At 77.0% G+C, this 52633-nt stretch carries 32 protein-coding genes and 4 pseudogenes; 17 read left to right on the top strand and 19 right to left on the bottom strand.

The genetic code is table 11. The features are described 5' to 3' along the window. Positions 1-139: 139 nt before the first annotated feature. Positions 140-436 carry a PfkB family carbohydrate kinase gene (locus tag HCK00_RS25970; RefSeq protein WP_311765495.1) on the bottom strand — a complete coding sequence of 99 codons (297 nt, stop codon included), beginning with the start codon at positions 434-436 and terminating at the stop codon, positions 140-142. Between the two features lie 630 nt (positions 437-1066). Between HCK00_RS25970 and HCK00_RS25965 the strand changes: the two genes are divergently transcribed. Both HCK00_RS25965 and HCK00_RS25960 read left to right on the top strand, forming a co-directional pair. Beyond that, positions 1067-1759, top strand: a complete 693-nt coding sequence (locus HCK00_RS25965; RefSeq protein ID WP_168104485.1) for a hypothetical protein — start codon at positions 1067-1069, stop codon at positions 1757-1759. Positions 1760-2393: 634 nt separating this feature from the next. Then, a complete protein-coding gene (locus HCK00_RS25960; RefSeq protein WP_168104484.1) occupies positions 2394-3212 on the top strand; it encodes an IclR family transcriptional regulator in 819 nt (272 codons plus the stop codon). 100 nt (positions 3213-3312) lie between these two features. Here HCK00_RS25960 and HCK00_RS25955 read toward each other — a convergent pair whose 3' ends face one another. Then, positions 3313-3726: a DUF5955 family protein gene (locus HCK00_RS25955; RefSeq protein ID WP_277348317.1), complete on the bottom strand. Its 414-nt coding sequence runs from the start codon at positions 3724-3726 to the stop codon at positions 3313-3315. Between the two features lie 394 nt (positions 3727-4120). Between HCK00_RS25955 and HCK00_RS25950 the strand changes: the two genes are divergently transcribed. The 6 genes from HCK00_RS25950 (at position 4121) to HCK00_RS25925 (ending at position 11380) form a co-directional block, all read left to right on the top strand. Further along, positions 4121-4939: a nucleotidyltransferase family protein gene (locus HCK00_RS25950; RefSeq protein WP_168104482.1), complete on the top strand. Its 819-nt coding sequence runs from the start codon at positions 4121-4123 to the stop codon at positions 4937-4939. 364 nt (positions 4940-5303) lie between these two features. Continuing rightward, complete coding sequence (gene aceB / locus HCK00_RS25945) at positions 5304-6920, top strand: malate synthase A (protein ID WP_168104481.1); 1617 nt, start codon at positions 5304-5306, stop codon at positions 6918-6920. A gap of 479 nt (positions 6921-7399) precedes the next feature. After that, the gene (locus HCK00_RS25940; RefSeq protein WP_168104480.1) at positions 7400-8104 is read left to right on the top strand and encodes a pentapeptide repeat-containing protein; all 705 of its coding nucleotides are present in this window, start codon (positions 7400-7402) and stop codon (positions 8102-8104) included. Between the two features lie 178 nt (positions 8105-8282). After that, on the top strand, positions 8283-8861 hold the full coding sequence (locus HCK00_RS25935) for a CinA family protein (protein WP_168104479.1): 579 nt from the start codon (positions 8283-8285) through the stop codon (positions 8859-8861). 153 nt (positions 8862-9014) lie between these two features. After that, a complete protein-coding gene (locus tag HCK00_RS25930) occupies positions 9015-9848 on the top strand; it encodes an ArsR/SmtB family transcription factor (RefSeq protein ID WP_168104478.1) in 834 nt (277 codons plus the stop codon). After that, positions 9845-11380, top strand: a complete 1536-nt coding sequence (locus HCK00_RS25925; protein ID WP_206321003.1) for an MFS transporter — start codon at positions 9845-9847, stop codon at positions 11378-11380. The genes HCK00_RS25930 and HCK00_RS25925 overlap by 4 nt, the downstream gene beginning before the upstream one ends. Here the strand turns inward: HCK00_RS25925 and HCK00_RS25920 are convergent. From HCK00_RS25920 to HCK00_RS25880, 9 genes are all read right to left on the bottom strand, one after another. Next, a complete protein-coding gene (locus HCK00_RS25920; RefSeq protein ID WP_311765494.1) occupies positions 11343-13256 on the bottom strand; it encodes a peroxidase family protein in 1914 nt (637 codons plus the stop codon). The genes HCK00_RS25925 and HCK00_RS25920 overlap by 38 nt on opposite strands. 395 nt (positions 13257-13651) lie before the next feature. Further along, positions 13652-14245 (bottom strand): GNAT family N-acetyltransferase, encoded by a 594-nt coding sequence (locus tag HCK00_RS25915; protein WP_168104477.1) that lies wholly within the window; start codon positions 14243-14245, stop codon positions 13652-13654. Beyond that, positions 14242-16935: a penicillin acylase family protein gene (locus HCK00_RS25910; RefSeq protein ID WP_168104476.1), complete on the bottom strand. Its 2694-nt coding sequence runs from the start codon at positions 16933-16935 to the stop codon at positions 14242-14244. The genes HCK00_RS25915 and HCK00_RS25910 overlap by 4 nt, the downstream gene beginning before the upstream one ends. Next, positions 16932-18728: an MFS transporter gene (locus HCK00_RS25905; RefSeq protein WP_311765493.1), complete on the bottom strand. Its 1797-nt coding sequence runs from the start codon at positions 18726-18728 to the stop codon at positions 16932-16934. The genes HCK00_RS25910 and HCK00_RS25905 overlap by 4 nt, the downstream gene beginning before the upstream one ends. 120 nt (positions 18729-18848) lie before the next feature. Then, entirely contained in the window at positions 18849-20804 is a 1956-nt protein-coding gene (locus HCK00_RS25900) for an IucA/IucC family protein (protein WP_168104474.1), read from the bottom strand. Next, positions 20801-21433, bottom strand: a complete 633-nt coding sequence (locus HCK00_RS25895; protein ID WP_311765497.1) for a GNAT family N-acetyltransferase — start codon at positions 21431-21433, stop codon at positions 20801-20803. The genes HCK00_RS25900 and HCK00_RS25895 overlap by 4 nt, the downstream gene beginning before the upstream one ends. Before the next feature lie 161 nt (positions 21434-21594). Beyond that, a complete protein-coding gene (locus HCK00_RS25890) occupies positions 21595-22956 on the bottom strand; it encodes a lysine N(6)-hydroxylase/L-ornithine N(5)-oxygenase family protein (RefSeq protein ID WP_375782015.1) in 1362 nt (453 codons plus the stop codon). A 99-nt stretch (positions 22957-23055) separates the two neighbouring features. Continuing rightward, positions 23056-24684, bottom strand: a complete 1629-nt coding sequence (locus tag HCK00_RS25885; protein WP_168104488.1) for a pyridoxal phosphate-dependent decarboxylase family protein — start codon at positions 24682-24684, stop codon at positions 23056-23058. 415 nt (positions 24685-25099) lie between these two features. Beyond that, positions 25100-26200, bottom strand: coding sequence for an ABC transporter substrate-binding protein (locus HCK00_RS25880; protein ID WP_168104472.1), 1101 nt, complete (start codon positions 26198-26200; stop codon positions 25100-25102). A 166-nt stretch (positions 26201-26366) separates the two neighbouring features. On the opposite strand from HCK00_RS25880, the gene HCK00_RS25875 reads away from it, so the two are divergent. The 3 genes from HCK00_RS25875 to HCK00_RS25865 all read left to right on the top strand — a co-directional run bounded on the left by HCK00_RS25875 (position 26367) and on the right by HCK00_RS25865 (position 29756). Continuing rightward, a complete protein-coding gene (locus HCK00_RS25875; protein WP_375782014.1) occupies positions 26367-27482 on the top strand; it encodes a FecCD family ABC transporter permease in 1116 nt (371 codons plus the stop codon). Further along, entirely contained in the window at positions 27479-28657 is a 1179-nt protein-coding gene (locus tag HCK00_RS25870) for a FecCD family ABC transporter permease (RefSeq protein ID WP_168104471.1), read from the top strand. Before HCK00_RS25875 ends, HCK00_RS25870 begins: the two co-directional genes overlap by 4 nt. A gap of 172 nt (positions 28658-28829) precedes the next feature. After that, positions 28830-29756, top strand: coding sequence for an ABC transporter ATP-binding protein (locus tag HCK00_RS25865; protein WP_168104470.1), 927 nt, complete (start codon positions 28830-28832; stop codon positions 29754-29756). Between the two features lie 103 nt (positions 29757-29859). Here HCK00_RS25865 and HCK00_RS25860 read toward each other — a convergent pair whose 3' ends face one another. From HCK00_RS25860 to HCK00_RS25850, 3 genes and pseudogenes are all read right to left on the bottom strand, one after another. Continuing rightward, positions 29860-31722: a glycoside hydrolase family 9 protein gene (locus tag HCK00_RS25860; protein WP_168104469.1), complete on the bottom strand. Its 1863-nt coding sequence runs from the start codon at positions 31720-31722 to the stop codon at positions 29860-29862. A 246-nt stretch (positions 31723-31968) separates the two neighbouring features. Next, positions 31969-33723 carry an AMP-binding protein gene (locus tag HCK00_RS25855; RefSeq protein ID WP_168104468.1) on the bottom strand — a complete coding sequence of 585 codons (1755 nt, stop codon included), beginning with the start codon at positions 33721-33723 and terminating at the stop codon, positions 31969-31971. Next, a pseudogene (locus tag HCK00_RS25850) lies at positions 33716-34342 on the bottom strand (AMP-binding protein); the annotation flags it as partial. The gene HCK00_RS25855 and the pseudogene HCK00_RS25850, both read right to left, overlap by 8 nt. 599 nt (positions 34343-34941) lie before the next feature. Here HCK00_RS25850 and HCK00_RS28055 point away from each other — a divergent pair. The 3 genes and pseudogenes from HCK00_RS28055 to HCK00_RS25835 form a co-directional block, all read left to right on the top strand. Further along, positions 34942-35331 (top strand): annotated as a pseudogene (locus HCK00_RS28055) (LuxR C-terminal-related transcriptional regulator); the annotation flags it as partial. Positions 35332-35644: 313 nt separating this feature from the next. Then, positions 35645-37552: a PucR family transcriptional regulator ligand-binding domain-containing protein gene (locus HCK00_RS25840; RefSeq protein ID WP_168104465.1), complete on the top strand. Its 1908-nt coding sequence runs from the start codon at positions 35645-35647 to the stop codon at positions 37550-37552. 326 nt (positions 37553-37878) lie between these two features. Beyond that, positions 37879-38676, top strand: a pseudogene (locus tag HCK00_RS25835) (hypothetical protein); the annotation flags it as partial. Positions 38677-39016: 340 nt separating this feature from the next. Here HCK00_RS25835 and HCK00_RS25830 read toward each other — a convergent pair. Beyond that, entirely contained in the window at positions 39017-39808 is a 792-nt protein-coding gene (locus tag HCK00_RS25830; RefSeq protein WP_168104464.1) for a GntR family transcriptional regulator, read from the bottom strand. A 114-nt stretch (positions 39809-39922) separates the two neighbouring features. On the opposite strand from HCK00_RS25830, the gene HCK00_RS25825 reads away from it, so the two are divergent. Continuing rightward, complete coding sequence (locus tag HCK00_RS25825; RefSeq protein ID WP_168104463.1) at positions 39923-40756, top strand: (2Fe-2S)-binding protein; 834 nt, start codon at positions 39923-39925, stop codon at positions 40754-40756. Between the two features lie 664 nt (positions 40757-41420). Here the strand turns inward: HCK00_RS25825 and HCK00_RS25820 are convergent. After that, positions 41421-42701: a protein phosphatase 2C domain-containing protein gene (locus HCK00_RS25820; RefSeq protein WP_311765492.1), complete on the bottom strand. Its 1281-nt coding sequence runs from the start codon at positions 42699-42701 to the stop codon at positions 41421-41423. A gap of 4230 nt (positions 42702-46931) precedes the next feature. Here HCK00_RS25820 and HCK00_RS28855 point away from each other — a divergent pair. Beyond that, positions 46932-47120, top strand: a pseudogene (locus HCK00_RS28855) (winged helix-turn-helix transcriptional regulator); the annotation flags it as partial. Positions 47121-47503: 383 nt separating this feature from the next. Here HCK00_RS28855 and rsgA read toward each other — a convergent pair. From rsgA to HCK00_RS25800, 3 genes are all read right to left on the bottom strand, one after another. Continuing rightward, positions 47504-48760 (bottom strand): ribosome small subunit-dependent GTPase A, encoded by a 1257-nt coding sequence (gene rsgA / locus HCK00_RS25810; RefSeq protein WP_240966194.1) that lies wholly within the window; start codon positions 48758-48760, stop codon positions 47504-47506. 152 nt (positions 48761-48912) lie between these two features. After that, positions 48913-49104, bottom strand: coding sequence for a hypothetical protein (locus tag HCK00_RS25805; protein ID WP_168104461.1), 192 nt, complete (start codon positions 49102-49104; stop codon positions 48913-48915). Between the two features lie 116 nt (positions 49105-49220). Then, positions 49221-50639: a YihY/virulence factor BrkB family protein gene (locus HCK00_RS25800; RefSeq protein ID WP_168104460.1), complete on the bottom strand. Its 1419-nt coding sequence runs from the start codon at positions 50637-50639 to the stop codon at positions 49221-49223. Between the two features lie 18 nt (positions 50640-50657). Between HCK00_RS25800 and HCK00_RS25795 the strand changes: the two genes are divergently transcribed. Further along, positions 50658-52313 (top strand): acyl-CoA dehydrogenase family protein, encoded by a 1656-nt coding sequence (locus HCK00_RS25795; RefSeq protein ID WP_168104459.1) that lies wholly within the window; start codon positions 50658-50660, stop codon positions 52311-52313. Positions 52314-52633: the final 320 nt, after the last annotated feature.

The following is a 52633-nucleotide window of genomic DNA, read 5'->3' as shown; positions in this document are numbered from 1 at the left end:
GGGCCGGCCCGGGGGGGGGGGGGTGGGGGGGGGGTTGGGGGGGGGGGGGGGCGGGGGGGGGCGGGTCGCGGCCGGTCGGGAGTCGGTGACGGATGGGGGGACGGCGGCGGGGAGGGGTGGGAGTGATCCGGCGCAGGGGTCAGCGGTGTACCGCCGCCTCACGGCCGGCGGTGCAGCCGGCCAGGGCACGGCCGCGGACCGTGGCCGAGGGCAGCCTGCCGGTGTCGGTGGTGCACTGGACGGTGAGGGCGGCGACGCAGGCCGCCTCCGCGAGCGCGTCCGGTTCGGGCAGCTCGCGCAGGCGCGCGGAGAGACAACCGGCCGCGAAGGCGTCCCCCGCACCGGCGGGATCGACCGCCGTCAGGGGGAAGGGCTCCGGCCGCCACCGGCCGCCGGCGGTGACGGCCGTCGCCGCGTGGTCCCGGTGCCTGATCACGACGGTGCGCGCGTCCCGCCGGCAGGCCCCCCGGACGCCACACCCCGGGTCTATCCGTCACTCCGCACCTCCGCCCCCTCGCCTGTGGCTCCGCCCCGTCACCTGCCGGCCCCCGCCCGGCCCGGCTGCGGGGGCAGCGCTCGCCCGCCGCATACGCCCGGACCGGATCCGCGGCCGGCGCCCGGGGGCGCGACGGCGCGCGGAACGGTGAACGGCGCACTGTGCGGAGCGAATACCCGCGCCGGTGGCGGCACAACCGCTCGGCCCGGCAAGGCACGGCTGCACCCGCGCCCGGATTCCGCCGCACCCCGGGAGGCCCGGGGAGGCAGCCCCGATCGCGCGATCCGGCCCGCGCTCCGGCCCGCGGTACGGTCGGCCGTCCGGTCCGCGGGCGCGGATTCGGCGCCGGTGCCGTGGCCCGTGGCCCATGGCCCGTGGCCCGTGGCCCGTGGTCCGTGGTCCGTGGTCCGTGGTCCGGGACGATCCTGGGTGCTTCTCCGGCCCCCGGCTCCCTGGCCCTCGGGCGATCCCTCCGGCGGGGTCCCGCGGTGACGGGCCCGTGGAGTGGGTGCCCGGGGCGCGCCGTGGTCTCCGGTGGTGGGGTGCGGGGCCGGCTGCGAGGCTGAGCGCATGAGAGGATCCCGGGCCCGCGCCGGCCGGCGCCGCACCGTACGGCTGTTCGCCCTCGCGCTGCCCGCCGTGGCCGTCCTCCACCGCCTGTTCGTCCGCCCCCGGCTGCTGACCTGGGGCGCGACCGTGGAGGAGGCCGAACGGACCTACCCCGGTGACGCGCTCGTCCCCGGCGCCGCGTCCACCTCCACGATGGCCGTCACCCTGCCCGCCCCGCCGGAGGAGGTCTGGCCCTGGCTGGCGCAGCTCGGCTGCGACCGGGGCGGCTGGTACGGCTGGGACGGCCTGGTCAACGGCGGCCGGCCGAGCGCGGAACGGGTGGTGCCGCAGTGGCAGGACGTCCGCGTGGGACGGCGCGTCACCGTGACGCCGTGCGGGGAGTCGTGGTTCACGGTGGCGGAGGTGGAACCGGAGCGGACCCTCGTGCTCCGCGTGCTGCTGGAGCTGCCCTCCGGACGGCCCTTCGACCCGCGCTCCGAGCCGCGCCCCTGGGCGTACGCCGACGCCGTCTGGGGTTTCCACCTGGGGCCCGCGCCCGGCGGCGGGACCCGGCTGGTGGCCCGGGTCCGCAGCCACGGCCGCCCCCGGCCGCTGATGCGCGCCGTGGAAGGGCTTCTGCGGGAGCCGTGGTACCCGGTGCTACAGGCCCGTCAGTTCCGTGCGCTGGGCGACCGGGTGGCCGGCCGGATCTGACCGGATCCGCGGGAGTCCCCGCGGCCCCGGCGCGGGCGCCCGCGCGGCCGGACGGCGGGAGCGGCCCGGCCGGGGCAGCAGGGGCAGCGGGCGTACGGTCCCGTCGGCGGGGGGCCGGGTTCGGTGGTGCCGGCGTGGGACGGGCAGGTGGCGCACCGCCGGTCACACGGAGCGGGCCGGGCGGCAGGGGGCGCCGCGCCGGACGGGCACGGTCGTCGCCGGAGGCGGGAGAACCGCAGAAACCTGAGATAGGGGCCGGCGCAGCGGGCACGGCCCGGGCCGCCGGGCGAGAGGCTGCACGGGCGGCCGCCCGTGGGGGTGGGCGGCCGCCGTCGCCAGACGACACCATGGGGGGATCCGTAGCCCACACCCTCACGTGTGCAGGGTCCACGTTTCAACGGGATGCCACAGATGTTCGCATGCCGTTCACAGGACCCCCACGGCGGCATCCGCCCACCCCACCGCCCGTCCGGCGGGTCCCGGGCCCCCCGCCCCGGCCCGCCCCCGGCCGCCGTCCGGAGCCCGCTTCCCCACGGGTGGCGGATCGGGCCCGGTAGGCTGCCCGCACCCGGCCCCGGCCCCCGGCTCCGGCCGTCCCGCCGTATCCCGCCACCCCCGCCCGAAAGGATGCTCCGTGCCGCCGTCCCGCGACAGGAACACCGCAGGCACCAGGACCACCGGCGGTCCCGGCGGGGTGCAATCCCTCGAACGGGCATTCGACTTGCTGGAGCGGATGGCGGACGCGGGTGGTTCCGTGGGCCTCAGCGAGCTCTCCGGCAGCAGCGGACTGCCCCTGCCGACCATCCACCGGCTGATGCGCACCCTCGTGGCCTGCGGCTATGTACGGCAGCAGCCCAACCGCCGCTACGCGCTGGGCCCCCGGCTGATCCGTCTCGGCGAGAGTTCCGCGCGCCTCCTGGGCACCTGGGCCCGGCCGCATCTCGCCCGGCTCGTGGAGGGGACCGGCGAGACGGCGAACATGGCGCTGCTCGACGGCGACGAGGTCGTCTACGTCGCCCAGGTGCCCTCGCGCCACTCGATGCGGATGTTCACCGAGGTCGGCCGCCGCGTGCTGCCGCACTCCACCGGCGTCGGCAAGGCCCTGCTGGCGCACCTCCCCGACGAGGACGTCCGAGCGCTGCTGACCCGCACGGGAATGCCGGCGGCGACGGAGAAGACCATCACCCGGCCGGACGCCTTCCTCGCCGCGCTGCGCGAGGTGCGGGAGTCGGGGTTCGCCGTGGACGACAACGAGCAGGAACTCGGCGTGCGCTGCCTGGCCGTGGCGGTTCCGCACTCCCCCACGGCCGCGGCGATCTCCGTCTCCGGGCCCGCCGGCCGGCTGACGGAGGACGCGACCGCCCGGATCGCGCCGCTCCTGCACCAGGTCGCCGCCGACCTCTCCGAGACGCTGAACGGCACCGGCGGGGCATCCCCGGCCGCGCCGGCGTGACCCGGCCCCGATACCGGCCCGGGTCCGCGGAGACGCCGGCACCGGCGGTACCGATGGTTTCAGCGGTAACGGTGGTGCCGGTATCGGTGGTGCCGGTGGTTCAGCCCCCGCGTCCGGGCGCCGGTTGGGCGCCGAAGAGTTCGATCACGTGGCGTACCTCGGCGAGCGCCGGTGCCAGCGCGCTCACCGAGCCGACCGCGCCGGTGATGAGCAGCAGTGAACGTTGCAGGCAGGGCACTTCCGGTACGCCCGCGGCCACCATGGCGTCCAGGGCGGCCAGTTCCTCCTCCGCCGCCCCCCGGTCCCGCAGATCGGCCGGATGACCGGCCAGTTCCCGGCGGAGCCGCGACACCGCGGCGCACAACTCCGTCAACCGCGGGTCCGTGCCCGCGGTCCCACCGCCTCCGTCCGCCCGGCCCTCGCCGCCCGGCGTCCCTCCGTACGCGACGACGGCCGTCCGCGTACCGCAGTCCGTCCGATCACTTCGCAATGCGTGTCCCCTCGCTCCTCGCATGGCGCTACGGGCCCCCGCGGCTCCGGGCGCGTGGGCGCGGCGCACCGGAGTCGCCGACAGTTAACGCCACGCTCCGCCGCCGGCGCCACACGGAGGGCGAAAACCGGCCGTACCATACCCGTCCGTACCGGACCATCTCGCGGACGGGGGGGGGCCTCCCGGGCGGGTGCGCGCGGGCGGGCCGGGACCGCCGTGTGCACGGGTGAGCTGCGGCCATGCCCCCGCGCGACCGGGACGCGACCATCCGGCCCCGCCCGGAGCCCTCCCCTCACCTCCGCAGGAGGCACGGGTCCCGTCCGCCGCCCGTGACCACGGCCCCGAACGCCGCCCGCCCGGAAGTCCGCGGGGGCGGACCGCCCGCACGGATCCGGACCCGTCCCGCTATACACGGAGCATGACGGAACACCAGACCTCGCGGAGGACGCCGGGTACCGCCGGACGGAGCGACGACCCGCGCGGAGGCGACCGCCCGCGCGACGGGGAACCGGACGCCGCGAGCCCCCGCGGTGACGGCCGCCGCGCGGACGGCCCACGGGTGGCGGGGCTGCTGCTGGCCGCGGGCGGCGGGCGGCGGCTGGGCGGGCGGCCCAAGGCGCTGCTGCCCCACGACGGGGGGCTCCTGGTGGAACGCGCGGCGGCGGCGCTCCGGGCCGGCGGCTGTGATCCGGTGCACGTCGTGCTGGGCGCCGGGGCGGACCGGGTGCGGGCCCGCGCCGCGCTGCCCGGGTGCGTCCTGGTGGAACACCCGGGCTGGGCCGAGGGCATGGGCACGTCCCTGCGCGCCGGGCTGGCGTCCCTCGCGACGCCGGCGGCGGTTCCGGGCGGCCCGGTGGCGGTCCTCGTCATGCTGGTGGACCAGCCCGGGGTGGGGGCGGCGGCGGTGGCGCGGGTCCGCGGCGCGTACCGCTCGCCCGCGAGCCTGGCCGCGGCCTCCTACGACGGCCGGCGCGGTCATCCGGTGCTGCTCGGCACCGGCCACTGGACGGCCGTCGCCGAACAGGCCACGGGGGACCGGGGAGCGCGGGCCTATCTCGCGGAACACCGCGCGGAGATCACCCTGGTGGACTGCTCGGGCCTCGCCGATCCCGGCGACGTGGACACCCCCGGGGATCTGTGGCGGCTGACCCGCTCCGGGGAGGAACTCCCCGCGGAGCGTGGCCGGGAGCCGGGCGAAGGGCCGGGCCGGGGACCGGGCGGAGAACCGGCCCGGTAGCCGGGCAGCGGCGGGTGGCGCGCGGGGAGCCGGGGCGGGGCCGGGGCGGGGCCGGGAGCCGGGCAGCGGCGGGCCGGGAGCCCTTCCGGGGTACCGGCCCCGGCGCCGCCCGGCTGCCGGCGGGGTTCCCGGCCGAGCCCGCCCCTCTCACTTACCGGTATTGAAGTTCCACCATGAGGAAACTACGCTCCCTGAGCGAGTGCCGGGGGCAGGAAAGGCCAGGAACCGGAGGCGGCCCGGAGCCCCGCCGCGTCCTCCTCGCCCACGCCTCCGGCACCTCGTCCGCACCGGCCGGAACGCCACGGATCCGTGGCCGGCCGCCCCTGGACACCCCTGACACCCCTGCCCGAAGGAGTGACCGACCATGGCCGCACCGGTGCCGTCCGCACCGACCGTCGTCGACGCCGCGCCGCCGGCCCGCCAGGAGGAGGTCCTCACCCCCGAGGCGCTGGCCTTCCTCGGCGCGTTGCACCACCGGTTCACCCCGCGCCGCGACGAGCTGCTCGCCCTGCGGGGAGAGCGCCGCCGCGAGATCGCGCGCACCGGGACCCTGGACTTCCCGGCCGGGACGGCCCACATCCGCGAGGGCGACTGGCAGGTGGCGCCCGCGCCGCCCGCGCTCACCGACCGCCGGGTGGAGATCACCGGCCCCACGGACCGGAAGATGACCATCAACGCGCTCAACTCCGGGGCGCGTGTCTGGCTCGCGGACTTCGAGGACGCCACCGCCCCCACCTGGGAGAACGTCGTCCTCGGCCAGCTCAACCTGATCGACGCCCACGAGCGCCGCGTCGACTTCACCGACCCGCGCGGCAAGACGTACACGCTGCGCCCGGACGAGGAACTGGCCACGGTCGTCACCCGACCCCGCGGCTGGCACCTGGACGAGCGGCACCTCCGCGACGGGGACGGCCGGCCGCTCCCCGGCGCGCTCGTCGACTTCGGCCTCTACTTCTTCCACAACGCGCGCCGCCTGCTCGACCGCGGCCTGGGCCCCTACTTCTACCTGCCGAAGCTGGAGTCGCACCTGGAGGCCCGCCTCTGGAACGAGGTCTTCGTCCACGCGCAGGACCTGCTCGGCGTCCCGCAGGGCTCCGTCCGCGCCACCGTGCTGATCGAGACGATCCCGGCGGCGTTCGAGATGGAGGAGATCCTCTACGAGCTGCGCGATCACGCCTCCGGGCTCAACGCCGGCCGCTGGGACTACCTGTTCTCCATCGTCAAGACCTTCCGCGACGCCGGGGACCGGTTCGTGCTGCCGGACCGCAACGCCGTCACGATGACGGCTCCCTTCATGCGCGCCTACACCGAACTGCTGGTCCGCACCTGCCACAAGCGGGGAGCGCACGCCATCGGCGGCATGGCGGCCTTCATCCCCTCCCGGCGGGACCCCCGGGTCAACGAGGCGGCGCTGGAGAAGGTCCGCGCGGACAAGGACCGTGAGGCGGCGGACGGTTTCGACGGCTCGTGGGTCGCCCACCCCGATCTGGTGCCCGTCGCCCGGGCGTCCTTCGACGCGGTGCTCGGCGACCGGCCGCACCAGAAGGACCGGCTCCGCGAGGACGTCCGCGTGACCTCCGCCGACCTGCTCGCCGTGGACTCCCTGACGGCGCGGCCGACCTACGACGGGCTGGTCAACGCCGTCGGGGTCGGGCTGCGGTACATCGAGTCCTGGCTGCGCGGCACGGGCGCCGTGGCGATCTTCAACCTGATGGAGGACGCGGCCACGGCCGAGATCTCCCGCTCGCAGATCTGGCAGTGGGTGAACGCGGGCGTGGAGTTCGAGGACGGCCGGAAGGTCACCGCGGGGCTGGTCCGCGAGGTGGCCGCCGGGGAACTGGCCGCGCTCCGCGAGGAGCTGGGCGAGGACGCCTTCGCCACCGGCGCCTGGCAGCGCGCGTACGACCTGCTGCTGCGGGTCGCCCTCGACGAGGAGTACGTGGACTTCCTGACCCTGCCGGCGTACGGACTGCTCGACTGAGGCGCTGCTCGACGGAGGCCGGCGGTGTGAGGCCGGCCGTCCGGGCCCACGGGCTCCCGGCGGGCCGCCCCGCGCGCTCGGCGAACTGCCGGGGGTGAACGCCCGGGGCGCGCTCCGGATCGGGCTGAAACGCGACGGTGGCGACAGCGCGGCCCGGCGGATCCCCGCGCCCCGCGCCGGGGCCCGGGAGGCGCGGGACGGGACGGCCGGCGAACCGGCTCCTGCCGGAACCCCGGGCGGTGGCGGGGCGCTCCGCGACGGCGGCCCGGGGGCGGGGCGCGGGGATCCGCCGGGCCGGCCGCGCGCCACGGCCGGCCGCTTGCCGGCCGCTCCCGGCGGCTTCCGGCCGCTGTCGGTGGCGGACCGTAGAGTCGTCGGCGGCCGGAGGGTCCGGCCACGGCCGGGCCGCGCTCCGTGGGCAGCCGGGCCGGCCGCGCAGGGCGCCACCGCCCCGGCGCCGGTGAATGAGGAGGACGGCCATGCCACCACCCCGCGCGCTCGGCGACCTGCCGTACGCGGACCATCTGCTGCCGTTCACCGGGTCTCTCACACCGGGCGCCTTCCACGACACGCTGCACTTCGACGGCGTCACGGTGGAGGACGCGGACAGCGCGGGCGCGCGCTTCACCGAGTGCGCCTTCTCCTCCCCCGTCCTCACCGGCGGCCGCTTCCGCGGGGCGCGCTTCCACGACGTCTGGCTGCACGAGCCGCGGCTGGTCGGCGTGGATCTGGCGGAGAGCGAGTGGGTGGACGCCGAGGTCGTCGCGGGCTCCCTCGCGGGGCTGCCGGTCTTCGGCTCCGAGCTGCGCCGGGTGGCGTTCCACCGCTGCAAGTTCGACGGGGTCACCTTCACCGCCGCCGAACTGCGCGAGGTCACCTTCACCGACTGCCTGCTGCGCGACGTGGACTTCGGTGAGGCGCTGCTCAGCGAGGTCTCCTTCCCCGGCTCGGCGCTGGAGGACGTGCGCTTCCGCCAGGCGCGGGCGGACGGGGTCGACCTGCGCGGCGCCGGCCCGCTGGACATCACGGCGGGTCTCGGTTCCCTGCGGGGCGCGGTGGTCGATTCCGGGCAGCTCCTGGAGCTGGCGCCGCGTCTCGCCGCGGCCGTCGGCATCACCGTGACGGACGCCCCCGGTCCTCGGCCGGAGAGGACAGGGTGCGCGCGGAGGGGGCGGAGCCGGTGAAGCGGACCCGTCACCGGCCGGGCCCGCCCGGTGACTCCCCTCCCCCACAGGGGTGAGCGCCGCTCCGGGAGGCGGGGCGGAGCGGCCCTGACACGGAGGTGCCCCCGCCGTGAACGCCGTGACCTTCCGGGTGGGTTCCGGTAGACCGGGGAGTCCCGCCCCGCGCCCAGGAGCCGCCGTGAACCGCCACCACCGCCACGACCGCCACGACCGGCACCACCGCCACGACGACCGACGCGATCACCGCGATCACCAGGACCGGAGGGCCGGGGAGCGCGCGGCCGAACTCGGTGCCCTGCTCCGCGGCAGCGGCCTGTCGATCAGCACCGCGGAGTCACTGACGGGTGGTCTGCTGGGGGCGGCCGTCACCGGGACGCCCGGCGCCTCCGCGTACTACCTGGGCGGTGCCGTCACCTACGCCACCGCCGCGAAGGCGTCCGTTCTGGCGGTGGGCGAGGAGACGCTGGCCGCGCGGGGGCCGGTCAGCGCGGAGACCGCGGAGCAGATGGCGTCCGGGGCCCGGGAGTTGTTCGGTTCCTCGCTGGCCGTCTCCACCACGGGCGTGGCCGGGCCGGCCGCCCAGGACGGCAAGCCCGTCGGCCTGGTGTACCTCGGCCTGGCCGACGCGGAGCGGGTGTTCAGCCGCGAGTTCCGCAGCGGAGGGACGACGCGCGAGGAGGTACGCCGGGACACCGTGGCGGCGGCCCTCGCGCTGGTGATCGAGTATCTGCGCCACCGGGCGGACCGGCGGCACTGACCCGGCCGGGAACGGCGGACGCCGGGACGGCGGACAGCGGTGCGGCGGACAGCGGTGCGGGCGGAGTCGGGTGAGGCCGGGCCCGGCATGTATGCCAAATAAATTCTGCAAAACTTTGTTGGCAAAGTTCCCCAGCTGTTCTACGCTCCCGGCATGACCGATGACCGGCACGACCGGCACGATGGACCGGACCGGCGCACCCTCGACCCCGAGCGGGACTCCGAGGCGCTGAAGGCCCTCACCCACCCCTTGCGCATCCGTCTGCTCGGCGCGCTACGGCAGGACGGTCCCGCCACCGCGACCGAACTGGCGCGCGCCACCGCCCAGTCCTCGGCCTCGACCAGCTACCACCTGCGGGTGCTGGCCCGGCACGGGTTCGTGGCGGAGGCCACGCACCGGGACGGCCGGGAGCGCCGCTGGCGGGCCGAGCACACCGTGACCGCCTGGAGCAACGAGGCGATGCGCGCCTCCCCCGCCCACCGGGCCTTTCTCGATGTCGCGCGCCGGGCGCAGATCGAACATCTGGAGCGCTCGATCGCCCGCCACGAGGCGGATCTCGGCGCCGGCCGGCTGGCCGCCGGCTGGCAGGAGCCGTCCGGGATCGACGACCGCGTGGTCCGGCTGACGCCCGCCTCGCTCACCGAGCTGTGGGAGGTCTTCACCCGCACCGCGGACGAACTGGCCGCACGGGACGCCGGTGCGGCCGACGCCGAACAGGTCGTCCTCGTCACCGCCGGGCTCCCGGTGGCCCGCCGGGACCGGGACCGGACCGTGGAGGGGGCAGACGGCGCGGACGCGGCGGACACCGGCACGGACGCGAGCCGGCGAGACGGGGCGGACGGCCCGCGTACCCCCGAGCGCGGAAGCTGGCCGGGCGCCGCGACCGGCACGGACGGCGGGGGCGGCACGGACGACACGGACGGCGCGGACGGCGCGGACGTCAGGAACGGCAGCGACGGCACCGCCCGTCCGGGCGGCCGGCCGTGAGCGCCGGGAAGCCCGCGGTCCCCGCGCCCGGCGCGCAGCCCCCGCCCGGCGCCGGTCCCGGGTTCGCGGGGCTCACCCCGCACGGCGCACGCCGCCGGTTCGCCACCGTCACCTTTCTCTTCTGGCTGCCGGCCGGGCTCTCCCTCGCCTGCCAGGTGCTGCTGCTCCGCGAGCGCGGGCTGAGCCTCGCCGCCGTGGCCGCGCTCTTCGCCGTGCACTCCTGCACCGTGGCCGCGCTGGAGCTGCCGACGGGCGGTCTCTCCGACGTGCTCGGCCGCCGGCCCGTGCTGGTCGCCGCGGGGCTGCTCAACCTCACCGCCCTGCTGCTGGTGGCGCTGGGCGGCACGCTGTGGGCGCTGGTGCCGGCCATGCTGGCGATGGGCGCCGGACGGGCGCTGTCCAGCGGCCCCGCCGAGGCCTGGTACGTGGACACGGCCCACGCCCTCGACGGGCCCGGTGCCGAGCTGCGCACCGGGCTGGCCCGGGCGACCACGGCCTCGGCCACCGCGCTGGCCCTCGGCACCCTGGTGGGCGGCGGGCTGCCCTGGCTGCTGAGCGGGCCGGCCGCCGGGGTCGGGGACGCGCTGGGGGCGGCCACCGGGGACCGGGTGCTCCCGCTGTCCGTGCCGGCCCTGCTCGGAGCGGCCGTCGCCGTGGGCTTCATCGGATACGTCCTGACGGCGCTCGCCGAACCGCCCAGGCCCCGCGTCACGGCGCGGGAGGTGCTGCGCGGGGTGGGGCCCACCATGCTGGCCGGACTGCGGCTGGGTGGGCGGGACGCGCTGGTGCGGCGGCTCTTCCTCACCGCCGCCGCCTGCGGGGGCGGGCTGGCCGTCGTCGAGTTGCTCACCCCGCCGCGGGCGGCCGCCCTGACGGGCTCCCCGGCGTCCGGCGCCCTGCTCTTCGCGGGGCTGGCCTGCGCCGGTTTCCTCTGCACGGCCCTGGGCGGCCGGTGCGCGCCGCTCGTGGCCCGGCTGGCGGGGAGCGGTGAACGGGCGGTGCTGCTGAGCCTGGCCGTGAGCGCGGCGGGCCTGGCAGTGCTCACCGTGACCCCACTGTGGTCCGGCGCCCCGGCCCTGGTGCTCGCGGCGGCCGGGTACGGCGCCTTCTACCTGGGGCTGGGCTCGGCGGGGCCCAGCGAGAACGAGCTGCTGCACCGCCGGGTGGACAGCGCGGGCCGGGCCACCGCGCTGTCCGTGCAGTCCCTCGCCCTGCAAGCGGCCGGGGCCGCGGCGGGCGTGGTCGCCGGTGCGCTGCCGCCCGGCCCGTGGGCCTGGCTGCCGGGCGCCGCCGCGCTGCTCCTGGGCGCCCTGTTGTGGATCCGCCGGGCGGCACCCCTGCCGGGCGGGGGCGTCCCGGCCGCCGGCCCCGCCGTATCGGGGCCCGCGTCGGTGCCCGCCTCAGGACCCGTGACGGCACCGGCCGGGAACCCCGTGCCGCCGCCGGCGGGGGCTCCCCGCCCGGGGCCGCCGGGCGGGGAGGGTGGCGGGCCCGTCACGGTGCCGGAATCGGCCCGTCCCCCAGTGGGTTGAGCAGGTCGGCCCGGCCCTCGAAGGCGTACAGCAGAAGGTCCGGCATGGTGAAGCCGCCCTTGCGGCGCGCCGGGAGCGTGGGCCGCCAGCGGGGGTCGCGGACGATGGAGTCACGGCTCCCCTCGATGGCCCGGTGGAAGACCTCGGCGACCAGGTGGCCGCCGACCCCGGTGAGCCGCCCCGGCTGCTTGGGGTTCACCTCCGCCTCCCGGAGCACGTAGAACCAGAGCGGGGTGTGCGCCACCAGTTCGGCCCGCTCGGCCTCGGTGAGCGTGCCGAGGGGGGCGCCGCCGTCGCCGGTGAGGATCTGCTCCGCGGTCAGCGGCTCGATCCCCATCTCCCGGGCGAGCTGCGGTCCGGTGGCCAGCTCGACCATGGCCGCGCGCGCGAGGTTGCGGTAGGCCAGATTGAGGTGGAGCGGGTCCGGCACGGGTGCGCCACGGCCGCCGAAACTGCCGGTGGGCAGCGTGGCGAGCGGGTCCACCAGCAGGGTGTCGATCCGCTGGGCGAGGTTGAACTCGGCGGCGGGCACCGCGAGATCGGGCCGCCCGGCGGCGGTGAAGTCGTAGAGCCGGCGGAAGTCGGTGGTCCAGTTCGACGGCAGCCGCAGCAGCGTCCCCGACTCCGGGTCGTTCAGGTCGTCGCCCAGGCCCGGGCTGAGGTTGCCGGAAACGCCGGTGAAGCGGAAGAGGGCGACGAGCGGCGCGGCACCGTTCGGGCCGGTACTGCTGAACACCCGGTTCCACTCGTAGCGCCGGCGGATCATGCTGTGGCCGACGCGGTAGGCGGCGACGGAGAACTCGATGGGCATCGTCGGACGGTGGCCGGGCCCCACGCCCGGGAACCGCCCGGGCCGGCCTCCCACGGGGACCTCGAAGTACCGACGTCCCCCGGTGAAGACGGATTCGACGATCTCCTCGTCGACGATCCTCGGCAGGAAGTCGGTGCGCAGCATCCACTGGTAGTGCTTGACGACGAGTTCACGGGCGGCGGCGAAGCGGCGGGCGGCCGGTACGCGCCGCCGCTCCAGCTCGTCGACGACCCGGTTGTGGAAGTGGATGAAGGCCAGGTGGGTCTGGGCGACGATGAGGTTCTCGTCGTTGCGGAGGTCCGGGATGAGCGGGGTCCGCCGGCCTGCCTTGGTGGGACCGCCGGCCTCGCCGGCCCGGGGCAGGTCGAAGCCCGGCTGGTCGTCGTTGGCCGGCGGGAAGTTCGCCGGGAGGCCGACGCCCACGGTGCTGCCCGTCTTCAGCCGGCCGCCGGGGGCGTAGAAGCCGCCCGGGCCGGCGGCTGGGCCCGCGGCGCCGCCGTAACCGGCGCCGGCGCGGCCGGGGCCCAGGCCGTAGAGGGAGTCCAGGTCGAGCGAGGGCGAGCGGCCCTGCTCCAGTTCCTCGACGGTGACGCTCTCGCCCAGGGCGGCCTCGGTGGCGTCCATCGTGAGGTCGTGGTCGACGAACTGGCCGAGGTAGGTGTATCCGGCGGGGACGCCCGGGGCGGAGTCGCTGTCGGGCGTCCCGGTGGTCATCGCCCGGGCCAGCTTGACCCGCAGCTCCTCGGAGATCTGGTGGCCCTTCGCCCGGCTCAGCCGGGAGAAACGGAAGAGGTTCTTCCGGTCCTCCTCGGTGGCCTCGCGGCCCCGGGCCCGGCCGCCGCCGGTCTCCACGACGCGCCCGGCGCCTCCCTCACCGACGATGAAGAAGGTCTCCCGGTAGTGGCGCCCGCCCCGCCGGCCGCGGACCGGCGGTTCCGTCCCCTGTTCGCCACGGCGCTCGCCGTGCTGTCCGCTCTGCTGTCCGGTCTGCTGTCCGGTCTGCTGTCCGGTCTGCTGTCCGGTCTGCTGTCCGGTGCGCTGTGCGCCCCGCTGTTCGTTCCGCACGAGTCGTTTCCCCCGTTGTCCGGTCCTGGTCGGGGACGGCCGGCGGGACGGGCCCGGCGCCCCCGGCCCGGCCCGCCGCGTCGCGAGCCGTGCTCCGTGGGCGCCGCGCGCCCTGGCCCGCCCCTCGCGGGCCGTCGCCACGGGCGTGGCCGTCCGCCGGCACCGCCGCACGGGGCCGCGTGGCTCCCGTGCCGGCGGGGCCTTCCCCCCTTGCCGGATGGGACCACGGCGGGACGGGAATGGTTGGCTCTCATGTGGCCGCTCCCGTCCCGGTGCGGGTGGCGGCCGTGCTGCGAACGGCGTACCCGGGGGCATCACGGCGCGCGGACCGGCGCCGGCGCGCGCCGGTCCGGGCCGGGAAAGGAGGGAGGTCAGGTCGGGACGGAGGAGCCGGGTCAGCCGGTGGCGGCCCCCGCGCCGGCCTGGTGGGTCTCCCGGTCGAGGAAGACCAGCCGGGCCCGTTTCCCGGGGAGTTCGATCTCGGGGCCGAGGAGGAAACCGCTGCGCAGAAAACGCCCCACGGCCTTCGCGTTGCGGGCGTCCGGCTCGGCGACGATCCGCCGGCGGGAGGGGTCCTCGGCGAGGACGTGGTCGAGGAAGACGGTCAGCAGGGTCCCGGTGAACCCCGGCTCGGGGCCGGCACCGGGGGGCCCGACGAGGATGTGCACGCCGAAATCACCGGGCCGCACCTCGTAGGCCTCGCCGACGGGATCGGCGGCTGGGTCGTAGGTCTGGAACAGGGCCACCGGGCGGCCGTCCCGGTGGAGCAGATACGCGTGATGGGTGTCGAGCGAGTCCAGGAAGGCGTAGATCTCCCGCACCTGTTCGCGGGAGTGGTCGTTCATCCCCCAGAAGCGGGCGCGCTCCTCGGTGACCCAGCCGTGGACCAGGTCGGTGTCCCGTACGGGATCGAGCGGAACGACCCGGACGGTGCCGAAGCCCTCGACGTGCCGCTCGTGCACGGGGGGCCGGTGGTCTGCGGTCGTCATGACGCTCCTGGGTGGTGGGGAGAGGTGGGCGGGGCGGGCGGGGCGGCTGCCGGGACGGGAGGAACGGGCCGGGGGCCGCCGGAAGCGGCTCCGGTGGGTCCGGCACCCGTGGCTCCGGCTCCGGTCGGCCTGGAGCCGTCCGGTCGCCCTGGTTCCTCCGGTTCGGGTGTCAGCAGGTGCCAGTCGGTGACGACCGGGACGAGTTCACAGCGCGCCCAGAGCCGGAGCTGGTCCCGGTGGTGCGGGTCGCCCGGCACCCCGGAGGCGCCGAGCGGCACGGCCCACAGGCTGTTCTCCCGGCGGGCGAGGTCCCAGACGAAACGGGCGGCCGGGGCGCGGAAGCTGTGATGGGTGACGCCCGGCACGCTGGACGTGGCCAGAACGCAGTCGTGGTCGCCGGAGAGCCCGGGCCAGTCCCTGGTTCCGGCGACGGCCCGGGGATCGGCGCCGGAACCGGCACCGGGCACGGCCACCTCACCGGCCCCGTCAGCGGCAGCGGTACCGGCAGTGGCACCGGTAACGGCCGCGGCACCGGTAACGGCCGCGGCAGCGGCAGGCGCAGCGGCCGCCCCGCCGCCGTCGGCACCGGGTGGGGAGCCGGTGCCGTCGCCGGTCACGGCGTCAGGGCCGGCGCCGATCGTGGCCTCGTCCCCGGCGCCCGCCACACCCTGGGCCCCGTCGCCCGGCCCGGGGAGGGCCTGCCACGGGGCGAGCCGGTGCAGGTCACCCCAGCGGGGCGGGGGTCCTTCCCGCTCCGCCTCCTCGGCGGCCGTCTCCTCGGCCGCCGCCGCCACGGCCTCGGCGCGGTCCGTGTCCTTCAGCGGGCCGCCGTCCGCGAGCAGGGCCTCCAGGGCGAAGGCGACACGCGGCACGAGAGCGAGCCAGGGCGCGAACACCTCCGGATACGGCAGTGCACCGGCGAGCGGCGCGAACGCGGGATGACCGGCCAGCCGCCGTACGACGCGCGCCCGCAGCGCGGCGAACGTGGCCGCGTCGGCGCTGTCCGCGTCCATCCGGCGGTCCCAGCGCAGCAGGCGGTCACGGAGCCGGGCGGCGGCGGGGCTCAGGCCCGGCTCGGGGCGGTCCGGACCGCCCGGACCACCGGCGCCGCCGGCACCATCGGCACCGCCGGCGCCGAGCCGGGCCAGGGCGTCCAGCAGCGGCGCGGCGGAGGCGAGATGGGTGTCCCCGTGGATCGCGGCCATGTCCCCGGCCGACCAGCCGGACCGCCCGGCCAGCAGCTCCCCGATCCGGCGGAAGCGGTGCGGCGGGGCGAACTCCACCCCCAGCGGCCCCGCGATACCCCGGTGGTTGGCCATGACGGCGGGTCCGCGCACGGCCTCCCGGGGCATGGGGTGCAGGCCCCGCCATGCGCGGCCGGGCTCCCAGGCGGGCGCGGGCCGCAGGCTGTTCTCCGGGTGCCGCAGCGGAACGGCGCCGGCCACGCGGTGCAGCGTCCCCCCGGCGGTGTCCGCGGCCAGGACGACGTTGACCGGTTCCACCCAGCCGTCCAGCGCGCGGTCGATGTCGGCGACGGTCCGCGCCCGCAGCAGCGCGGGCAGGGCGCCGAACCCGAGGTCCTCACGGACCCGCGAGGGGCAGCGCAGGCTGACGGCGTACGGGTGGCCGTCCAGGGCGGTGTCCCCCGCGCCGGGGGGACCGGGGGCGAACGGCTCTCCCCGGGCGTCCGCACCGGCGGGCGGGGACGCGGACGCGTCCGCGGGCGGCGGTCCGGGCACGATCACCGGGCCCCGCGCCGTCTCGAGGACCTCGACGGTCACCGGCTCCCCGCCCGCGACCTCGACGGTCTCCAGCGAACGCGCCACCGGGCGCCAGCCGTCCGGACCCAGGGCCTCGACCACCTCACCCGCCCCGGCGGGCCCGCCGCGGCCGTCCGCCGCAGCGCCGGCCGGCGGTCCGGGCCGGCGGCGCAGGCGCTCGGTGTAGAGGTCCTGGTAGTCGGCCATGGCGTTGGTGATCGCCCACGCGGCGTGGCCGGTGTGCCCGAAGTGGGCGAGGCCGGGGACGCCGGGCACGGCGAACCCCACCACGTCGAACTCCGGGCAGGCCAGCCGGATCTGCTGGTAGACGCCGGGCGCCTCGATGACGCGGTGCGGGTCCCCGGCGAGGAGGGCGGCCCCGGTGGCGGTGTGCTCACCGGGCAGCAGCCAGCCGTTGCTGCCGGCGGTACCGGGACCGTCGGTGGCGAACAGCGTGGTCCAGCCGGCGCCGAGCCGGCGGGCCACCTCCGCGCGCCACAGCTTGGTGGGGAAGCCGGCGAAGAGGATGTGGGCGGAGAGCCAGACGCCCAGCGGTGTCCAGGGCCGCCACCGGCCGGGCCCGGCGCCGGTGGCGGCGAACTCCGGTGCCCGGGCGGCCCCTTCGGGCAGGCCGGCGGTGACGCCGTCGGTGTAGGCGGCGAGCCAGGCGGCGGTCTCCGGGTCCCCCCGCTCCAGGGCGCGCCAGCAGCGGCGGGCGGTGTCGTCCAGCCGGGCCTGCCGGGCGAACGTGTCCCAGGCGACGGCGTCCGGGCCGAGGAAGGAGGCCGTGGTGCCCTCCGAGCGGTGCCGCTCCACCTCGATCTGCCAGGCGCGGTCCCGGGCCGCGTGACGGCCCTGGGCGTACGCGAGTTCGAGCGCGCTCTCCGCCCACAGATGGGGAACGCCCCAGCGGTCCCGGTAGGTCCTCACGTCCGTCTCTCCCTTGCTCCGGCGTCGGCCGGCTCGTCGTCCCCGCCGGCCGGACCCGAAGCGGCGGCCGGGTCCGGCGCACCGTCCCCGCCGGCCGGTTCCGGGGCCGTGGCGGCGGGTACCACCGCGCCCGCGGCTCCCGCGGCTCCGACGACCCCCGCCACCACGGCCGCTCCCGCCCCGGCCGCGGACACGCCCCCGGGCCCGCCGTCCGCGGCCCCGCCCGGCTCCGCCGGTTCCGTGCGCTCCCGCGGTACCCCGTCGTCCGGGCCGGTGGCGGTGGGGCCCGTGCCGGGGCGTGGGGCCCGGCGCAGCAGTTCGCCGGCCACGCATCCGCCGAGGAGCACGGCCGCGGCGCCCACGAGCTGTCCGGTCTCCAGTCCGGAGGCGAACGCCTGGAGGGCGGCCTCCCGTTCGGCGGGGCCGGAGACGCGTTCCAGCGCCGCGGGCAGCGACTCCGCCCCGGCGGCCGCCCCCGGCAGCCCCGCGGCGAACCGGGAGGCGAGGACGGCGCCGAGCACCGCGACGCCCAGCCCGGCGCCCAGCTCGGCCATGGTGCTGTTCACCCCCGCGCCCGCGCCGGCCTTCTCCCGGGGGATGGCCCCCATGACGGCCTCGGCGATCGCCGGGTTGGCGAAGGCGCAGCCCGTTCCCATGAACACGAGCCCCGGCAGCAGCAGTCCGTAACTTCCGTCCCCGGCGAGGGCGACGACGGCGAACCCGGCCGCGAGCAGCGCCATCCCGCCGCTGATCACGGCCGGCAGTCCGAGCCGCGCGATGCACCGGGCGGGCAGCCCGGTGGCGTTCAGCACCACCACGGTCACCGCGAACGGGGCGACGGCCCAGCCCGCCTCCAGCGGAGTGGCGCCGCGCAGGAACTGGAGCTGCTGGGTGAGGAGGTAGAGCGCGCCCCCGCTGCCGAAGGTGATGAGGACGACGCCGGTGACGGCGCCGGTGAAGCGGCGGCTCCGGAACAGCCGCGGGTCGAGCACGGGGTGCGGGACACGCCGCTCCCAGAGGGTGAACAGCCCCAGCGCGGTGAGGCCGAGGAGGGCGGTGAGCAGCACCTCCGGGGAGGTCCAGCCGTGCCCCGGGCCGCTGATCACCGCGTACACCACGGCCGTCATCCCGAGCACGGAGAGGGCCGCGCCCAGCGGGTCGGGCCGCCCGGCCCCCGGGTCGCGGCTCTCGGGCACCAGCGCCACCACGGCGGCCAGGGCGAACAGCACCACCGGGATGTTGATCAGGAAGACGGCGCCCCAGGCGAAGTGGGTGAGCACGACCCCGCCGACGACCGGTCCGGCGGCGAAGCCCAGCGCGTTGACCGCCGCCCAGACGCCGATGGCCTTGGGCCGTTCCGCCGCGTCGAAGACCTGGAGGACGACGGCGAGGGTGGTGGTGAGCAGCAGGGCCGCGCCCACGCCCATGAAGGCACGGGCGGCGATCAGCTGCCCGGCGGTGGCGGCGAGTCCGGCGGCGAGCGAACCGGCCCCGAACAGGGCGAGCCCGGCGAGGAGCATCCGCTTCCGCCCGTACCGGTCGGCGGTGTTCCCGGCGGTGAGCAGCAGCCCGGCCTGCACCAGGGCGTAGGCGTTGATCACCCACTGGATGTCGGCGGTGGAGGCGCCGAGGTCCGCGGTGAGGGAGGGGATCGCCACGTTGAGCACGGTGTGGTCGAGCACCACGACCAGTTCGGCGAGGCAGACCACGGCGAGGACGGCCCACCGCGCCCGGTGCCCGGAGAGCTGCCCCGCCCCGGAATCACCGGCCGCCCCGGCGCCGGCCGCTTCCACCCCGGCCGCTCCCGGACGGCGGGCGCGTGCCCGCCTCCGCGCCGCCGGGTCGCCGGTCCCCATGGGCTTCCCTTCCCGTTTTCCGTCCCGCTGTCCGTCCCGCTGCCCGCCCATCGCCGGTCAGGCCCCCGCGGAGGCGGGCGCCGGCGCGTACGGGGCGACGGGGTTCCGCAGGGTGCCGGCGAACTGGAGCGCGGCGGAGGGGTCCGTGAGGTCCACCATCTGGCGGTTGTTGCGGAGCTGGAGCCGGTTGAGGCAGGACAGGGCGAACTCCTCGGTGAAGATGTCGTACCGCGCGAAACGCTCGGCGAGCTCCGGCACGGACTCCTGGTAGGCGGTGATCGTCTCCGCGACGGTACGCCAGAACCCCTCCTCGTCGAGAACGTCCTCCGCGACGAGCAGCGCGGCGAGGTGGCGCAGGAAACAGTCGAAGACGTCGGTGAAGATGGCGAGGAGCCGCTCCTCCTCCGGCGTCCCGGCGCGGATCCGCTCCACCTCGGGCGGGAGCGGGGTGTCCGGCTCCATGACGACGATCTCCTCCGCGAGGTCCTTGAACACCACCCGGGCCACGGCGTCGTCCTGGAGGACGAGGATGACGTTCTCGCCGTGCGGCATGAACGCCAGGCCGTAGGCGTAGAAGCTGTGGAGCAGCGGGGTGAGATAGGCGTCGAGGTAGCGGCGGAGCCACACCCGCGGCGCGAGCCCGGAGCGGTCGATCAGCGCGGCGGCCAGCGAACGGCCGTCGCGGTCGGTGTGGAGCAGGGCGGCCATCGTCGCGAGCCGCTGGCCCGGCTCCAGGGTGGGCACGGGGCTCTCCCGCCAGAGGGCGGCGAGCATCTTGCGGTACGGGGAGTGGCGGTCGGTGGCGGCCTCGTAGCCGGGGTCGCGGTAGCCGACGGCGGCCCGCTCCCGGATGACGGTGAGCCCGGTGCGGCGGAGCACGGGGTCGCGTGCGACGAGGCCGGCCAGCCAGTCGTTGATGGCCGGGGTGGCCTCCATGTAGGCGGCGGACAAGCCGCGCATGAAGCCCATGTTGAGCACGGAGAGGGCCGTCTTGACGTAGTGCCTGGCCGGGTCGGTGGTGTTGAAGAAGGTACGTATCGACTGCTGGGCGAGGTACCGGTCCGTACCGGCGCCGAGGCAGACCAGCCGGCGGCGGGCGACCGCGGCGGCGAAGGTGACGGAGAGCTTGTTCCACCACTGCCAGGGGTGGACGGGTATCAGCAGGTAGTCCGCGGGGTCCAGGCCCAGGGCGGTGAGCCGGGCGGCGAAGGCGTCGAGGGCGGCGGCGCCGAGTTCGGCGCGGAGCAGCCGCTCGTAGCCGGTGTCGGCGGAGCAGCTGAAGGTGGTGTGGTCGCGGTGGGCGGCCAGCCACAGCAGCTGGACGGGCGCGGCCGTCTCGGGGGCGTGGGCGTGGTAGTCGCGGATGGAGAAGCCGAGGCGGCCGTTGTTGGCGACGAAGCACGGGTGGCCCTCGGTCATCCCGGTCTCGATGGCCTGGAAGCCGGCGCCGGCCAGTTCGGCGGCCGTGACGGGTTCCCCGGCGAGCTTGTAGGCGGTACCGGAGAGGGTGGAGCCGATCTCCTCCAGGTAGACGGGGAGGATGGCGTCCGTGAGGCCGAGGGTGGACCGCAGTTCGGTGAAGAACGCCATGCCGTCGAGCGGGAGTGCGGCGCCGTCGGCGGTGCGGTGCCGGGTGATGCTCGCGGCGTCGACGTGCCAGTGGTCGAGCGCCATACGGCGGGCGGCGAAGCGGTACTCGACGGAGCCGTCGTCGGAGGTGACGCGGTATCCGCCGCCGTCCAGCGGGGCCGGTTCGAGCAGCCGTTCGTGGGAGAACTCGGCGAGCGCCTTGCGGAGCAGCAGCCGGACGGCGGTCTCCCAGCGCTCGGGGGTGAGGTGGGCGACGGCCTCCTCCGGTCCGAGGGAGTACGGGTCCCGGGAGGGGTGCGGGAGCGCCGCGGGGGCCCCGGAGGGCGGGGCGGCGGAGGGAGCGGCACCCGGCGCGGGGAGGGGGTGCCCGGGGTCCGGGGCGGGCACGGCTCCGGCGGCCGGGGTGGTGTGGGGGGCGGTCATGTCGCGGCTCCTCCTGCGGCTGCTGCGTCGGTTCCGGCCGGGGCCGTGCGGGTGGCGGCCGGCCCGTCGTGGCCGGCGGTTGTGCCGGTGGCTGGTGTTCCGGGCGCCGCCGGGCCGTCGGCGGCGGCCACGGCGGCTTCGAAGGCGTCCCGGGTGCAGAAGCTGAGCAGGGCGTCCTTCTCCGGTTTGGCCACGGTGGCGGCGGCCTCGAAGCCGACGGCGGCGTTGAGCGCGTGCACGGCGGTGTTGCGCACGTCCGGCTCGACGACGACCCGCCGGGCGGCCGGATCGCCGAAGAGCATCGCCATGACGGCGGTGATGACGGCGCGGGTGAAGCCGTGCACAGGGGTGCCGCTCGGCGCGGTGAGGAAGTGCATGCCGACATCGCCCGGCCGGTGGTCGTAGAGACCGGCGAGTTCGACGTGCGCGGGGTCGTAACGCTCGGCGAGGAAGGCGGGGCGGCCCTCGTGGAGGCCGAGGAAGGCGTCGTGGTGCGGGTGGGCGGCGATCCGCCCGTACTCCTCGGCGACCTCCTCCTCCGTGGCCTCCCCCATCAGCCAGAACGCGGCCTTGGGGTGGGTCACCCAGCGGTGCAGCAGGGCCGCGTCCTCGCGCGGGTCGAGGGGGATGAAGGTGAACTCGCCGAGGCGGGGGTCGGTGTGGCGGAAGACGGCGGTGGCGAGGCGGGCCGGGTCGAGCCGCGTGCTCGCGGTGGGCCGGGCGCCGCCGGCCGGGTCGCCGTGAGTGGCGCGGGAGGCCTCGGCGCGGGGGGTGCCGGTGCGGGAGTCGCTCATGCGGGGCCGCCCTCCGGAGCGGCGAAGTCCTGGAAGGTGATGCTCTTCTCCACCGGGTAGACCTCGCGGCCGAGGATCTCCCGGAGGACGCAGGAGTTGCGGTACGGGCCCATGCCCAGGTCGGGTGAGGTGACGCTGTGCGCATGCGTGGCGCCGTTCTGCAGGAACACCCCGCGGCCGGTGACGTCCACGCTGTAGTTGCGGGCCACGTCGAGACGGCCGTGACCGTCGAGGCGGAGGAGGTGGCGGATGCCGTCCAGGAAGTCCGGGACGCGGTAGGCGTAACCGGTGGCCAGGACCAGGCTCTCGGTGGTGAGGCCGAATTCCCGGTCCTGCTCCCGCTGGTGGAACCGGAGGCCGAGTTCACCGGTGGCCTCGTCGTGCGTGGCACCGGTGAGTGCGGAGTTGGTGATCAGCCGGGTGGGGACGGGACCGGCGGCGCTCTTCTCGTAGAGCAGGTCGTAGATGGCGTTGATCAGGTCGGAGTTGATGCCCTTGTAGAGCTGTTTCTGCTCGCTCTCCAGCCGGTAGCGGGTGTCCTCGGGGAGGGCGTGGAAGTAGTCCACGTACTCGGGGGAGGTCATCTCCAGGGTGAGCTTGGTGTATTCGAGCGGGAAGAAGCGCGGTGAGCGGGTCACCCAGTCGAGGCGGTAGCCGTGGGTGTCGATCTCCGCCAGGAGGTCGAAGTAGATCTCGGCGGCGGACTGGCCGCTGCCGACGACCGTGATGCTCTTCCGCGCCCGGAGCGCCTCCCGGTGGTCCAGGTAGCGGGAGTTGTGGATGACCTCACCGCCGAGCCCCTCGCACGCCTCGGGGACGTACGGGGAGGTGCCGGTGCCGAGGACGAGGTGGCGGGCGCGGTGCTCGGTGGGCTCGCCGGTGTCCGTGCGGACGGCGCGGACGGTGTAGAGGCCGTCGCGCTCGTCGTGGGTGACGGCGGTGACCTCGTGCCCGAAGCGGACGGAGGACAGCCGGCCGGCGGCCCAGCGGCAGTAGGCGTCGTACTCCGAGCGCAGCGGGTAGAAGTTCTCGCGGATGTAGAAGGGGTACAGCCGCCCGGACTCCTTGAGGTAGGCGAGGAAGGAGTACGGGGAGGTGGGGTCGGCCAGGGTCACCAGGTCGGCGAGGAACGGCGTCTGAAGATGGCTGGCGGGCAGCATCATCCCCGGGTGCCAGGAGAAGCCCGGGCGGCTCTCCAGGAAGAGGGCGTCGAGTCCGGCGACGGGCTCGGAGAGGCAGGCCAGGCCGAGGTTGAAGGGGCCCAGCCCGATGCCGATGACGTCATGGACGGCGGTGGGGCGGTCGGCGCCGCCGGCCGCCGGTTCGGGGAGGCCGGTCCTGCCGGTCACATCGGTCACGTCGTTCTCCGTCGGGGAGGGCTGGGGCGGTCGGAGGGGCTGGGCTCGTCGGAGGGGCCACAGGGGCGGGCCCGGTGGCGCGGTCGGGGAGCCACGCGGTCAGCCGGCGGGGGTGCCGCTGAGCGGCGCGGCGGTGGTGGGGGCGCCGGCGCGGAAGTGCTCCTCGGCGTATCCGGCGGTGAGATCCAGCACGGCGCGGATGTCGTCGAGCGTGGTCCGGGGGTTGAGCAGGGTGAACTTGAGGTGGTGCCGGCCGTCCACGACGGTGCTCGCCACCAGCGCCTCGCCGGAGGCGGCCAGCGCCTCGCGGGCGTGCAGGTTGGCCTGGTCGACGGCGCGGTCGGCGGCGTGACCGCGGGCCGGGCCCCGGCCGGCGGGGTCCTCCCCGCGGCCGGCCGCCGGCGCGTCCCCCGCCGCCGGGGCACCGGGCACCCAGCGGAAGACCAGGGTGGACAGGACGGGTTCGGTGACCACCTCGAAGCGGGGGTCGGCGTCGAGGACCCGCCAGGCCGCGGCGGAGAGGTCGACCACCTCGTCGAAGAGGCGGCCGACGGCGTCGGGGCCCATGATGCGCAGGGTCAGCCACATCTTCAGCGCGTCGAACCGGCGGGTGGTCTGCAGGCTCTTGTCCACCTGGTTGGGCAGCCGCTCCGCGCTGCGCGCAGGGTTGAGGTAGTCGGCGTGGTAGGTGGCGTGGCGCAGCACCGCCCCGTCGCGGACCAGCAGGGCGCTCGAACTGACGGGCTGGAAGAAGGACTTGTGGTAGTCCACGGTGACCGAGCTGGCGCGTTCGACGCCGTCCAGGAGGTGGCGGCGGGTCGGGGAGGCCAGCAGGCCGCAGCCGTAGGCCGCGTCCACGTGGAGCCACACCCCGGCGCGTTCGCAGAGGTCGGCGACGGCGGGCAGCGGGTCGAGGGAGCCGAAGTCGGTGGTGCCGGCGGTGGCGACCACGGCCATCACGGTGAGGCCCGCCGCCTCACAGCGGCGCAGTTCGTCGGCGAGCAGGTCGGGACGCATCCGGCGGTCGCCGTCGGTGTCCACGGGGATGACCGACTCCGGGCCCAGCCCGAGCAGTTTGGCGCTCTTCTGGACGGAGAAGTGGCTGTCGCGGGAGGTGAGGACGCGCAGCCTCGGCAGCAGCCGGCCGAGCGGTTCACCCTCGGGGAGGTTCTTCCGCAGCAGCAGGCACGCCTCCTCCCGGGCCAGCAGCAGCGCCTGGAGGTTGGACTGGGTGCCGCCGCTGGTGAAGACGCCGTCCGCGGCACCGCCCAGCCCGAGGCGCCCGGCGGTCCAGTCGATGACGTGGCGCTCCATCCAGGTGCCGCCGGCGCTCTGGTCCCAGGTGTCCAGGGAGGAGTTGACGGCCGACAGGACGGCCTCGCCGAGGAGCGCGGGGAGGACCACGGGGCAGTTGAGGTGGGCCAGGTAGCGGGGGTGGTGGAACCACACCGCGTCCCGGAGGTAGACCTCCTCCAGCTCCGCGAGGGCCGCGGCGGGGTCGCCCAGCGGCCGGTCCAGGTCGATCCTGCGTACGCGCGGGGCGAGGTCGCCCGGGGAGACGCCGCTGAACGGGCGGTCCGCGCCGGCGACGGCGGCGGCGACCCGGCCGACGCCGTCGGTGAGCAGGCGCCGGTACTCCTCGGCCGTCTCCCCGCAGAGCAGGTGCGAGCGGGGATCGGCGACCGGGGCGGCCACGCCGGTCAGGGCGTCGGGAAGGGGTCCCTGCAGACTCACGTGGAGGTCCTCCGTCGGGGCGGGGTGAGCGGGTTGAACTTAGGTTAGCCTAACCTAATTTTCCGGCAGGCCACCGCCCCACCTCCGGGAACGGCGGGCGAAGCGCCCTTCGCCTGACGGGCGGTCACCGGGGAGCCGTCCCCGGGTGGAGGCGGCCCCGGAGTCGCGGACCGCCGCCGGCGGCGCGCGGACCGGCGGCCGGGGCCGGGGTGCACGGAGCCACCGGTCACGGCTGCCCGTTACGGCCGCTGGAATGCCGGCCCGCCGGCACACCGGAACACGGCACCGCGGACCCCGGACGCCGGACCGCCGCAGGGGAGGGCTGCCCGGCGGCGGGACGCCGGGACGGCCGGAGCGCTGTCCCCGGGCCCGGGGACAGGCGCGAGCCGGGGGTCCGGGGGTCCGGGACTCAGTCCAGCTTCTCGGCGTCCGTGATCGCCTTCGCGAGCTGCTCCAGCAGCGGAGCGGAGCCCTGGTAGGAGAAGCGCGGGACCGGGTCCCACTCGGCGACCTGCCCGGCCTTGACCGCGGGCAGTTCCTTCCAGGTGGGCTTGGCAGTGAGGTCCTTCGGCTGGAGCGCGGTGGAGCGGTTGTCCAGCAGGATCAGGTCGGCGTCGTACTTGTCCGCGTTCTCCCAGCTCAGGCTCTCGAAGTAGCCACCGCTCTCCTTGGTGTCCGCCGGCTTCACGAACTCGACGCCCAGTTCCTCGAAGTAGGTGAGGTCGGCGGCGGGGCCCGGGGTGGAGACGTAGAAGTAGTCGGCGCTGCCGGAGGCGGCCATGACCTTCAGCCCGCCGGCCTTCTTCGCGGCCTTCCGCAGCGTCTCGGAGGCCTTCTCGAAGCGGGCCTTGCCCTCGGTGACCTTCTTCGAGTCCAGGTCGGCGCCGAGGGATTCGGCCAGTTCGGCGTAGCGCTCTATCGGCTCGGTGAGCGGCACGTTCGCCACGTTGACGGCGGCGCTGGGCGCCACCTTGAGAATCTTGTCCGCGCTCTCCTCGGGGACGTACCAGAGCGAGCTCTTGTCGTACTGGTGGGTGACGAGCAGATCGGGGTTGAGCGCCGCGTACTTCTCGATGTCGAACTCGCCCCAGGCGTTGCCGAGCACCTCGACCTTGCCGACGTCCAGGTCGCCGGCCTGCGGGTGGGCGGAGCCGTTCTTCAGCTTCGTCTCGCCGAAGACCCCGACGACACGGTCCGCCAGGCCGAAGTCGGCGAGGGCGGCGGCGGTCCCGGTGAAGGCGACGATCCGCTGCGGCGCGCTGTCCGCTCTGAGCTTCTTCCCCCGGTCGTCGGTGAAGGACCACGCGCCGCCCTTCGCGCCGTCCGCGCCGTCCCCGGCGCCGGAGCCGGAGCCCCCGCAGGCGGCCAGCAGCGCGCTCAGGCCGAGCGCGGCACCGGCGGTGAGCACCCGGCGGCGGGCGGGGGCGGTGCGGGAGGCGGAGGACCGGCGGGACGGGACGGAGTCAAGGGCCGGGGGCAGAGACGGTGACGAGGCCGGGGACGGGAGCATGGTGGAACCTTTCGTGGGCAGCGCGCGATGGTCCGCCTGGGACGAGGGAAGCGCGGCAGCGGGACGGCAGGGCCGGACCCCGCTCGCGGACGGATGTTAGGTTAACCTAACCAAAGTTTCCGTCCAAGGGCGCGTCCCCGCGCCCCGGCCCGACCGGAGCCCGTACGTGCCAGTCACCGAGCCCTCCCGGGCGGCGGCCCCCGTGGCCCCGCGGAGCACCGACCCCACGGTCCGGCCGTCCGCCGGGCCGCCGGACCGTCCGCCCGGCGGCGGGAAACCCCGGCGCGTCGCCGCCAGTCCGGCCGCGCGCACGGCCGGACTCGCCGGCGCGCTGCTCCTGCTGCTGGCACTGGCCGTGCTCAGCCTGGCGTTCGGCGCCCGGTCCCTCACCGCGGCCGAGGCGTGGCGCGGCCTGGTGGACAGCGGCTCCCCCGCCTACCAGGTGGTCCATCAGATGCGGCTGCCCCGCACCCTGCTGGGGCTGCTGATCGGCACCGCCCTCGGGCTGGCGGGCTGCGTCATGCAGTCCCTGACCCGGAACCCGCTGGCCGACCCGGGTCTCCTCGGCATCAACGCGGGCGCCTCGGCGGCGGTGGTCACCGCCATCACCGCGCTCGGGGTGACGAGCTTCACCGGCTACGTGTGGTTCGCCCTGGCGGGCGCCGCGGCCGTCTCCGTCCTCGTCTACGCGGTCGGCGGCGGGCGGGGCGCCACCCCGGCGCGGCTGGCGCTGGCCGGTGCCGCCCTCAACGCCGCCCTCTTCTCCTACGTCAGCGCCGCGATGATCCTCGACACCGTCTCCCTGGACCGGATGCGCTTCTGGACCGTCGGCTCCCTCGCCTCGGCGCAGCTCGGCACGGTGGCCAAGGTCGCGCCGTTCATCGCCGCGGGCGCGGTCGTGGCGCTGCTGCTGGCCCGTCCGCTCAACGCCCTCGCCCTCGGCGACGACCAGGCGCGGGCGCTCGGCGCGCGCCCCGCCCGGGTCCGCGCCGCCGCCATCACGGCCGTCACCCTGCTGTGCGGGGCGGCGACGGCGGCGGCGGGGCCGATCGTCTTCGTCGGGCTGATGGTGCCGCACCTCGTGCGCGCGCTGACCGGCCCCGATCTGCGCTGGATGCTGCCGTACTGCGCGGTGCTCGCGCCCGTGCTGCTGCTCGGCGCCGACGTGCTGGGACGGCTCCTCGGCCGGCCCGGCGAACTCCAGGTCGGCATCGTCACCGCGGTGGTCGGCGGGCCGGTCTTCCTCTGGGTGCTGCGGCGCCGGAAGGTGGCCGCGGCATGAACGGACGGACCCGTATCCCCGGCCCCGCGGGCCGGACGGCGGCCGGCACGTCTCCGGAACGCCCGGCGGAAAACGGCGCGGTGGAATCCGGCGCGGTGGACTCCGGCGCGCCGGCCCCTCGCGCCCCTCGTACCCCCGGCGGGCCCCTGCGCACCGTGCGGATCGGCCACGCCGTCAGTTTCCGCTTCCGCCCGCGGGCGGTGGTGGTGACGGTGAGCTGTCTGCTGGTGGCGCTCGCCGCCGGGGTGCTCTCCCTCGGCAGCGGCGAGTTCCCCATGGGACCGGCCGAGGTGGTGCGCGCGCTCGCCGGGGCGGGCACCCCCGCCCAGGAGTTCATCGTGGGCGAGCTGCGGCTGCCGCGGGTGCTGGCGGCGCTGCTCACCGGCGCGGCCCTCGCGCTGTCCGGCGCGGTCTTCCAGTCCGTGGTCCGTAACCCGCTGGGCAGCCCCGACCTGCTCGGCGTCACCCAGGGGGCCGCGACCGGCGCGCTCGTCGTGGTGATCACCGGCGGCTCCAGCGCGGCCCTCGCGGGCGGCGCCGTCACCGGCGGGCTCCTCACCGGGGTGCTGATCTACGCCCTGTCCTGGCGTCAGGGGATGCACGGCTTCCGCCTGGTGCTCACCGGTATCGGCGTGCTCGCCATGCTCACCGGCGTCAACGGCTATCTCCTCACCCGCGGTGAGCTGATGGAGGCCTCCCGCGCCGTGCTCTGGCTGACCGGCAGCCTCGACGGCCGGGGCTGGCCGGAGCTGAGGCCCCTGCTGGCGGCCGTGGTGGTCCTGGGTCCGGTGACCGTCCTCGGCTGCGGCCGGGCGCTGCGGCTCGCGGAGATGGGCGACGACTCCGCCCACGCGCTCGGCGTCAACGTGGAGCGGGTGCGGCTGGTGGCGCTGGGCTCGGCCGTCGCCCTCGCCTCGTTCGCCGCCGCCTGCGCCGGCCCGGTCTCCTTCGTCGCCCTCACCGCCCCGCAGCTCGCCCGGCGGCTGACCCGCGCACCCGGCCCCGGCCTCCTCCCCGCGGCCTGCATGGGCGCGGCGCTGCTGGTGGCCGCCGACTGGGCCGCGCAGCACGCCTTCGGCGAGCGGCAGCTGCCCGTCGGCGTGATCACGGGCCTGCTGGGCGGCGGCTATCTGGTGTGGCTGCTCGCGGGCCAGCGCCGGGCGGGACGGATCTGAGGCCCATGAGCACCCGGCACCCCACGCCCCGCACCGGCCCGGGCACCGCAACCGCCCCGGGCCCCCGGCCCGGCGCCCACTCCCCCGCACCCCGGCGCGGGCGCGCGGCGCCACCCCCTCTCCCGCCCCCTTCCCCTTCCCCTGCCCCCAACCCGCGAACGGAGCGGAACACATGACGCCGGCACAGCATCGGGAGCGGACCACGGAACCCGCCGGGCCGGCGCGCCCCGCGCCGGCGGAGGGCGCCACGGGACCCGGCTCCCGCCTGGCGGCCGAGGGCGTGACCCTCGCCTACGACCGGCGGACCGTCGCCACGGACCTCGGCGTCACCGTCCCCGACCACTCCTTCACCGTCATCATCGGGCCCAACGCCTGCGGCAAGTCCACCCTGCTGCGCGCCCTGTCCCGGATGCTGCGCCCCACCGCCGGGCAGGTGCTCCTCGACGGCCGGGACATCTCCTCCGTCCCCGCCAAGCAGGTGGCGCGCACCCTCGGGCTGCTGCCGCAGTCCTCGGTCGCCCCCGACGGCATCGGCGTCTCCGAACTGGTCTCCCGGGGCCGCTACCCCCACCAGGGGCTGCTCCGCCAGTGGTCCACCGAGGACGAGCGGATCGTCGCGGAGTCGATGGCCGCCACCGGCGTCGCCGACCTCGCCGACCGCTCGGTGGACGAACTCTCCGGCGGGCAGCGGCAGCGGGTGTGGATCGCGATGGCCCTCGCCCAGCAGACGCCGCTGCTGCTGCTGGACGAGCCCACGACCTACCTCGACCTCGCCCACCAGATCGAGATCCTCGACCTCTGCGCGCGCCTCCACGAGGAGGAGGGGCGCACCCTCGTCGCCGTCCTGCACGACCTCAACCACGCGGCGCGCTACGCCACCCACCTGATCGCCCTGCGCGCCGGCCGGGTGGTGGCCTCCGGCCCGCCCGCCGAGATCGTGACGGCCGAACTGGTGGAGGACGTCTTCGGGCTGCCGTGCCGGGTCATCGACGACCCGGAGACCGGCACGCCGCTGGTCGTCCCGGCCGCCCGGCGACGCGGCCCGGCGGCGGCCCGCCCGGCGGGCCCGGCGGCCGGCGGCGGGCCCACTCCGGGCTGACGGGACGGAGCCCCGGGGAGGGCGGGGAGCCCCGCCGGTCCCCCGCCCGCCGCCGCCGGCCGCCGGCCGGGATACCCCGGGCGGCGGCGGGCACGGGAGGCCGTCACCCCGTCAGCTCACCCGCCGTGCGGTCGAGGAAGGCGGCGGTCCACACCAGGGGGGCGTTCCAGTTGATCGCGTTCTCCTTGGAACTCCAGGCCTCCGGGGCCGTTCCCGGCCCGGCGTAGGACTTGGCCGCCGGCCGGCCCTTCGGTGTGGCCTTGTCGTTGACCAGCGTGTTGTTCGGCCCGCCCGCCAGCCATCCGGGCGGGAACGGCGTGCGCGGGTGGTGGCGCCACGCCCAGCGGTCGTGCAGGTCCGTCTCACTGCGCGCCCCGTAGCCGGTGATGTACGACAGGCCCAGCGCGTTGGTGCCGAGCAGGTAGTCCATGGCCCGGTGCGCGCCGCGCAGCACGCGCCGGTCGCCCGTCAGGTCGTACGCCGTGCCGAGCAGCAGCACGCTGTTGACCACCGCGGAGTTGGAACCCCACGGGTAGGGGCGGCCGCTCTCCAGCGGCACGGGGTAGCCCTCCGCGCCGAGGACGGTGAGGATGCGGCCGGCCTCGGCGCGCAGCCGCCCCGTCATCCGGCGCAGGTCGGCGGCGGGCAGGTCGTTGCGGACCGTCAGCAGGGAGAGGGTGCCGGTGGTCGCGGTGCGCTGCCAGGAGAAGCGGCGGGTCACCTCCCCGTAGTGCGGGGAGCCGGTGACGGTCTTGCGGAACGCGGCGGCGGAGGCGTCGGAGCGGCGCAGTGCCGTGAGGTACAGCTCCGCCGCGGCGGCGTACCGGTCGTCGGCGTTGGTGTCGTCCTCGTAGTCACCGCCGCCCTCCGCGTCGGGGGTGTCCGCGGTGTAGTCGCGGTCCGGCTCCGCCTCGGCGCGGGACCAGGCGTCCCGGGCGGTGCGCCACAGCGCGGCGGCGCGGCCCGCGTCGTACGGGGCGAGGGTCCGCGCGAGATGGGCGGAGGTGCGGGCCACGGCGTAGGTGGCGTTGGTGGAGGGCGGCATCGCGGAGCGCTCCATGGCGTTCTCCGCGGCGACCGACTCCGGCGGGAAGGGGCTCCACGCGTGGTTGTGCACCTTGTGCGCGGCGAGCCCGCTCCGCGGCAGCAGCCCGGGCATGAAACGCGAGCCGTAGGCGGCCTCGTCCAGCACGTCGGGGCGGGCGTTGCCGCGTTCGGGGAGGGCGAGCGAGCCGTCGGGCAGGGCGCGGGGGTCCCGCTCGTGGAGGTTGAGCAGGGTCCAGGCGGCGAGCGCGTGGTTGACCGGGTAGACGCCGAAGTCGCCGGCGTCCGCCCAGGAACCGCGGACGTCCAGCCGCTGCCCGCCGCACCAGCCGGCGTGGCAGGGCACCGCCGAGTCCCCGGGGTGCAGCGCGTCGTGCGCGTGGGCGGGGTGGTGGAGGTACCGCGCCTCCACCGGGGTGCCCATGCGGTGGAAGTAGAAGTAGCCCATGGCGTCCCGGGCCAGCGCCGGGTAGAGGGCGCGGCCGCTGACGGAGAACGGGGCGCTGCGGCCCGCTCCGTCGGCCTCCAGCACATAGCGGCCGGGGGCGCGGACCCCGGAGAAGTCCGCGTGGTGCAGCGGATCCCCGGAGGCCCGGTCGGTGCCGTGCACGGAGGTCCGGCCCGTGGCGGCGACGGTGCCCGCCGGGTGGCGCCGCAGCCGCCAGCCGACCGGCTCCCGGGCGGGGCTGACGACGGACGCCACCTTGGCGGCCCCCGTGAGGTAGCCGATCTGGTTGACGCGGACCGCGTCCGGCGCGGAAGCGTCCGCGGGCACGCCGGGGCCGCCGGGGCCGGACGGCGCGCCGGGGGCGGGGCCGCCGGCGGCCGGCGGGGCGAGTGCGGTCAGCAGCAGCCCGGCGGCCACGGCGGCCGCCGCTCGCGCGTACGGCCGCCGGGTCGGGCGGGAGGAGGTGGCCGGCATGGAGAAGCCCTTCGGTCGGTGATGACGGGGTCTCGCTACCGTCATCACCGGCCGCCGGTCCACCGTCCACGCCCGTCTGCCGGAATACGCTCACCCCTGCGGGTGAACGGCGGGGCGGACTGCGGGCCGGACGGGGACACGGCCCGGCCGCCGGACCGGGGCACGGCCCGGCCGCGGCCGCCGGTGGCCGCCGGACCGGGAGCGCGCGCCCGGCCCCGGCCGCCCGGCCCGCCGGGCGCGGCCCCGTCAGGCGTCCGCGCGGGCCCGTTCCGGAGCGTCCCGTTCCGCGGTGGCGCGCGGCGCGGGGGCCGGTGGCTGCGCGGTGAAGCTCCGCCGCAGTTCGACCTTGCGCACCTTCCCGCTGACGGTCGTCGGGAAGGAGTCCATGATCCGCAGATAGCGGGGGACCTTGAAGTGGGCGAGCCGGCCCCGGCAGTAGCGGGCCAGCTCGTCCCGCGTCAGCGTCCGGTCCGGGTCGCGGAGGATCACGCAGGCGAGGATCTCCTCACCGTGGGTCTCGTCCTCCACCCCCACCACCTGCACATCGGCGATCTTCGGGTGACCGTGCAGGAACTCCTCGATCTCGCGCGGGTAGACGTTCTCCCCACCCCGGATGATCATGTCCTTGATACGGCCGACGATCCGCACGTAGCCGTCCTCGCCCATCACCGCGAGGTCACCGGTGTGCATCCAGCGGGCGCGGTCGATGACCTCCGCCGTGCGCTCCGGCTCCTCCCAGTAGCCGAGCATCACCGAGTAGCCGCGGGTGCACAGCTCGCCGGGGGTGCCGCGGGGCACCGTCAGACCGGTGGCCGGGTCGACGATCTTCACCTCGAGGTGCGGCAGCACCCGGCCGACCGTCCCGACCCGGCGCTCAAGGTCGTCCTCGCGGCGGGTCTGGGTGGAGACGGGCGAGGTCTCGGTCATGCCGTAACAGATGGACACCTCGGCCATGTTCATCTCGCCGGCCACCCGCTTCATCACCTCCACCGGGCAGGGCGAGCCCGCCATGATGCCGGTGCGCAGCGACGAGAGGTCGTACCCGGCGAAGTCCGGCAGGTTCAGCTCGGCGATGAACATCGTCGGCACCCCGTAGAGGGAGGTGCAGCGCTCGGCGGCGACGGCCGCCAGGGTGGCGGCCGGGTCGAAGGAGCGGGCGGGGATCACCACACAGGCGCCGTGCGTGGTGGCCGCGAGGTTGCCCATCACCATGCCGAAGCAGTGGTAGAAGGGCACCGGCAGGCAGATCCGGTCCTCCTCGGTGTAGTGGATCAGCTCCCCGACCCAGTACCCGTTGTTGAGGATGTTGTGGTGGGAGAGCGTGGTGCCCTTGGGGAACCCGGTGGTGCCCGAGGTGTACTGGATGTTGACCGGGTCGTCGCAGCTCAGCTCCGCCGCGCGGGCGGCCAGCCGCTCCGGCGGCACGGAGTGCCCGGTCCGGACGAGCCCCTCCCAGGTGGCGTCCTCGATGTAGACGACGTCACGCAGCGCGGGCGCGAGCGAGCGGACCTGCTCGACCATGCGCCGGTAGTCGCTGCCCTTGTGCTCCGTCGAGCAGACCATCACCTCGATCCCGGCCTGCTTGAGGACGTACGCCAGTTCGTGGACCCGGTAGGCGGGGTTGACGTTGACCATGATGGCGCCGATGCGGGCCGTGGCGTACTGCACCATCACCCACTCCGGGCAGTTGACCGCCCAGATGCCCACCCGGTCGCCCTTGAGCACGCCCTTGGCGAGCAGGCCCCGCGCCACCTCGTCCACGGCGGCGCCGAACTCGGCGTAGGTCCAGCGGCGGCCGGTGGGGACGTCGACCAGTGCCTCCCGGTCCGGGTGGGCGGCGACGGCCCGTGCGAGGTTGGCCCCGACGGTGTCCCCGAGCAGGGCGCCGTCCGCGGTTCCGGCGGCGTAGGAGAGCTCGGCGGCGGCCGGCGCGGCGGCCCCGGCGGCAGCGCCGGTGCCTTCGGCGGAGCCGTTCTCGGAAACGGCTGAGCGCTCACTCATGGATGTCCCTCTCACGGTGTTCGGTGGTGCTTTCCTCAGCGGTACGTCGCCTGAGCTCCGTGCGGCGGATCTTGCCCGACACGGTCCTGGGGAGTTCGGCGAACTCGATGCGGCGTACCCGTTTACAGGCGGCCGGACGGCGCCGGGAATGAGCGAAGGGTTCCCGCGCCGTCTCCGGGCCCGCCTCCCGGCCGTCCGCGAACACCGCGTACGCCTTGGGCGCGGACAGCCGCTCCGGACCGGCCTGGACGAGCATCCGCCACACCGTCGGCGGAGCGCAGGAACTGTCCACCCCCACCTGCTCCATCCGCTCCGGGAACGCGGTGGCGCCGAACCGCCCGCAGGCGTGCACCACGACCGTGGCCTCCGCGTTCCACGGGGCGAAAAGGCTGCTCCAGGCATGTTTGGCCCAGCCCGGCGAGGAGATGTTGAGATGCGTGCCGCCGGGGCGCAGGCCGAGCCGGTACATCATCGCCAGGTGCCCCACGGGATACGGCAGATGCGTGTGTTCGACGAGTGTGGGCCGGGCGGTGGTGCCGGAGGTGAAGTACAGCAGCAGCGGATCCGCGGAGCGCGTGGGCCCGTCCGGGGTGAACTCCGCCGGGAAGCCCGCGGCCTCGTACGCCTCCCGGTGGCGCAGCAGGACATCGCGGACCCCGCGGAACTCCTCCGTGGGCCCCGCCGCGCCGCCGGTGCCGCCCGCGGCGGGGGAACCGGTTTCCACCATGCCCATCCGCCCTTTCCGTCCCGCTCGTTCGTACCGTCGCCTGCGTCACCTCAGGTCTCCACAGCATCTTGACGCCAGTGACCTGGGTCTCACCACCCCCGGACGGGGGTGGCACCGGAATGTGCCCTCGGGGGAAGGGAGTTGGCCATGGCCGAATCGGAGCAGGGCGGCGCGCCGGGGAGCGGCCCGCGCGCGCCGGGCGCGTACGCCGGGATGAGGGCCGCGCCACGGCGGCTGCCCCGGGGGTACGGACCGCCGGCGGCCCTCCGGCACCCCGTCCCGGCCCCCGCCCGTCCGCGCGCCGCCGGGCCGGCCGGCACCGGCGCCGGCCCGTTACCCGGCTCCCCGGGTACCTCCGGCACCGGCCCGGGCGGCGCGTCCCGCGCGCCGGCCCGGCCGGGAGCCCTGGCGGGCCGCCCCCTTTCGCGGGCCGCCAGGGGGCCGCGGGCGGCGCCCGGGGTGCCGGCGTGACCGGCGGGCCCGGCAGGGACAGCGGTCCCGGCGGCCCCGGCGGCCCGATGGCGGTGGCCGCCTGGGAGCGGGTCCGTGAGGCACACGCCCGGCTGCGGGCTCTGGCCCCCCGGCTCGCGGACCCCGGGCTGCGGGACGAGGTGCTGGCCGTCTGCGAACAACTCGCCGAGGCGGGCCCGGACGGCCCCGCGCCCCCGGGACCCGCCGGGAGGATCACCGGCCTGGCCCCCCGTGAACTGGACGTCCTGGCCTGCGTGGCCGCCGGCGCCACCAACGCGGACGCCGCGCACCGGCTGGGGGTACGGCCCGAGACGGTGAAGGCGTATCTGCGGTCGGCGATGCGGCGCCTGGGCGCCCACAGCCGTCTGGAGGCGGTGGTGGCGGCCCGCCGCGCGGGCCTCCTCCCCTGACGTCCCCTGACATCCCGTGACGTCCCGTGACGCTCCCGTGGTGGCTCCGCGGCCCGTCCGGCGGCCCCCGCCCCGCGAAGCGCTCCGGGCCGGGCCGGCCCCGGCCCCGGCGCGCTCTCGCCCCGGCACCTCACCTCCCGCGGCGGCCCGGGCGGCGGGATTGGCTGGCCGGGGGCCTCGTCTTGTAGATTCGAACAAAGGACGGGCCACGGGATTCCGGCGGGATTCCCCCGCGTCTGCGCCCCGCCCCTCCCCGGGCCCCGCCTCTCCTCACTTCCCCTCATCACCCCACCCCATCGATCGGCGGCGACTGATGCGGCTGCGCGAACTGCTGGAGAACGACAGCCTGGGTCTGCGGCTGCTCGGCGGAGAGGCCGAGCTGGACCGCGCCGTGCGTGGCGTCATGACCACCGACCTGCGCGACCCCGGCCGCTATCTGTCCGGCGGCGAACTGGTCCTCAGCGGGCTGGCCTGGCACCACGGCCCGGAGGACTCGGAGCGGTTCGTGGCCGTCCTCGCCGGTTCCGGGGCGGCCGCGCTGGCGGCGGGGGAGGCGGAGTTGCGTGCCGTGCCGGAGGACCTGGTGGCGGCGTGCCGACGGCACCGGCTGCCGCTGCTCGCGGTCTCCGAGGAGGTGGCGTTCGCGACCGTCACCGAGCACGTCGTGCGCCGGGTCTCCGGCGAGCGGGCCTCGGACCTCGCCGCCGTCGTCGAACGGCACCGCCGGATCATGGCCGGCGGAGGGGCGGGCAGCGGTCCCGAGGCCGTCCTCGACCTGCTCGCCGCCGACCTCGATGTCCGCGCCTGGCTGCTCTCCCCCACCGGCCGCCTGATCGCGGGCCCGGGAACCGCGCCCGGACATCCCGGCGTGGGGGACGGTGACGGGGACGCGCCGGCGGACCCGGCGGCGGAGGAGGCCGCGGAAACGGAGGAGGCGGCGTCCGGCGTCACCGCCGCCCAGCAGCGGTACACCGCGCTCGCCGCCGCCCATCTCGCCGCCGAGGGCGCGGGGGAACCGGCGCCGCACCGTGCCGTCCTCCCGGCCGGCCCGCGCGCCGAGCCCCCCGCCCCTTCCGGTACTCCCTCCGGCGCCCCGTCCGATGTCCCCGCGGGCGTGCACGCCCTCTTCCCCGTCCGCGGCACGGAAAGCGGCACCGGCGGTGCCTCCGCTCCGCCCGCGGGGGACCGCGCCGCCGCGCTCTCCGGCTGGCTGCTGGCGGTCGCCGCGGACCCGGAGGACTGGCCCGCCGAACGGCTCGGTCTGCTCCGCGGGGTCGCCGGGCTGATCGCCGCGGACCGCGAACACCGGGACGCGGCCCGGGCGGTGCGGCGGGGCCTGGCCCAGGAGATCGTCGGGCTGCTGGGGGACGGCGCGCCGCCGGCCGAGATCGCCGCCCGGCTGCGGGCCGCGGCGCCCGCCCTGCTGCCGGGGGCGGGCGCCGCCCCGCACTGGCAGCTCGTGGTGGCGGCCCTGGAGTGGCCCTGCGACGGCACGGCGGGCACGTCCGGCACGGCGGGTACCCCCGGCACTCCCCCCACGGCCGGCACCGCGGTGGACGGCCCGGCAAGCGGCGCGGGCACCGGGCCGGTGGCGCGGGCCCTGCTGGAGGAGGTGCTGCTCGATCCCCGGGTGGGGCTCCCCGCACCGGCGGACCGGGCCGCGGTGGCCTGCGGCCCCGGGGAGGCGGTGGCGCTGGTGGCGCTGCCGGCCACGGCCGGCGCCGGCATCCGGGCCGACGACCTCGCGGCCGCCGTGCGCGAGCCGCTGGAGCGCGGCCTCGCCGCCGGGCCCGGCCGGTTCACCCTCGGGGTCAGCGCGGTGGCGCACTCCCCGGACGGGCTGCGCGGGGCGCTGGAGGAGGCGCGGCACGCGCGCCGGGTCGCCGCCGCCCGTCCCGGCCGGCTGTGCGCGGCCGGGCACCAGGAACTCGCCTCGCACGTCCTGCTGCTTCCGTTCGTCCCGGACGACGTGCGCCGCGCGTTCACGGCGCGGCTGCTCCAGCCGCTGCGCGCGTACGACCGCCGCCACCGGGCGGAGCTGATCCCCACCCTGGAGGCGTTCCTGGACAGCGACGGCTCCTGGACCCGCTGCGCGGCCCGGCTCCACCTGCATGTCAACACCCTGCGTTACCGCGTCGGCCGGATCGAGCAGCTGACGGGCCGTGACCTCGCCCGGCTGGAGGACCGGATCGACTTCTTCCTCGCCCTCCGGATGAGCTGACGCCGCCGCGGCGCCGTGGGCGGGACACGGACGGGGGCGGGGGCGGGGCGCGGGCGTTCCCAGGGCCCCGTCCCGGAACTCCCGCCTCCGGCGCGGGCGGTGGAGATCACCGCGGCCCCCCGTCCGGGTGGGCCCCCTGCGCGCGACACGGCCCGGCGCCCCGGCCCGGCGGAGGCGCCCGCACCCGCTATCCTGCGCGTGACCTGGGTCACAGCATCAGCGCGGCGGTTTGTGAATCCGTTCACCCGAACCCTTGGCTCAGCGCCGCCGTTCATGCTGAGATTCGCCCACAGCTTCCGGCTCGACGGCGCGCATGGGGAGGGAATGTGGCGGATACCGCCATGTCACATTCTGGACGGATCAATCCGGACACCGCACCGGTCCCCTGGGCGGATCCACTCCAGAGCGCCGTCTGGCGGCTCCGCTCCCGCGGCTGCTGGCAGGACGCCGCGGCCCTCCTCGCCCCGCCGGCCGCCACCGGCGCCGTCGCGGCGCTGCGCCGCACCACCATCCTGGTCGAGCGGTGCCTCTTCACCGCCTCCGGCTGGGAGGAGGCGGACGACGCCCTGCGCACGGCCGAGGCCCTGGCCGACGGCGACGAGCAGCGCGGCGCCGCCGCCTGTGAACGCGGCCATCTGGCCTATGTGTCCACGCTGTTCGGGGTGCGGGACCGCGCCGACGAGGCCCGCTCGGCGCTGGGCCGGGCCGCCGCGCTGCTCCCCCCGGGCTCCCCCAACCGTCCGCTGCTCGACTTCCGGCGCGGGCTCGTCGCCCAGCACCTGGCCGGCGACGCGCGGGGCGCGCAGGCCGCGTTCACCCGGGCCCACGCGGGCGCCCACTCCTTCGGTGACGAACTGCTGCTCTCCTTCACCTGGCGCCATCTGGCCTCCATGGCGGAGCAGGAGGGCAACCGGATGGAGGCCCGGCGGGGCTTCGGGGAATCGCTCCGCATCCGCGAGGAACTCGGCTACCTCGTCGGCATCGCCCCCGCCCTGTCCGCCCTCGCCGATGTCGAGCCGGAGCCCGAGGCCGGACGGCTGCGCGCGGAGGCGCTGCGCCTGGTCAGGCTGCTGGGCGACGTGCCGTGCTGGCTGGCGGACCGGCTCCGGCCGGCCACCGGCGCACCCCCTCCGGCGCACCCCCTGGACGTACCCGCCGGAGCCACCGCGCTCGGGGTGGAGGGCCTGGCCGGGGTCGCGACCCCCGCCGAGGCGGCGGCCCCCGCACCCCCCGGCACGGCGGAGGCGGCCCCGGTGGGGAGGACCACCGGCCCTGACGGCCCCCCTCAGCAGGGCGGCCCATCCGGCGCCCGGGGCAGCAGCCTCCCCCGTCCGGACTGACCACCGGGGCGCGCCGGCGCGGCGCGGGAATCCCGCCGGCGCGGCCCCTGACCCGCCGCCGGGCCGGCACGCCGGCCCGGCCCTTCCCGAGGAGCCGTCACCGCCGCCGTCGCGGGACGCCGGGTCAGCCCCCGCCCGGGCGGGGGGCGGCCGGTCCGCGGACGTGCGCGCGGGCCAGCCGCTCCACCACCGCGGCGTTCCCGGCGGCGAGCGCGTCCAGCAGCGCCTCGTGCTCCGCGGCGTCGGCCCGCAGATCGGCCCGCGACGTCACCGCACCCCGGCAGACCGGCGCCTGGACCCGCCGGTACAGCTCGTCGGCGACCAGGACGAGCTGCTCGTTGCCGGCGAGGGCCAGCAGGGCGCGGTGGAAGGCCCGGTCGGCTTCCGTGTACCGCACCCGGTCGCCCACGGCCGCGGCCCCCGTCGCGGTGGCGGCGAGGGCGCGCAGCCCGTCCCAGCCGCCGGGCGGCCCGCCGCCCGCCAGCCGGAGGAGCGCCGGCACCTCCAGCAGCGCCCGGACCTCGGCGAGTTCGGCGAGTTCCCGGTCACTGCGGAGCGCGACCCGGAACCCGCGGTTGGGGACGGTCTCCACCGCGCCCTCGGTGGCGAGCCGCTGCATCGCCTCGCGCACGGGCGTCGGCGACACCCCGAACCGCGCGGCGAGCGCCGGCGCCGAGTACACCTCACCGGGGACGAGTTCCCCGGCGACCAGCGCGGCGCGGAGCGACTCCAGGATCTGGCCGCGGACGGAGTGCCGGGTGACGGGACCGCTCCCCGCCCGGCCGGGCCCGCCACCGGCCGGTGCGCCCGGGCGGCCCCCCTCCACCGGCTGGGACGCCCGTGCGCGCGGCGCCCCCGTACGCCGTCCGGCCCGGCCGCCCTCTCCTCCGCCCACCGCGGATCGCGACTGCTCCATCGCTCCTCCTGAGTCCTCCCGAACGATATGCGGAGCACCTCACACGTCAAAGATCCGAGCCATCGGGTAAGGTAAGGCTTACCTGCAAACGATCGCGAGGAGTGGTGGCCCCGCATGTCCGTGGCACCGATCGCACCGGCTCTCCCGCACCTGCCCGTGGCCGGTGCGTACGCCCGGCTCGCCGAGGTCTTCCCGGCCGTCCGGCTGACGGAGGCGGCGCCCCGTTCGGGTGACGGCTGGATCACGGCGGCCGACCTGGCCGGGGGCGGCGGCGCCCTCGACGCCTACCTGGTCCGGGAGGACGCCCAGATCCGCGAGGAGCAGGGCCGCACCGCCCGGCCGGACGTCACCGCGGGCTTCGGGCTCCACCGCTACGCCTGGTCCGCGTGTCTGCTGATCACCGTCCCGTGGTTCCTCCTCCGCCGGGTGCCGCGGCTGCCCGTCACCGATGTCGCCCACCACCGTGACCTCAGCCTGACCAGTGCCCGGGTGCGGGAGTTCGCCTGCCTGCCCGACGACCCCGCCGCGGTGCTGCCGGGAGCGCGGGTGGTCGGCGGCGAGGACGAGCTCCGCGCCGAGGTCCGCGGCGCGCTCGCCGAGCATCTGGAGCCGCTGCTGACGGCCTTCCGGCCGCGGATGCGGCGCGGTCCGCGCGCCCTGTGGGGCATGGCCACCGACGAGATCGTCGAAGGTCTCTGGTACGCGGGCCACCTCCTCGGCGAGGAGGCGCGCGCCATCGCCGAGCTGGAGACGCTGCTGCCCGGCGCCGTGCCGCCGTTCGCCGCGGGCCCCGGCTTCCGCGAGCTGACCGGCCCGTCCGGGCAGAAGCTGCCCACCCGGGACCGGGCGAGCTGCTGCATGTACTACACCCTGCGGCCGGAGGACACCTGCGTGACCTGCCCCCGTACCTGCGACGCGGAGCGCGTCACCCGGCTCGCGGGGAACTGAGCGGGGGCACGGGCCGCGCCCGCGCCGGGCCGTCCGCCGCCGTCACCCGGCAGGCCCCCGCACCGGCCTGACCGCTGCTCACCTGCCGGCCGCCCACCCCCGTCCCGGCGCACGGCCGTTCCCTGCCCAGAACCTCCGGCACCCCTGTCGTGGCGGCCGTCGTGCCGGAGCCGGGCGCGGCCCCACCGGACCACCGGCCCCCTCCCGCCTGGGCCGGCGCGGCCCACAGCGGGAGACGGGGCCCGGCGGGCGGCGCCGCCCCCGTGGCGCGTGGCCCGGGGCGACGTCCGGGAACGGGACACCGGCGGGCAGGGCGATGCCCGGCACCGCCGGGAGTACGGTGCCGGGCATTCAGGGGAGGACGTTCGCGCGGTGGAGATCCGCTGCGCAACAGTCACTGCGGGGTGAATTCCCCGGCGGGGTGCGCGGAATGTCGTCCACCTCGCATTTCACGTGAATGGCGCATCCGCCGGGGCTCCCGGATCCCCGGGAGCCCCGGCACCCCGGGGACCTGGGGATCCGCGGACCCGGTCCGGTCCAACTGCCCCTCCCCGGCGCCGTGGTGCGGTTCGTGGCCGTGGCCCGGCGGTGGCGTCCCCGCCGTGGCCGCGGGGCCGTTCCGCCCTCGCCGTCCGCCGGCCCCGTGGCCCCGGGCCGTCCGGGCTCAGGACTCCCAGACCGCCGCCGCCGTGCGGTCGTCGGCGTACCCCTTCACCCGGGTCTGCACATCGGAGAGGTACGCGGCGAGCCCCGGCGGCGGGGAGCCGGCCCAGCGCTCGGCCAGGAGTGCCGCGAGTGCGGGCTCCCCGCGCAGGGGTTCGGCCAGCCCGGCGGTGCACAGCAGCAGGGTGTCCCCCGGCCGGGCGACGGCGGCGCGGAAGCGGAACGGCGCGTGGGGCGGCTCGCCCGGCACCCCGGTGGAGCCGTCCCCGTCGGTACCGAGGCGCACGGCGAACCGGCGCCCTTCCGTACCCGGGCCGGGTGCCGGCCTCGCGGCGGGTTCGAGGGGCGGGGCGTTCCGGGCGCGGTCATCCGCCGTGACGCCGGGCGGCAGTTCACGCGCTTCCCGGGGAACGGGCCCGGCCTGCCCCGGCTCCGCTCCGGCGGCCACCGGGCCGGCCGGGCCGCCCTCCGGCGCCGGAACGCGCGGTTCCAGGTCCTCCCACTCGCCGTCGCGGAGCCGGAACAGCCCGCCGCCGCCGATCCCGAAGAACACGCGCGTACGGCACGCGGGGTCGACGGGGAGCAGCAGGCAGCGCAGCCCGGAGGCGTAGGCGGAGGGTTCCACCCCCAGCCCGGCGGCCCGGGCGCGGAGCCTGCCGTACGAACGGCTGGTGAGCCGGTGCAGGCCCGACTTCAGGGCGCCGCGGCGGCCCTCCCGGATGTCCTCGGCCAGCCGGGCGTGGCTGCGGCCGACGGCCGTCGCGATCCAGTGGCAGAGATCGGCGGCGGCCCGGTGCGTGTCCCCGGCCGCCCGGCCGCCGGTGGCCGTGGCGATCAGCAGCAGGGCCTCGTCACCACGGCCGAAGCGCACCGTGAGCAGGGCGTCCCGCCGGGGCTCCCCCCGGTAACGGGCGGAGTCGCCGCGCAGGGAGGCCGAGCGGAGGGTCATGGTGCCGTAACGGGCGCCGTCCAGCACCGTGTCGGGCACCAGGTCGTCCAGCCGGTCCGGATCCGCCTGGGGGAGCGCCGTCGGCTCCCCCTCGTAGGTGGGCGGGCGCTCCCCCACGTAGCCCGGGGCCGTACGGGCCCGCGGGCCGTCACCCGCGGGGGCGGGGACGAGGGCCGTCCCGGCGCCGGGACCCGCCGGCCGGCCGGTGTCCGGCCATCCGGGGTGCTCCGGCCGCCCGGTCCCGGCCGGCCGATCCGGGCCCCAGGCGGCACCGCCGACCGGCCGGCCGTACCCGAGGGCTTCCAGTCCCCGCCGGCCCCTGTTCACTGCCACGTCCCCTCCGTCGCTCCGCGCCACTTGCCCGCTCCCCTCCGGCCCGCTCCCCTGCGGCCCGTACTCCGCCGGCTCCTCCGGCCCGTGCTCCACGGGCGCGCCGGCCCGCGCCGGCCGCCAGGGTGGCGCCCCGGCGCCCCGGGGCGGTACGGGGACGCCGCTCGCCGCGCGGCCGAACTCCTCCTCCCGGCGCGCCGGGAGCGCGGGCGGGCGGAGGGCCGGCGGCCCGGACGGCGACGCCCCCTCCCCACGGCTCAGCGGGACCGCGCCGGACGCGTCCGCCTCACCCTCCGGCGGCTCGTGGGCGTCGAGCGGCGGCTCCCACGGGGCGCGCGGCGGCGTCATGGAGCGTACGCGGCGCGGGCGGCCGGCGATGAACGGAACCGGGAGCCCTGCCCCGGGCGCCGGTCCCTCCGGGGACGGGGCGCCCCGGCGCGGCCCGGCCGGGATCCCGTGGGAGGGCTCGGCGCCCGGCCCGGCAGGTGACCCGGGCGGGTCCTCCCGGGTGGGCCGGGGCGGTACCTCCGGGGGCTCGGCGCCCGTCTCGCCGGGCGACCCGGCCGGTACCTCCTGGAGGGGCCGGGCGCCCGTCTCCCCGCGAGAGCCCACCGGCACCTCCGGGGGCGCTCCCGGCGGTGCCACGGGGGGCGGTCCCGGCGGCATATCGGCGTCCGGGCCGGCGTCCCGGTCGGCGTCCGCCTCCCGCCGGGGATCCACGGCCGCTCCCCGGGAGGAGGCGACGTCCGCCTCCTCGGGTACGGGCCCCTCCGCGGGGGTTTCCGGGGGCATGACGGGGGGCGCCGTCCGGTGTCCCTCCCCGGCCGTCTCGTGAGGTTGCTCCGGGGGCGCCGCGCCGGTCTGCTCCGGGCCGGCCTCACCGGACGGGGCCGCCGGAGAGCCGGCCGCCTCCGGTATCTGCCCCGACGGACCTTCCACCGAGGGACGTTCGACCCGGGGTTGCCGCGATTCCACCCCCGGCCGAGCACTCCCCGGGGACTCCGCACTCTGCCCCGGAGCACCCGGGGCGGGCGGCATGCCGGGCACCGCCGGCCGCCCCCCGGGAGCATCGGGGACCTCCGGTCCGGCCTCCGGTGAGCTCGCCGGGTCCGGATCCGGCGGCCCTTCCTCCCGTGGTTTGAACGCCAGGGGCAGCACCTCGGCCGACCGGGCCACGGGCGGCCGTTCCCTCACCGGGGGCCCGGCGGAGGGGGGTTCGGTGGGCGCGGCTTCGGACGTCGGCTCGGCGGGCGCGGGCTCGGTGGGCGCGGGCTCGGTAGGCACCGGCTGAGTGGACGCCGGCTCCGTAAGCGCGGGCTCCGTGGACGCCGGCCCGCTAGGTGCGGGCTCAGTGGGCGCGGGGCCGGCAGACGCAGGCTCGGTAAGTGCCGGCTCGGTAGGCGCCAGGCCGGTGGAGGCCGTCTCGGACGAAGCCGGCTCGGCAGCCGGGCCGCCCGGCCGGCCGGGATCGTCCCGGCGGTCATGTGCCCGCGCTGGGCCCGGCCCCGCGGCGGGATCGGGCTCCCGCGAGCCCCCGTCCGCGCGGTTCTCCACGGACCGGCCCGCGGTGGAGCGCTCCACCGGCGGCTCGGCGGGCGCCCACTCGGCGGACGGCTCGGACGGCGGCTCGGCGGACGGCTCACCCGGACGGCCACGGTGCTTCGTGAGGTCCGGTGGCCCCGCGGCGGCCGCCCCCGGCGCCTCGGCGACGTGCTCCCGGGGCGGTACGTCCGCAGACCGGCGCTCCGTCGCCGGCCCGCCGGCGGAGGGATGCCCCGTCCGCGAAGGCCGGTGGGGCCGGGGTTCCATCGAGCGCGGGTCGCCGGGCGGATGGCTGGCCGTGGCGGGTTCAGGGGTGACGGGGCGTGCGGTGAACGGCCCACCGGTGGCCGGCCGCGGATCGGACGGCTCGGCGGTGGTCCCCACGGTGGCGGACGGCGGCGAGGCGAGCGGTGCCGGCTCCGGCGCGCTCCGGGCGAGGGCCGTATCCGCCGGGCCGCCGAGGTGCCCGGGCCCCGGCGGAACGGCCCCGACACCATCCGGACCGGGGCTCACCGGGGGCGGAGCCTCCGGCCCGGGGACGGGCGCCCCGGACACGGGCGCGCCACCCACGCCGTCTCCTCCCCGCCCGCTCCCTGACGGGCCGTCATCACCCGCGCCCCCTCCGCCCGGCGGCGAGGGGCGGGCGGCGGACGGAGAGGCCGGGACGGCGGGCGGCGCGGAGTGAGGGGCGGAGGGGCCCGGTTCCTGCGCCGCTCCCACCGCGCCGGATGCCGGTCCCGCCGCACCCGAGCCTGCCGGGGCCGGACCCGGCCCCGGGGGTGCCGTGCCGGAGCCGGAACCGCCGGGGTCCTCCGCCGGAGGTTCCCAGGGCATGCCGGGCAGCGGCGCGAACGGAGACGAAGGCGGCGGCAGGGGCTCCTCCCAGGGCGCCGGGCCCGGCACGGCCGAGGGGTCGGCGACGGGCCAGGGCCCGGCCGGGCTGCCGAACCACCACTCGTCCGGGACGGACTCGGCGGAGGGCGGCGAGGCGGCGGCGGTGTCCCAGGCACCACCAGGCCGGGATACTCCCAGGTCAGCTCGCTGGGCGCGAGGACCCAGGGGGCCACGGGGGCCACGGGGCGGTTCCGACCACTGTTCGGGGGCGGCGACTTCGGGCCCAGGCCCGCCCCTGCCCGCACCTGTGCCCTCGCCCGTGGCCTCCGCTCGGCCGGCGTCCCGTTCTCCGTGTCCTTCACCGGGCTCACCGGGCACGACGGGCGCGCCGGACGCGACGCGGCTTCCGGGGTCCGAGGGTCCGTACGGGCCGCCGTCCGTTCCTTCTCCGCCTCCGCCCCCTCCCCCGCTTCCGGCTTCGGCAGTTCCGGACGCGGCCACGCCCGCGGGACCGGAGCCCGTTCCAGGGCTGCCCCCGGGGGCAGCCGGGGACTCCGCGGTTCCGGCCTCCGGCGGCTCGCGATCGGAACCCGCGCCGGGGAAGCCGGGCGATACGAACCAGCCGGGACGGGGATCCCCCGCCTCCGGGTGCTCCCCGACGGGTGGCGTCTCCCCGGCGCCCGGGACCGTCACCGTCCGGTCCGCAGGGGCCGGTTGCCGGTACTCCGGCCGCCGGGCGGGGCCGGGGGGTCGGAACCGGTGGCCCGGCCCGCGCGGACCGGGCGACGGAGCCGGCCCTCCGAAACCGGCGTCAGGCCCCGGGGACCGCGGGGCGGGCGCGGGGCCCACTCCGCGGGGATCCGGCCCGTGAGGGCCCGGCCCGTGAGGGCCCGGCCCGCCGGCATCAGGATCATCGAGATCAGGCCCGTGGGCATCGACTCCGCCGGCCGCCGCCCGGGGGCCGGGCCCGGCGGCCTCTCGGGGACCGGAAACCGCTTCCGGAGGGCCGAGATCCCGCCCCGCGCGCGGCCGCGGCGCACCCGGCCGGGGTCCCGGAAGCGGGTCCCGTGGAGGTTCCGGAGGGCTGCCGTCCCCTTCCGCTTCCGGCTGCCCGGGCTCACGGCCGACCGCCCGGGACGCCGAGGCGAAGCGGTCGTCGAGCGAGTCACCGGCCGTGGCGGGGCCCGCGTCCGGCGACGGCCCGCCGTACAACTCGCTCCACCAGTCGTCCTCTTGGGTGTTCCGCTCCCCCTGGCTCATGCCCTTATTGTCCACCGCCCGCCGCCCCCGGCGAAGGCGGCGGGGCAGGGTTGCCCCTTCCCTCGGGCCCTCCGTGACGCCGTCGAGGCCGTTCCGGTCAGCGGGTGGTGGTGGCACGGAGGAGCGCCGTGCGGACATGATGTCCCGGTAACGGGAGGGGACGAGATGCCAGGTGCGACAGGTCTGGACGGGGCACATGAATCCGCGTACCGCACACTCCTCGGGCTGGGCGCCGCCGAACCCGCCGAACTGGCGGACCGGCTGACGCTCCCCGAGACGGCGGTGCTGAGGATCCTCCGGCGGCTGGAGTGGCAGGGACTGGCCGCGCGCTCCGCGTCGCTGCCGGGCCGCTGGGTGGCGGCCGACGCGGCCACGCCTCCGCCCGGCGTCCCACGCCCGCACCTCCGGCCCGCGCCCGGCGGGACGGACAGCACGACCACCCGAAGCAGCACCGATGGCACGGGCGGCGCGAACAACAGGGCCGGAGCGGGTGAGGTGCGGGAAACCGCCGCGCGTACAGCCCCCGATTCCCCCCTCGACGGCAATCCGGCACGGCACGTTCCGGCGCCGTCCCCCGAGCGCAGGGCCGGCGCCATGGACGGCCCGGACGCCACGGATCTGCGGATCCTCTCGCTGCTGCTGGCCGGGCTGACGGACGCCAGCGCGGCGAAACAGCTCGACCTGGGGCTGAGGACCGTCCAGCGGCGGATGAAGCGGCTGATGGAACTCACCGGCGTCTCGACCCGGCTCCAACTGGGCTGGCAGGCCTGCGAACGCGGCTGGCTGCCCGGGGGAACGCGGAGCGCGCCCCCGGTGGCGGAGACGGCCGATCCCGCGCGGACGCCCCGGACGGACCCGGGGCCGGACCGCGAGCGGGGCCGGGCACCCGAACCCGCCGCGCAGCGCCCGGCGCCCTGCCGCACCGCCGGACGGGCCGCGGGACCTTCCGGCACGGCCCACGGGGGCCCGGCCGGGCACGGCGGCGGCCCGTTCCTCCACCGCCCGGTGGACGACGGACCGCTGCCGGGACATCCGCCGCACGAAGCAAGCTGACGGCCGGCCGGGTCCCCCACCCGGCCGGCCGCCACCGCCCGCTCCGCCCGCCACCGCTCGCTCCGCCCCGCCCGGGTCCACCCGGGCGCCTCACGGCTCGGCGGGCGCGCCGCGGCTCAGCGGTGGCCGCCCCGTTTCCGTTCCGTCATGTGCCGCCCGGTCGCCTGCTGTTGTTTCCACCGGCGCCGGCGCTCGGCCCGCAGCCGGGCGTCCGTGCGGGAGGCGATCCACTCGTTCTCGCGGGCCAGCTTGCGGTAGCTGTCCAGACGGCGCCGGGGCAGGCTGCCGTCCGCCAGGGCGGCCAGCACCGCGCACCCCGGCTCCGTGGTGTGCGCGCAGTCGTGGAAGCGGCAGTCCCGCCCCAGCTCCTCGATCTCCGCGAAGACCTGGGCCACGCCCTGCCCGGCGTCCCACAGGCCCACCCCGCGCAGCCCGGGGGTGTCGATGAGGACACCCCCGGTGGGCAGCGGCAGCAGGTCGCGGGTCGTGGTGGTGTGCCTGCCCTTGCCGTCGCTGTCGCGGTTGGCCCGGACGTCCTGCACCTCCGCCCCCAGGAGCGCGTTGACGAGGGTGGACTTGCCGGCGCCGGACTGCCCGATCAGCACGGCGGTACCCCCCGCCACCTCCCGGGCCAGGTCCGCCATGCCCTCACCGGTCCGCGCGCTCACCGCGAGCACCGGAACGCCCGGGGCGGTGGCGGCCACGTCCGCCACGAGATGGTCGCGGACGGCGGGGTCGGACACCAGATCGGCCTTGGTGAGGACGATCAGTGGTCCCGCGCCGCTCTCCCACGCCAGGGCGAGGAACCGCTCGGCCCGGCCGAGGTCGAGTTCGGCGGCGAGGGAGACCGCCACCACCACATGGTCGACGTTGGCCGCCAGCACCTGGCCGTCGGACCGCTTCGAGGACGTGGAGCGCAACAGGACGGTACGGCGCGGGAGGAGGGCGCGCACGGCGCGCTCGGCGAGGTCGACGGCCGCCCAGTCGCCCGTGCAGGGGCGGCGGGTGGGGTCCGGATCGGGGAACGGCGGGAGCGTGGCGCGGACCGTGACGGCGTCCCCTCGCGGGGTGGGGGCACCACCGGCCGGGTGGGGATCCGGGTTCCGCTCCGCCGGGACGGCCCCGGCCGGGACCAGGAGTTCGCAGCCACCGCGGTCCACGCGCACGATCCGTCCGGGCACCAGGCCGTCCGCGGCGTACGGGGCGAACTCCCCGGCGAACGAGGCGTCCCAGCCGAGGCGGAACAGCGCCTCGCCGGAGTCGCCGGCGGGTGCGGACGGAGCCGCGGGGACAGTGGGGACAGTAGGGACGGCGGGGGCAGGGAAGGCACCGCCGGAACCGGAACCGGCGGAAGGAGAGGAAGAAGACGGCAAGGACACAGAAGACGCAGAGGATGCAGAGGACGACGGAGACATGGCGCGGTGGCGCATCGGGAGAGACCCTTTCGGGAGTGGCCGTCCCGGCCGGGCGCACCGCGGCGCGGCGCCACGCGGATACGCGCGGCGTGCTGCCGGAGGGTGGGCCGTCAGCCGGTGACCACGGAGGTGGAGATACCGGATTCGGGGTTACGGGCATCGCCCGTCGCGAGGACCGTCGTCATCAGGCCCACCTCCTTCTCGTCCTTCTCGTCTGCGCACGCCGCCGGGAACGGCCCCGGAGACGGCCGGTCACGGCGGACGGTGAGGTCCGCGGCCGGTGCCGTCCGGGGCGCGGCCACCGTAGGACGCCCGCGGGGCGGAGCGCCACCGCATTTCCCCGCGCCGCGCCGCTACGGGCCGCGCGGCCCCTTCCGCCCGGCACCCGGCCGCACCCTTCACCCGGCACCCGGCGGCTTCAGCCGCCCGGGGGGCGCCGCCGGTCCCGGGTCTCCTCGCGGGGCCGGCCGTTCCGGCCGGGGTCACCCGGCTCGGGCCGGACCGGTCCGCCCGGTCCGGCCGGCCCTCGTTCGCGGGGCCCGGCGCCGCGCCCGGTGCCGTCCCCCGGCTCCGGGGTCGGGGCGGGCGCCGGGCGCTCCGGCGTGGCGGCGCCGCGGCCCCGCCCGACGTGGGGCAGCCGGGACCGTATGTCCTCGGGCGGCAGGAAGCGGGCCCAGCGCTCGGGGAACTCGGGCGGCGGTTCGCGGTCCGGGGCCTCGCCCTCCCCGGCCCCGGGCCCCTCCTCGGGATCATCCAGGTCGTCCTCCCCTGCTCCCGTCCCTCCCGTTCCCCCGGCGGCGCCTTCCGGCCCGTCGGGGCCGGTGACCGGCGCGAGGGCGGCGCGGTCCGCCTTCGCGCGGGCGATGACCTCGGCGGCCTCCCGCTCCCGCAGCCGCAGGCTCCGCTCCCGGGCCGCGGCGGTGGCGACCGAGGGCCACACCCGGTCGACGGCCGCGTTCACCGCCGCGCCCACGAGCACGGCGAAGGCCGAGACACCGATCCACAGCAGCACGGCGACCGGCGCGGCCAGCGAGCCGTAGATCGTGGGGCCCTCGACGGTCTCCGCCAGGTAGAGGCGGAGCAGGAAGCTGCCGAGCACCCACATCGCCAGCGCCACCAGCGCCCCGGGGATGTCCTCCGCCCAGGCCGACCGCACCGGCACCGAGACGTGGTAGAGCGTGGTCAGGAAGACGACGGAGAGCACCAGCACCACGGGCCAGTAGAGGAACCGGACCAGGCCCGTGCTCCACGGCACGATCCCGATGACGGCCTCCGGCCCGACGACCATCAGCGGCAGCACCACCGCCCCGATCAGCAGGGCGATCAGATACAGCAGAAAGGCCAGCAGCCGGGTCTTCACGATGCCCCGGTGCCCGTCCAGCCCGTACATGACGGTGATGGTGTCGATGAAGACGTTGACGGCGCGGGAACCCGACCACAGGGCGATGGCGAACCCGAGCGAGACGACGTCCGGGCGGCCGCCGCCGGTCACGTCGTCCAGCATCGGCCGGACGAGCTGGTCGACGCCCCGGTCGGTGAGGACGGTGTGGGAGGCGGTGATGATGTTCTGCCGGATGGAGTCGATCGTGTCGGTGCCGATCCAGGCGTCGAGGTAGCCGAGCAGCCCGACCAGACCGAGCAGCAGCGGCGGCAGCGAGAGCAGCGTGAAGAACGCGGCCTCCGCGGCCAGGCCGAGGATGCGGTACTCGATACAGGAGTTGACGGTGTCCTTCAACAGCAGCCAGGCCACTTGGCGCTTGGAGACGTGCGGGTAGAGGGCCCGGGCCCGGCGCAACCGGCCCGGCTGCCGCTTCGGGGATGACTCGGCTGCTTGCACCCGCTTAACGTATCCGGCATGGCTGCGACCACACACACCGTGACCAACCAGGCTCCGCCGCTGGTCGGGTATGACGTCTTCACCGCGGACGCCGCCCTGGCCGAGGCCGTGGCCCGGCACGCGGCGCCCGGGCACCTGGCGGAGATCCGCGCGGAGCTGGGCGAGCTGGGGCGGGCGGCCGGCTCGTCCCAGGCCCAGCGGTGGGGAGTGCAGGCCAACGAGAACCGCCCGGTGCTGCGCACCCACGACCGGTACGGCAACCGGCTGGACGAGGTCGAGTTCCACCCGGCGTACCACCGGCTGCTCGGCCACGCCGTCTCCGCGGGCCTCACCGGCGCGTGGCGGCGGCCCGACGGCCATCTGCGGCGGGCCGCCGGGTTCATGATCTGGTCGCAGGTGGACGCCGGCCACGGCTGCCCCGTCTCCATGACGCACGCCGCGGTGCCCGCGCTGCGCGCCGACCCGGAGCTGGCCGCCGCCTGGGAGCCCCGGCTGACCTCGGACGCGTACGAGCCGGAGCTGCTGCCGCCGGGCGCCAAACCGGGCGCGCTGTTCGGGATGGGCATGACGGAGAAGCAGGGCGGGTCGGACGTCCGCGCCAACACCACGCGCGCCGAGCCGCTCGCCGAGGAGGGGGCGTACGCCCTCACCGGTCACAAGTGGTTCTGCTCGGCGCCCATGTCGGACGGGTTCCTGGTGCTGGCGCAGGCGCCCGGCGGCCTGACCTGCTTCCTGCTGCCGCGGATGCTGCCGGACGGCAGCCGCAACGCCTTCCGGATCCAGCGGCTCAAGGACAAGCTCGGCAACCACTCCAACGCCTCGGCCGAGGTCGAGTTCGACGGATCGACGTGGGCGCGCCGGGTCGGGGAGGAAGGGCGCGGGGTCGCGGCCATCATCGGGATGGTCGCCGCGACGCGGCTGGACTGCGTCCTGGGGTCGGCGGCCCTCATGCGGCAGGCCGTGGCGCAGGCCGTCCACCACGCCACCCACCGCGAGGCGTTCGGCGGGCCGCTCGTGGGCAAGCCGCTGATGCGCAACGTCCTCGCCGACCTGGCCGTGGAATCGGAGGCCGCGACGGTGCTCGGGATGCGGCTGGCGGCGGCCATGGACGCGGCCGGCACCGGCTCGGACCACGACCGGATGCTGCTCCGCCTCGCCGTCCCCGCCGCCAAGTACTGGGTGACCAAGCGCGCCACCTGGCTCGCCGCGGAAGCCCTGGAGTGCCTGGGCGGCAACGGCTACGTGGAGGAGTCGGGGATGCCGCGGCTGCTGCGCGAGGCGCCGGTCAACTCCGTCTGGGAGGGCTCGGGCAACGTGCAGGCGCTGGACGTGCTGCGCGCGCTGCGGCGGGATCCGGGCGCCCTGGACGCCTTCCTGAACGAGCTGGGGCGGGCGCGCGGCGCCGACCACCGGCTGGACCGCGCCGTCAAGGATCTCCTGACCGAGCTGGGCGACCTGGCCGACCCGGAGACCATGGAGGGCCGGGCGCGCCGGCTGGTGGAGCGGATGGCCCTGGTCCTCCAGGGCTCGCTGCTGGTGCGCTACGCGCCGCCGGCCACCGCGGACGCCTTCTGCGCCTCACGGCTGGGAGGCGACTGGGGCGGCGCGTTCGGGACGCTGCCGCCCACCCTCGATCTGAGGTCCGTGGTGGAGCGGGCGGCCCCGGCCGGCTGACCGGCCCCCGCAGGGGAGCGGGGCCGGCCGGCCCGAGCGGGCGGCGGCCCCGGTCCCGCCCCGGGCCACCGGGGAGGCCCGGCCCGGAGCGTGGAGCGGTGGGTGGTGCAGCGCCGTCACGGCACCACCCCCGCCGCGGGGACGCCGCCGCCGCGGCACCCCGGTGCGCGGCGGCGGCGTCGGCCCCACTGTGGTCCGCGGCGCGGACGGGGGCAAAGGTTGCGGCGGGTTGCAGACCTTTGCCGCGTTCCCGTGATCCCGGTGAGCTCGGTGACCGGGGTGCCTTGAACGTTTCTGCGTTCCCCGCGAGCCCCCCCCTC

It is taken from the genome of Streptomyces zingiberis (assembly GCF_012034935.1).
GTDB classification, from domain to species: domain Bacteria; phylum Actinomycetota; class Actinomycetes; order Streptomycetales; family Streptomycetaceae; genus Streptomyces; species Streptomyces zingiberis.
This window is presented reverse-complemented; position numbering and strand designations above follow the sequence as displayed.

What these genes read in the sequence shown, in the direction of transcription:
- HCK00_RS25825 (WP_168104463.1), top strand. Translation starts at nt 39,923, where the DNA reads ATGTCCGTGGCACCGATCGCACCGGCTCTCCCGCACCTGCCCGTGGCC.
- HCK00_RS25900 (WP_168104474.1), bottom strand. Translation starts at nt 20,804, where the DNA reads ATGACCGCCCCCCACACCACCCCGGCCGCCGGAGCCGTGCCCGCCCCG.
- HCK00_RS25940 (WP_168104480.1), top strand. Translation starts at nt 7,400, where the DNA reads ATGCCACCACCCCGCGCGCTCGGCGACCTGCCGTACGCGGACCATCTG.
- HCK00_RS25840 (WP_168104465.1), top strand. Translation starts at nt 35,645, where the DNA reads ATGCGGCTGCGCGAACTGCTGGAGAACGACAGCCTGGGTCTGCGGCTG.
- HCK00_RS25830 (WP_168104464.1), bottom strand. Translation starts at nt 39,808, where the DNA reads ATGGAGCAGTCGCGATCCGCGGTGGGCGGAGGAGAGGGCGGCCGGGCC.
- aceB (WP_168104481.1), top strand. Translation starts at nt 5,304, where the DNA reads ATGGCCGCACCGGTGCCGTCCGCACCGACCGTCGTCGACGCCGCGCCG.
- HCK00_RS25880 (WP_168104472.1), bottom strand. Translation starts at nt 26,200, where the DNA reads ATGCTCCCGTCCCCGGCCTCGTCACCGTCTCTGCCCCCGGCCCTTGAC.
- HCK00_RS25860 (WP_168104469.1), bottom strand. Translation starts at nt 31,722, where the DNA reads ATGCCGGCCACCTCCTCCCGCCCGACCCGGCGGCCGTACGCGCGAGCG.
- HCK00_RS25955 (WP_277348317.1), bottom strand. Translation starts at nt 3,726, where the DNA reads ATGCGAGGAGCGAGGGGACACGCATTGCGAAGTGATCGGACGGACTGC.
- HCK00_RS25865 (WP_168104470.1), top strand. Translation starts at nt 28,830, where the DNA reads ATGACGCCGGCACAGCATCGGGAGCGGACCACGGAACCCGCCGGGCCG.
- HCK00_RS25965 (WP_168104485.1), top strand. Translation starts at nt 1,067, where the DNA reads ATGAGAGGATCCCGGGCCCGCGCCGGCCGGCGCCGCACCGTACGGCTG.
- HCK00_RS25915 (WP_168104477.1), bottom strand. Translation starts at nt 14,245, where the DNA reads ATGACGACCGCAGACCACCGGCCCCCCGTGCACGAGCGGCACGTCGAG.
- HCK00_RS25930 (WP_168104478.1), top strand. Translation starts at nt 9,015, where the DNA reads ATGACCGATGACCGGCACGACCGGCACGATGGACCGGACCGGCGCACC.
- HCK00_RS25795 (WP_168104459.1), top strand. Translation starts at nt 50,658, where the DNA reads ATGGCTGCGACCACACACACCGTGACCAACCAGGCTCCGCCGCTGGTC.
- HCK00_RS25855 (WP_168104468.1), bottom strand. Translation starts at nt 33,723, where the DNA reads ATGAGTGAGCGCTCAGCCGTTTCCGAGAACGGCTCCGCCGAAGGCACC.
- HCK00_RS25950 (WP_168104482.1), top strand. Translation starts at nt 4,121, where the DNA reads ATGACGGAACACCAGACCTCGCGGAGGACGCCGGGTACCGCCGGACGG.
- HCK00_RS25870 (WP_168104471.1), top strand. Translation starts at nt 27,479, where the DNA reads ATGAACGGACGGACCCGTATCCCCGGCCCCGCGGGCCGGACGGCGGCC.